We start from the raw sequence: 57,671 nt of genomic DNA, 5'->3' as shown, positions 1-57,671 counted from the left end.
AGCTGGACGCGGGGGAGACCGAGGTGTCGACCGCCGACGACCAGAACAACCGCCACCGCGTCTTCTGCGATCTGCTGCTGGCCGACCGCACGCGTTGCCCCCAGCCGTACGACCATCGGGGCCCCTGCGGGGACCTGCCGACCACACCCGAACCGCGTCCCGCCTCCGAGCCGAGCGGTGGACCGTAGGCTGTGGCCCGAAGTGTCCATGCCACCGAGGGAGTTCTCCGACGATGCAGAAGTGGGAATACGCCACCGTCCCGCTGCTGGTCCACGCGACCAAGCAGATCCTCGACAACTGGGGTGAGGACGGATGGGAACTCGTCTCCGTCGTACCCGGACCGAATCCCGAGCAGCTCGTCGCGTACCTGAAGCGGCCGAAGGCGTGAGCGGGCCGCACGCCAAGTTGGCGGAGCTCGGGCTGGCGGTGCCGGAGGTGGTGCCGCCGGTGGCCAGCTATCTGCCGGCGGTGCAGTCCGGCCAGCACGTCTACGTCTCCGGGCAGCTGCCGATCTCGGCCGGCAAGTTGCTGGCCACCGGCAAGGTCGGCGCCGGCGTCTCCGCCGATCAGGCCAAGCAGCTCGCCCAGCAGTGTGCGCTCAACGCGCTCGGCGCGATCGACGCGCTGGTCGGCTTGGAGAACGTCGTCAAGGTGGTCAAGCTGACCGGCTTCGTCGCGAGCGCGTCCGGCTTCACCGGCCAGCCCGCCGTCATCAACGGCGCATCCGACCTCTTCGGTGCCGTCTTCGGCGAAGCCGGCCGCCACGCCCGCAGCGCCGTCGGCGTCGCCGAACTCCCCCTCGACGCCCCCGTCGAGGTCGAAGTAATCGTCGAGGTCGCCTGACCCCGCTCCCTCTCCCGCGATCTTGCACTTTCGGTCGGGACGAAACGCGCTAATCAGGGGCGAATCGGGGACTGAAAGTGCAAGATCGCGGGGGCGGGTTGGCGGGGTCGTACGATCGCAGCCATGGGAGGGCATGTGACGGGGGCGGTGACCGCCCTCGCCAGCGAACTGCCGGAGTGGGTGACGTTGCTACGCGCGCCCAATCCGGGCGTGATGACGCTGGATGGCACCAACACCTGGCTGCTGCGGGCTCCCGGTGCGGCGTACGGGGTCCTGGTCGATCCGGGGCCGGCTGACGAGGGGCACCTGGCAGCGATCGCCGCGCTCGGGCCGATCGGGCTGGTCCTGATCACCCACGGGCATCCCGACCACACCGAGGGCTCCCCGCGGCTGCACGAACTGCTCGACGGGGTGCCGGTCCGGGCCGTCGACCCCGCGTACAGCATCGCCGCCCCGCCCCTGGCCGGCGTCGAACCGGCCGGCGGCGGGCTGACCGGCGGCGGGCTGACCGGCGACGAACCGGCCGGCGACGAACCGGCCGGCGTCGAACTGGGCGGCGACGGGTGCGGGCTGTCCATCCGGCTGGTGCCGACCCCGGGACACACCACCGACTCGATCTGCCTGCTGGTCGAGCGGGAAGGCCGGCAGGTGGTGCTGACCGGCGACACCATCCTGGGCCGAGGCACCACCGTCGTCGCCCACCCGGACGGCCACCTCGGCGACTACCTGGCCAGCCTGGAACTGCTCTCGACGTACCGGGGGATCCCGGCGTTGCCGGGACACGGCCCGGCGCTTGCCGACTGCGGTGCCGCCGCCGAGTTCTACCTCGCCCACCGGCGGGCCCGGCTCGACCAGGTCCGGGCGGCCCTCGACGAGGGTGCGCAGACCGCGGCGGAGGTGGTCGCGAAGGTCTACGCCGACGTGGACCGGTCGTTGTGGTGGGCGGCGGAGTGGTCGGTCCGCGCCCAACTGGAGTATCTGGGCCGGGACACCGGCGCTGACGGCGTGGGGTTGGACACGCCGTGACCTGCCCGGTCTGTGGAACCGTCGCCGTACCCGGTGGCCGGTTCTGCCACAACTGTGGTGCCGCGCTGCCGGCCGCCGCGACCCTGCCGGCCGCCGAGCGCCGGGTGGTGACCGTGCTCTTCGGCGACCTGTCCGACTTCACCAGTTGGTCGGAGGATCTCGACCCGGAGCGGGTCGGCGCGGTCACCGACCGGGTGCTGGCCTCCCTCGCCGGGGCGGTGAAGACCTTCGGTGGGCACGTCGACAAGCTGACCGGCGACGGGATCATGGCGGTCTTCGGTGCGCCCGTGGCCCACGAGGACGACGCCGAGCGGGCCGTGCGCGCCGCGTTGTCCATGCAGCGGGCGGTGCGCCGGGTGCTCGACGACGAGCGCGGTGGTGGCGCACCGCTGGGCCTGCGGGTCGGCCTGAACACCGGCGACGTGATCGCCGGCATCCAGGCCGCCATCGAGTACACCGTCATCGGCGACACCGTGAACACCGCCGCCCGGCTGGCCGACGCCGCCGCCGTCGGCGCGGTCTACGCCGGGGCCCGCACCGCCGCGGCCACCCGGCACGTGGCCAGCTGGCGGGCGCTGCGGCCGTTGCGGCTCAAGGGCAAGCGCGAGCCGGTCGAGGCGTACGAGCTGCTCGGCCTGCTGGACGCCCCGGGCACCCGCTCCGGTCTCGGTGACGAGGCACCCTACGTGGGTCGGGAGACCGAGATCGGTCGGGTCGCCGGGCGACTGGCCGAGGTGATCGACCGGGGTGAGCCCCGCGTGCTGCTGATGACCGCCGAGGCGGGCATCGGCAAGTCCCGGTTCGCCGCCGAGGTGGAACGTCTCGCCGCCGGCTACGACGTGGGGGCCGGACGGTACGCGGCCCACACCGGCGCCCGGGTGCTGTCGGTACGGTGTGCCGCGTTCGGCGAGCGCCGCCGGCTCGCTCCCCTCGCCGACCTGGTACGCGCCGCTGCCGGCCTGCCCAACGACACGGCCACCGCGGTCACCCGGGCGGCGGTGGAGGAGCGGCTGCGGCGGCTCGGACAGCGACTCAGCCGGTTCCGCCCCGATCCCGCCCCGGTCGCCGTCGACCAGCTGCTGGCCCTGCTCGGGTACGCGGAACTGCCCACCGGCACCGACCAGGTCGACTGGAGCAACTCTCCGCCGCCCGACGCCGAGGCGGTGCCCAACGCGGTGGCGGATCTGCTCAGCGCGCTCGCCGCCGAGGCGCCGCTGATGGTGGTGGTGGACGACCTGCACGACGCCACCAGCGAGACGATCCGGGCGCTGGAGGTCACCCTCTCCCGGCTCAACGGTTCGATCCTGGTGCTGCTGCTCGGCCGGCCCGAACTGGTGCGTACCGCCGGCACCTTGACCCGGGTCGCGGACGCCGAGGTGCACGCGCTGCCGCCGCTGCGCGGCGCCGACGCGGCCCGCCTGCTCACCAGCTATCTCAACGGCGGACGGCTGCCCCAGGCCGACGCCGACCGACTGCTCGCCACCGCCCAGGGAAACCCCTTCTACCTGGCGGAACTGGTCACCCTGCTGATGGAACGCGGCGCGTTGACCGCCGGAGCGGGCAACAGCTGGCGGTTGGTGCCCGGCTCGCTCGGCAGCCGGCTGCTCTCCCGCGACCTGGCGGCCGTGCTCGCGGCTCGGATCGACGCCCTGCCGCCGGAGGCCCGCGCGGTGCTGCGGGACGCGGCGGTGGTCGGTGACACGGTGCCCGACGGGGCGCTGGAGGCGCTGTGGGAGCAACGCGCCGGTCGGGCCGGCCGGCCGGCCGCGGTGGTCGCGGTCGAGCAGGAGCGGGCGGTGGAGGAGTTGCTGCAACGCCGCATGCTGCACCGCACCCGGACCGGCTACGCGTTCGCCACACCGCTGATGCGGGAGGCGGCGTACTCCGGGATAAGCAAGGCTGAGCTGGCCGAACGGCACGCCGCGTTGGCCCGTTGGGCGGCGCCGCCGGAGAGCGGATCGGGTGGTCCGGGCGGCTTCGCCGATGCCGCCCGGGACGACTTCGTGGCAGGTCACGTCGAACGGGCGACCGCGCTGGCCGACGCGGTCACTCTGCGTCCGGACGCGCCGGCCCGGGCGGTCGCGCCGCTGGGCGTCGCCGCGCTCGGCCGCGCCGCGCGTCGGTCGCTGCAGGAGGGTGAGCCGGCGCTGGCCGTCGAGTACGCCGAGCGTGCCGCCGCACTGGCCCGGGGCGAGGTGCCGGGTGCCGACCGGGTGGTCCACGCCCGGGCGCTGCTGCAGGTCGGGCAGGCCGCCGACGCGCTGGCCTACGCCGAGAAGATCGCGGCGAACGCCGGGGACCAGGCGGCGACCCGGGTCAGCGCGCTGCTGCTCGCGGGGCAGGCCCAGCAGGTGATGGGTGACCTGCAGCGGGCGGAGACCTACTGGCGGGAGGCGTTGCAGGTGGCCACCGACGCCGACCTGGCCGCCCTGCGGGCGTCGGCGATGCGGCGACTGGGCATGGCGGACTTCCTCGCCGGCCGGTTGGGTCAGGCGAGCAGTCGGCTGGCCGCCGCGTACCAGGTCAGCCTGGCGGCACAGGACCGCCGGGGGCAGGCCTGGTCGTTGCAGAACCTGGCCTGGGTGACCACCACCCGAGGGGACTTCGCCGGTACGGACGCCGTCCTCGGACGGGCGGCTCGACTCTTCGCCGAGCTCAAGGACCCGTACGGCCGGGCCTGGCTGCGCGGCACCACCGCCTTCGCGCGGCTGCTCGCCGGCCGGTTACGGGAGGCGCACCGGCTGGCCCGGATCTTCCTGCCGTTCGGTGAGCGGGTCGGCGAGTCGTGGGCGGTGGGCACCCTGCGGGCCGTCGACGCGTACGCCAAGGCCGAACTCGGTGACCTTGCCGATGCGGATCGGGAGGCCCGGCGGGCGTACCGGGAGTTCGCCGCCGCCTCCGACGAGTGGGGGCAGGGCTTCGCCCTGGTCGTACGCGGGGTGGTCGCCCGCGGGCTGGGCGAGCCGGAGCACGCCGCCGACCTGCTCACCGACGCGATGGCCTACGCGCACCGCACGGGCCACCCGTTGCTCACCGGGATGGCCGGCACCCTGCGGGGCTTCGTGGCGCTGGACATGGGCGACGTCAGCGCTGCCGAACGCGACGCCCGGGCCGTGCTCACCAGCGTCGAGCCGCACAACCCGCAGGCACCCGCACAGGTGGCGCCCCGGGTGCTGCTGGCGACCGCCCGGCTGGCGGCCGGCGACTCCGGTACCGCGGTCGGGCTGCTCGCGCCGGTCGCCACCGCTGCGGCGGGTACGCCCTCGTTGCTGTTCGCCCGCCGGCAGTCGATGGCGCGGTACGCCTCGGCGCTGCTCGCGCACGAACAGCGGGAGCAGGCGTTGGACTGGGCCCGGCGGGCGGTGCAGGTGCCCGCGGAGGACGTCCGCAGTCAGGTGATCGCGGTGAGCGTGCTCGCCGAGGCGTTGGCCGCGTGTGGTCGCCCGGCCGAGGCGACGGCCCGTGCCGAGGAGGCGGTCCGCCTGGCGTACGCCACCGAGCAGCGCAGCGAGCGCGCCGCCGCCGAGTCCCTGCTGGCCCGGCTACGCGCCGCCGGCTGACCCGTCCCTGCTGCGGCGGGTTGGTACGGCAACTGCAGGTGTGTCGGTTTCGGTGATGTGATTCGTAACGCCGACGGTTACCGTGCAGTTGCCCGCGTTTGTCGACGTGGTCGCTGGGCCGTCAAGGGGGAGGGCTGAAGATGAGGCTGCCGCGCTCGGTTGCCGGCTGGACGATCGCCGTGTTCGGCGTGTTGGCACTGCTGATGGGCGCGGTCGGGCTGATCTGGCCGGAGACGCTGCTGGGGATGCTCGGCTTCGAGATTCCGCAGACCCGTACGGCCGGCGACTACACGGGTGTCTTCGTGACCGCCTCGTCGATGGCCTCGTTCAACATGGGCGTCTACTACCTGCTCGCCACCGCCACCGAGTGGCGGGCGTTCTACCGCTTCACGGTGGTCTTCCGGCTTGTCACGTTCACGGTGTTCACGCTCGCGGTGCTGGCCGACGTGGCGCCGGGCGCGTTCTTCGGCGTGGCGGCCTGGGAAGGCGTGGGCGCGTTGGCCACCGCCGCGGGCCTCTGGTGGGATGCCCGGCGGGCTGGCGAAGCTGCGGATTCGGGCGGGCGCGGCGGGGCGGGAACGTCGAACGTGGAGCCGTCTGCCGATGCGGTTCATTGAGCGGACGGTGCGGTTGGGTATTTTCGATACCGTGACCGACACGCCGCCCGGCTCCTTGCCGATGCCCATTGTGCCTGGTCTGACTGATTTGCAGGTATTTGCCCGGGGTGGTTACGCGACGGTCTACCGGGCCACTCAGATCTCGGTAGGTCGTGAGGTCGCGGTCAAGGTGGAGAATCGGACCCTGGCCAGCGAGCGGGACCAGGCGCGTTTCCTGCGCGAGGCGCGGGCGGCCGGCCGAATGTCGTCACACCCGCACGTGGTGGATTTGTTCGACGTCGGCGTCACCATCGACCAGCACCCCTACCTGATCATGGAACTCTGCGACGGGTCGTACGCCGAGCGGATGCGTACCTCGCCGCTGGATGCCGTCGAGGCCCGTGACCTCGGTGTCAAGATCGCCGACGCGATCGCCCATTCGCACGGCGCGGGCGTGCTGCATCGCGACGTGAAACCCGCAAACATCCTCTACTCGCACTTCAACAGCGCGGTGCTGGCCGACTTCGGTCTGGCGGTGGTCGCCGAGATGCGGGACGCCTCGGTCGCCCTGGAGGTGCTCACCCCGGCGTACGCGCCACCGGAGATGTTCAATCACAGTCCGCCGTCGCCGGCCGTCGACGTGTACGCGCTCTGCGCCACGCTCTATGCGGTCATGCACGGTCGGCCGCCCCGCTGGCAGGCCGAGCGGAACCCGAGCCTGGTGACCGTGCTGGAGATGTTCCATCAGCCGATTCCCAGCCTGCCCGGGGTGCCGGAGGACCTGATGGACGTGCTCCGCGTGGGCATGGCCAACGATCCGGGGGAGCGGCCGTCCGCCGCGGAGTTGCGCGACCTGCTGGCCAGTCTCTCCCTGGGTGCTCCCGGCAGATACGCCCAGGACAGCTCGATCGGATTCGGTGGCGGTCGGTACGCCGCCGCCGGTCCGCCTCACCCGCCGCCCACCGCCGCGGTCTCCGGCGACTCCGGCCGGCAGCGTCGGCGACGCTGGTTCTTCGGCATGGCGGGCGTTGCCGCGTTGGCCGCGTCGGCCGGGGTCGGCGCCTGGGCCGCCGGTGGTCTGCCGTCGACGCAGCCGACCCTGCCCGCTCGCCCCTCGGCGACCGGCGTACTTCGGCCGGGTTGTGCCGCCGTGCCGCAGGCGCTGCCCAGCGGAGCCCGCTGTGCGGAGGAGTTGGAGTGCTTCGGGCCGGTGCAGGTGCGGGGTCAACGGGCCGAGGCGAGCCGGGTGCCGTGCGACAGCCGACACACCTGGGAGAGCTACGCCCAGGGTGAGTTGCCTGCCGCGCTGGTCGACGCCGACCACGACGAGATCGTGGCCGATCCGGCTGTCCGGCGGGTCTGCAACGAGGAGACGTTCCGGCTGATCAGCGGGGGGCGTACGACGACCGGCTGGAACCTGGAGGTGCTGCCTCCGGCCGATGCGCAGGTCGACCCCACGTATCGCTGCCTGGCCGGACGTGGGCTGGACGGACTGGCCTCGCCCACGCTCACCGGCAACTGACCGGGCGGCGCGACCGGTGTGCGGGCGGATGCCCGGTCACTGGTCGCCGTCGGTTCGGTAGCGGGCCCGCATCGCGCGGACTGCGTCGCGGTCGCCCAACGTCTCCAGCGTGTCGGCGTCCACGCCCGGCGGCGCGGCGTTGGCGGGCCCGAGTGGAGGCGCGGGATCGGACGCAACGGCGGCATCCTGTTGACGGGCGGCAGCGACAGCCACTCCGGCGACGGTGGCGAGCAGGACGCAGAGCAGGGCCATCGCCACGCCGAGTAGATCCTGTCGGCGTCCGGCGACCAGCGACGCCAGTAACCAGCAGGCCGCGATGGCGGCGACCACCGCGACGGTTCGGGCGTCGGAGAAGCGTTTCACTCGTCCAGAATGTCGGGGATCGCCGGTCTGTCAACTACGGACTTCCCATGATTGGGAAAACTCTCGGCATCGTGCCGCTGAATACAGCTCATCTGATGAACAGGTTGTTACATTCGTCCGAATGAATGCCAGGACGGGCCGCCTTTGTCCGGTAAAGCAATGAGTTCTGAGTATCTAAAGTGGTCGTGGGTCGAGCATCGACTCGACGTGTCCCTCACCCCACCGGAAGGCGTCCCTATGCCACGACCAGCCCGGACACTGGCCGCAGCGGCTATCACCGGCGTACTGCTCGCCGGGATGGCGGTCGCACCCGCCGCTGCCGCCCCGATCGCCATCGGTGCGACCGTCTCGCACCGCACAAGCATCAAGGAGAGCCTGCGCGTCGACCGGGTACCCACTCCCAAGATGAACTGGGCGGAGTGCGACGAGGGCGCCGAGTGCGCCACGGTCGACCTGCCCTTGGACTACGACGACCCGAAGGGCCCCACCACCCAGGTGGCAGTCGTGCGGGTCAAGGCACGCGACCAGAAGCGCAAGATCGGCAGCCTCTTCATCAACCCGGGTGGCCCCGGAGTCCCGGCCATCGCCACCGTCCTGGCCTCGCCGTACTTCCTCAGTGACGTGCTGCTGGAGCGGTTCGACATCGTCGGGATGGACCCACGTGGGGTGGGTGCCAGCAACCCGATCAGGTGCTTCAGGTCGGTCGAGGAACAGACCCGGGCGTACGAGGGGTTGAACGTCGCCTTCCCGTACACCAAGGCGGAGGAGAAGGCGTACGTGGCGTCCTCGGTCGCCGTCGGCAAGGCCTGCTCCATCACGGGCAAGCCGATCAGTGGCGCGATGTCCACCGCCCAGGTGGCCCGGGACATGGACGTGCTGCGCCGGGCCGTCGGCGACAAGAAGCTGACCTACCTGGGATACAGCTACGGCAGCATCCTCGGGCAGTACTACGCGAACATGTTCCCCGACCGGGTTCGCGCTGTGGCGATCGACGGGGTGCTGGACGCGACCGCCTGGATCGGTGGCGCAAACTACGGCGACGTCGACCAGGAGTCGCGGATGCGCAGCGCGCAGGGCGCGTACAAGGCGCTCGGCGAGATCCTCAAGCGGTGCAAGAGCGTCGGCGCCGACCTCTGCCCGCTGGCCCCCGGCGACCCGGCGGCCAAGTTCGAGCTGGCGATGCAACGGCTGAAGGCCGGGCCGATGGTCCTCGAAGTCCCGTACCTCGGCCCGCGAACCTTCACCTACACCAGCTTCATCGGCTCCGTCCTCAGGTTGCTGTACTACCCCTGGAACGACGGCGACATCGTGTGGTTGACCGCCGAGGTGCTGCGGCTGACCGACCCGACGGCATCCGCGGCGGACCGCGAGCAGGCACGGGCCGTGCTGGGCCGGTGGCTGGCTCAGGCCCGCTTCGACGACATCCCGTACGACAACATGATGGAGGCCTTCCTCGGGGTGGACTGCACCGACGCCAACCACCCGAAGGACATCGCCTCCTGGCCGGCCCGGGCGGCCAGGGCCGACAAGCGGGACCCGTACTTCGGTCGGCTCTGGACCTGGACCAGCGCGCCCTGCGCCCGGGGCAGTTGGACGGTGCGCGACGAAGACCGCTTCACCGGTCCGTTCGACCGGCGGACCGCCAACCCGGTGCTGGTGGTCGGCAACTACTGGGACCCCTCCACCAACTACAACGGGGCGGTGTCCACGTCGAAGCTGCTGCCGAACAGCCGGCTGCTGTCCAGCGACAGCTGGGGGCACACCGCGTACGGGACGTCGGCCTGCGTCACCGATGCCATGGACGCGTACCTGCTGCGGCTGACGCTGCCCAGGAAGGGCACGGTCTGCAAGGGTGACATTCAGCCCTTCCAGGAGGTGCCGGAGTTCGCCGCGACCACCCGGGCCCAGGTGTCCGGCAGCGACATGGCCGCGCGGAGCGCGCCGGTTCGCGGCGCCCGGAAGCAGCTACCGCCGGTAGTGGCACCGCTGCCGGTAGCGACACTGAGCGGCCGCTGAGTTACGTTCAATTCACCGGGGTACGGCAGGCGTTCGGGTCGCCCGCCGTACCCCGGCCCTTCTTCCCGGTCTCAGTACGACTTGTCCTGGCCGAGGATGTGTTGGGCGACGAAGTTGAGGATCATCTCGCGGCTGACCGGGGCGATCCGGCTGGCGCGTACCGCACCGAGCAGGGTGGCCACGCCGTACTCGGTGGTCATGCCGGCACCACCGAGGGCCTGGACGGCGGTGTCGACGGCCAGCGCAGCCGCCTCGCTGGAGGCGTACTTGGCCATGTTGCCGGCCACGCCCGCCTCCAGATCCCGTCCGGCGTCGTAGAGCGCCGCCGCCTTCTGGATCATCAGCCGGGCCAGCTCCACCTGCACGGCGGCGTGTGCCAGCGGGTGCGACACCCCCTGGTGGGTGCCGATGGTCCGGCCGCCCCAGACCGCCCGGGTGGCGGTGTACTCGGTGGCCCGCTCGATGGCGTACCGACCGGTGCCGGCACCCATCGCGGCGACCGTGATCCGTTCCGGATTCAGCCCGGCGAACAGGGCCGGAAGACCGGCGTCGAGGGATTCACCGACCAGCGCGTCGGCGGGCAGCCGGACGTCGTCGAGGTAGAGCAGGAACTGGTTCTCCGGGGACACGATCTCCATGTCGAGCTTGGCGCGGGTCATTCCGGGCGCATCGGTGGGTACGAGGAACAGCGCGGGCTTGAGCTTGCCGGTCGCCGCGTCCTCGGTACGGGCCACCACCAGCACGTGCTGCGCCTCGTCGACGCCGGAGATGTAGCACTTGCGTCCGGACAGCAGCCAGTCGTCGCCGTCGCGACGGGCCACGGTGGCCAGGCGGTGGAAGTTCGAGCCCGCGTCCGGCTCGGTGATCGCGAAGACGATCTTCTGGGAGCCGTCGGCCAACCCGGGCAGGTGGCGTTTGCGCTGCTCCTCGGTGCCGTGTCGGTGGATGACGGTGGCGGCGATCGCGGGGGAGACCACGAGCAGCAGCAACGGGCAGCCGGCGGCGGCCAGCTCCTCGCAGACGATGGCCAGTTCGGTGATCCCACCGCCACCGCCGCCGTACTCGGTGGGGATGTTGACGCCGAGGTAGCCGAGCCGACCCGCCTCGTGCCACAGCTCGGTGGTGTGCTCGCCGGCTTTGGCCTTCTCCACGAAGTAGCGGTGACCGTACCGGCGGCCCAGCGCGCGCACCGCCTCGCGTAACTGGTCCTGTTCCGGGCTGAGGTCGAAGTTCGTCACGTTGTCTCCTCAAGCGGGTTGACCACGGCGAGCACGGCACCCGTGTCGACCCGCCCGCCGGGCGGGACCGGCAGTTCGGTGACCACGCCGTCGGTCGGGGCGAAAACGGGGTGTTCCAGCTTCATCGCTTCCAGGGTCAGCAGCAGGTCACCGGCGGCGACCTGCTGGCCGACCTCGACGTGCACCCGGGTCACCGCGCCGGGCAGCGGGGCCAGCAGCGACCCGGCGGCCAGCGCCGCGCCGGGCAACGGGAACCGCGGCGACTCGACCAGCCGCGCCGCAAAGTCCGGGCCGTCCACGAAGACCTCCGACCCGACCCGGTGTACGCGGTACGCCCGCCGCACCCCGGCCACCTCCAGCACGACCCGCTCGGGGCCCGCCTCGACCAGGGTGACCGCCTCGCGCGTCTCCGCACTGGCCTCGTCGGATTCGGTCGACGTGGCTGGGGTCGAGTCGGCAGCCACCGGGGACGTCGACCAGTGCGCGAGCCGGCCCGCCCGGTCCAACCGGTAGCGGGCCTCGATCTCGCCGCCGTCGCCGCTGGTGAACCGGGTGACCTGCGGGACTGCGGGCACGTTGCGCCAGCCCGACGGCAGCCCGGCCAGCACCGGTGCGGCGGCGCGACGGGCGGCGGCCGAGGCGAGCGCGGCGGCCAGCGCGACAAGCGGAAGCTCGGCGGGCGGCAGCAGCGGCGCGAGGACCTCCGGGTGCCGGTCCAGGAAACCGGTGTCGACCTGCGTCGCACCGAACTCCGGGCTGCGCAGCACCCGGACCAGCAGGTCCCGGTTGGTGGTGACGCCGTGCAACTCGGCCCGGGCGAGCGCACCGGCCAGGGCGCGGGCCGCCTCGGCGCGGGTGGGTGCCCAGGCGATCACCTTGGCGAGCATCGAGTCGTAGTGCACGCTCACCACCGATCCGTCGACCACCCCGGAGTCCAGCCGCAACCCCTGGTGCGGGGTGAACTCGGCGGCCACTCCGGGCACCGCGAACCGGTGCAGGGTGCCGGCAGCCGGGCGGTACCCCTGGGCGGGATTCTCGGCGCAGAGGCGTACCTCGATGGCATGGCCCTGGGCCGGCGGGGTCGCCGACAGCGGCAGGGGCGCACCCTCGGCGACAAGCAGTTGCAGCCGAACCAGGTCCAGGCCGGTGACCGCCTCGGTGACCGGATGCTCGACCTGGAGCCGGGTGTTCATCTCCAGGAAGAAGAACTCGCCCTCCTCGGTGAACAGGAACTCCACAGTGCCCGCCCCGACATAGTCGACGGCCTGGCCGGCGGCCACCGCCGCCCGGTGCAGTCGGGCCCGCACCTCGGCATCGAGCAGCGCCGGTGCCTCCTCGACGATCTTCTGGTGGCGGCGCTGGATCGAGCAGTCCCGCTCGCCGAGGGCGAGCACCGTACCGTGCCGGTCGCCGACGATCTGCACCTCGACGTGCCGGCCCCGTTCGACGTACCGCTCGATGAAGACCGTGCCGTCGCCGAACGCCGACGCCGCCTCGCGGCGCGCACCGGCGACGGCCTCGGCGAGCCCCGCCGGGTCGCGGACGATCCGCATCCCGCGCCCGCCGCCCCCGGCGGACGCCTTGACCAGCACCGGGAAGTCGGTCACCTGGTCCGCCTCGGTCCAACTGGGCAGCATGGGTACCCCGGCCTCGGCCAGCAGCGTCTTGGCGGCCAGCTTGTCGCCCATCGCGGCGATCGCCTTGGCGGGCGGGCCGACCCAGGTCAGGCCGGCCTCGGCCACCGCCGTGGCGAAGTCGGCGTTCTCGGCGAGGAAGCCGTAGCCGGGGTGGACGGCGTCCGCCCCGCAGCGGCGGGCCGCGCCCAGGATCAGGTCGATCCGCAGGTACGTCTCGGCGGAGCTGTTGCCGGGCAGGCGTACCGCCTGGTCGGCCTCGGCGACGAAGGGCGCGTCGGCGTCCGCGTCGGAGTGCACGGCCACCGTCTCGATGCCGAGGGTCCGGCAGGTGGCGAAGATCCGGCGGGCGATCTCCCCCCGGTTGGCGACCAACAGCTTGTGAATCATGATTCGCCCGCTCACATTCGGAAGACGCCGAAGCCGTCGGCGCCCTTCACCGGTCCGTTGTGGATGGCCGACAGGCAGAGCCCGAGGACGGTACGGGTGTCCCGAGGGTCGATCACCCCGTCGTCGTAGAGCCGGCCGGAGAGGAACAGCGCCCCGGACTGCGACTCGATCTGCTGCTCGACCATCATCCGCATCGCCGCGTCGGAGTCGGCGTCGAACTCTTGGCCCCGGGCGGCGGCGGCCTGCCGGGCCACGATGGACAGCACGCCGGCCAACTGCGCCGGGCCCATCACCGCCGACTTCGCGTTCGGCCAGGTGAACAGGAACCTCGGCTCGTACGCCCGGCCGCACATGCCGTAGTTGCCGGCCCCGTACGAGGCACCCAGGTTGACCGTCAGGTGGGGCACCTTCGAGTTCGACACCGCGTTGATCATCAATGCGCCGTGCTTGATGATGCCGCCCTGCTCGTAGGAGGTGCCGACCATATAGCCGGTGGTGTTCTGCAAGAAGATCAACGGAGTGTCGGTGGCATTGGCGAGCTGAATGAACTGGGCCGCCTTCTGCGCCTCGGCGCTGAACAGCACGCCCCGGGCGTTGGCGAGCACCCCGACCGGGTACCCGTGCAGCTCACCCCAACCGGTGACCAGGGCGGTGCCGTAGGCCGGCTTGAACTCGTCGAACTCGCTGCCGTCGAGCACCCGGGCGAGCACCTCGCGCGGATCGAAGGGCACCCGGAGGTCGGCGCTGACGATGCCGAGCAGCTCCTCCGGGTCGTACTTCGGCGGCTGGGGGTGCGGGTTGCGGGGCGACGGGCCCAGCTTGCGCCAGTTCAACCGGCGTACGCACTGCCGGGCCAGCCGGATGCCGTCCCGCTCGTCGGCGGCGAGGAAGTCGGCCAGGCCACTCGTCGTGGCGTGCATGGCCGCCCCACCAAGGGACTCGTCGTCGGCGTCCTCACCGGTGGCCATCTTCACCAGCGGCGGTCCGGCCAGGTAGACCTGCGACCGATCCCGGATCATGATCGTGTAGTCCGACATGCCGGGCACGTAGGCCCCGCCCGCGGTGGCGTTGCCGAAAACCACGCTGACCGTGGGGATCTTCTCGGCCGAGAGCCGGGTCAGGTCGCGGAACACCCGGCCGCCCGGAATGAAGATCTCCGCCTGGGTGGGCAGATCCGCCCCGGCCGACTCGACCAGGTTCACCATGGGCAGCCGGTTGGCCAGGGCGATCTCACCGGCCCGGCGGGTCTTCGCCAGCGACCACGGGTTCACCGCCCCGCCGCGTACCGTCGGGTCGTTGGCGACGATCAGGCACTCGACGCCCTCGACCACCCCGATGCCGGTCACCACGCTGGCACCGACCGGGAAATCCGTGCCGTACCCGGCGACCGGCGACAGTTCCAGGAACGGGCTGTCCTGGTCCAGCAGCAGCTCGATGCGTTCCCGGGGCAGCAGCTTGCCGCGCCCGTGATGCCGGGCCACGTACTTCTCGCCGCCGCCGGCCCGCGCCTGCTGCACGGTGTCGTCCAGTTCGGCGATGCGCTCCAGCAACGCCTCCCGGTTGGCGCGGAACGCCGCCGAGGTGGGATCGACGGCGGTGTCCAGTGTGCTCACTGTGCTCCCTCCGATGCCGGTCCGGCGGTCAGCTCTGCCGGCAGGTCCACCACCCGGGCGCGCAGCAGTTCGCCCAGCGCCTTGGCCTGCGGGTCGAACCGGGTGGAGGCGGCCACCCCGGCACCCAGCAGCCCCTCGATGACGAAGTTGACCGCCCGCAGGTTGGGCAGCTCGTACCGCTGCACCCGCAGCGCGGCGGTCTCCGGCAGCAACTCGGCCAACCGCTCGACGCTCAGCCAACCGCGCAGCCAGGCCCAGGTCGCGTCCGTACGCGCCCACACCCCGAGGTTCGCGTCGCCACCCTTGTCGCCCGAGCGCGCCCCCACCACCTCCCCCAGCACCCCCCGCCGGGTCGAGTGAAAGGAAGGGCACCTTATTAACGCCTGGTGTTGTATAAGGGGCCCTTCCAAACAGGTCACCGGGGGCGGCGGGATCGACACGCGAGAGCCGTCCGGCAGTACCGCGACGTGCGCGACCGCGCCCTGCGGCACTGTGTCGGCGGTGAAGACCCCGTACGGCGTGGCGTCGCCGGGCAACGTGGTCAGGGTGCAACCCGGATAGGAGGCCAGCGCCAGCTCCACCGCCGCCGCCGAGAAGGCCCGCCCGGCCCGCGACTTGTCACCGTCCCGCAGGTGTACGTGCAACAGCGCGCTCGCCGTCTCGGTGTCCACGGCATCCGGATGATCGGTACGCGCCAGCGTGAACTCCAGCCCGTCCGGGCCGACCGACTCGGTCAACTGCGCCTCGACCAGGGCCGCCTTGGCCGGGATGTCCAGCCCGCAGAGCACGAAGGTCATCGAGTTGCGGAAGCCACCCAGGTTGTTGATGCCGACCTTGAGGGTCTCCGGTGGGGGCGTACCCCGGACTCCGCAGACCCGGACCCGGTCCGGCCCCTCCTGATCCAGGGTCACCGTCTCCAACCGGGTCACCACGTCCGGCCCCAGGTACGCGGGCCCGCCCACCTCGTACAACAGTTGGGCGGTGACGGTCTCGACGGTGACCGCGCCGCCGGTGCCGGGATGCTTGGTCAGCACGGCCGAGCCGTCCGGATGCAGCTCGGCGATCGGGAAGCCCGGCCGGTGCCCGCCGTCGGGCAGTTCGGTGAAGAAGCTGAAGTTGCCCCCGGTCACCTGGGCCCCGCACTCGATCAGGTGCCCGGCGACGGTCGCCCCGGCGAGCGCGTCCAGATCGTCGCGTCCCCAGCCGAAGTGGGCGATGGCCGGGCCGACGGCCAGCGAAGCGTCAGTGACCCGGCCGGTCACCACCACATCGGCCCCACCGTCGAGGCAGGCGGCGATGCCGAACGCCCCCAGGTAGGCGTTGGCGGTCAGGGCGTCCGGCCTGGCGAGAGCGTCGCCCTCGACGTACCCGACCCGTACGGTGAGCCCGAGCCGGTCGGCGAGGGACCGGACGGCTGCGGCCAGCCCCGCCGGGTTCAGCCCACCGGCGTTGGTGACGATCCGTACGCCCCGGTCCAGCGCGGTGCCGAGGGTGCCCTCCAGTTGCCGCAGGAAGGTCTTCGCGTACCCGAGGTCGGGGTCGCGCATCCGGTCCCGGCCCAGGATGAGCATGGTCAATTCGGCCAGGTAGTCCCCGGTCAACACGTCCAACTCGCCGCCGTCGAGCATCTCCTGCCAGGCGGAGAACCGGTCGCCGTAGAAGCCGGAGGCGTTACCGACCCGTAGCACCGCCCCCGCGCCGGTGGCCCGACTCATGCGAGCCGCCCGGTGGCAGCCGGTGTGGTGGGCGGTGCGGGCAGGTCGAGCATGATGCCTCCGGGCGGGATCGTCAGTGCCGCGCGCTCCCCGGCGGGTCGGCAGCGGGGGTGAGCAGGGCGGCGAGCTGATGTTTCCAGGCGTGCAGCAGGGCGGTCCGCCGGGCCGAGTCGTCGCTGAGCAGGTTGGCCACACCCAGCCCACGCAGCAGGTCGAGCGTCGCCTGCACCGCCTCACGTACGCCGGGCCGGCGTTCGTCCACCCCGAGCAGCTCGACGGTCAGCCGGTACATCTCCCGGCCCACCCGGGCCTCCAGCGGCAGCAGCGCGGCGCGTAGTTCGGCGTCGGTGCGGGCGGCCACCCAGAGTTCGAGGGCGGCCACGAACAGCGGCCCGGTGAAGGCGGCGGCGAGCAGGTCGACGACCCGGTCCAGCCGATCTGGGCCGGTCGGCAGGGTCTCGGCCTCGCCGCGCAACTCCGCCGCCCGCCGCTCGGTGAGGTGCACGACGGCGGCGGTGACCAGGGCCGCCCTGGTCGGGTAGTGGTGCAGTTGGGCACCCCGCGAGACGCCCGCCCGTTGAGCCACAACCGTGGTGGTGGTGCCGGACCAGCCATGTTCCACCAGGCAGTCGAGGGTCGCCTCCAGCAGTCGGGCCTGAGTGGCGCGACTGCGTTCCTGTTGAGGGACCCGGGTCGATGCGGTGGACACGCGCACAGCCTGCCGCGCCAGAAACAAACAGTCAAGACTGACTTTTTATAGCTCCTGCGGCTGCCGCGGCCAAAAGGGGGCGTGGACATGGGGCGGATGGTCCAACCGACTGGCCCCGGCCCAGCCCGCGGGCACCGAGGGCTGTCAGGGGGCGAGGGCTGAAGGGGGTCGGGAAAGGGCAGGCACCGAGAACCGGGGAGCGGGTTGGACGTGGAAAAGCGCCACCCGCCCGGTCCGCGGTGGCGGGCCGAGCGGGTGGGTGAGCAGACGGGGTCAGACGCGGGCGCGGCGGGCCAGACGCTCCGGGTCGAGGATGATGATGCTCTTGCCGTCCAGACGCAGCCAGCCGCGCGAGGCGAAGTCGGCCAGGGCCTTGTTGACCGTCTCCCGGGAGGCGCCGACGAGCTGGGCGATCTCCTCCTGGGTGAGGTCGTGGGTGACGCGCAGCACGCCGCCGTCGCGGGTGCCGAAGCGGCCGGCCATCTGGAGCAGGTTCTTGGCGACCCGGCCGGGCACGTCGGTGAAGATCAGGTCGGCCAGGGCGTCGTTGGTCCGGCGCAGTCGGCGGGCGAGCACCCGCAGCAGCTGCTCGGCGATCTCCGGCCGGTTGTTCAGCCAGGGGCGCAGGGCCTGCTTGCGCAGTCGGGCCAGCCGGCTGTCGGTGACCGCGGTGGCGGTCGCCGTACGCGGGCCCGGGTCGAACAGGGACAGCTCGCCCACCATGTCCGACGGTCCCATGACCGCGATCAGGTTCTGCCGGCCGTCCGCCGCGCGGCGACCCACCTTGATCTTGCCGGACAGCAGGATGTAGAGACTGTCGCCGGGCTCGCCCTCGTTGAAGACGACCTCGCCCTTGCGGACCTCGATCGTCTCCATCTCCTTGGCGAGCGCCTCGGCAGCCTCCGGGTCAACGCCCTGGAAGATCCCGCTGCGGGCCAGTACCTCGTCCATCGCGCACACCTCCGGTTGCGCGTGCCGTCTGCTCGGCTGGGACTGCCGTCCGCTGATCCCCTCGCGCGCCGCCCAGTCTAGGCGCACGTGAGCAGTAATCAGAGGTCCACCCCTGGAATCTTGATCGTTGGGTGTAACCCGCCCGTTGCCCACGCCCAGTACGATCGCCGGCCCACCCGATCGGGCGAGGCCGCTGGTCGTAAGGTCACGGCGTGCTGAGCGACCCCCTGCTGACCACTCGTCGTGAGGACGGATGGGACATTCCGCTACTCGTGTGGCGGGCGAGACGACCCCTGCGGGCGGTCAGCAGCGCTCCGCTCGGCGGTGGCATCGGCGTACGGCGGTGGGTGCTGAACGCGACAGTGCCGATGTCGTACGACCGGGAGGACCCCGCCGCCCACCTGGGCGAGATGGCCCGCCGGCTCGGCCTGGACGGACCCGGGGTGGGCCTGCTGACCGGGGTCGACGTGGGCGAGGTGCTGACCCGGGCCGACACCGGGGTGCGGGTGTGGGCCACGGTCGGCCTGGGCATCCCGATCCCCGCGGCGGCGCCGGCGACACCGACCGTCGCCCAGCGGGTCGGCACGGTCAACATCGTGGCCTGGGTGCCGGCCCGGCTCGGCGACGCCGCGCTGGTCAACGCGGTGGCCACGGCCACCGAGGCCAAGGCGCAGGCGATCGCCGAACTCGGCCTGCCGGGCACCGGGACTCCGACCGACGCGGTCACCGTGCTGTGCCCGCCGACCGGGCCGGTCAGCGCGTACGGTGGCCCGCGGTCGGAGTGGGGAGCGCCGCTGGCCCGAGCGGTCCATGCCGCCGTGTTCGCTGTCGGGACCGGCACAGTCGTGCCATGGTCGGATCGGCTCCGGGTCTGAACTCCTCGACCGATCGGCCGTCGTGATCCGGTTTTCGGCCCGGTAGGGTCGCCCACGATGTATGCTCCCGCCCCCCTTGCGTCCCGCCGTCGCCGTCCTGCCCTGGCCGTGCTCGGCGGGCTGCTCGCCGCGCTCCTGCTCGCCGGTTGTGCCGAAGCCACCGGAGGGCCGGTCTGGCAACCCGGTGCGGGCGGTGGCGGCACCGGGGCCCCCGTCGAGTCGCCGACGCCGAAGGTCAAGAAGATCTCGCTCTCGGCCACCGGCGACATCGTGATGGCGATGGCCCCCAACCGGCTGCCGCCGAACAACGGCAAGGGCTTCTTCGACTCGGTGAAGAAGGCGCTCGCCGCCGACCTGGTGATGGGCAACCTGGAAGAGCCGTTGACCGTGGACACGGGGGCCGGCAAGTGCGGGGCGGACTCGACCCGCTGCTTTCAGTTCCGGGCCCCGCCGGAGTACGCCGCACACCTCGCCGACGCCGGGTTCGACCTGCTCAACCAGGCCAACAACCACGGCTACGACTTCGGCGAGAAGGGGTACGAGAACACCCAGAAGGCGCTGGAGGAGCACGGGCTGGAGCACACCGGCGCCCCCGACCAGATCACCGTGGTGGAGGTCAAGGGCGTCAAGGTCGCGGTGGCCGGATTCTCGTCGTACCGCTGGTCGAACAGCCTCACCGACATCCCGGCCGCGAAGAAGGTGATCGCGAAGGCCGCCACCATGGCCGACATCGTGGTGGTGCAGGTGCACATGGGTGCCGAGGGTGCGGAGATGACCCGGGTACGACCGGGCACCGAGATGTTCCTCGGCGAGAACCGGGGTGACCCGATCAAGTTCTCCCGAGCCATGATCGATTCCGGGGCCGACCTGGTGGTCGGGCACGGTCCGCACGTGCTGCGCGGCATGGAGTTCTACAAGGGCCGGCTGATCGCGTACAGCCTGGGCAACTTCGCCGGTGGCGGCAACTCGCTGAGCAACACCGGGCGACTCGGCTGGGGCGGGGTGCTGAAGGTGTCGCTGGAGGAGGACGGCACCTGGGCGGGCGGCTCGTTCGTGTCGACGTACATGGACGGGGTTCGCAAGCCGGTGGTGGATCCCGACGACCGCGGCCTCGGGCTGCTGAAGGAAGTCACCAAGCTCGACTTCCCGGAGACCGGCGCCAGGTTCACCGACTCCGGCAAGATCAGCCCGCCCGCCGCGGGCTGAGTCACCCGCCGCTCGACGAGGGCTGAGCCACCCGGCGTACGCGTGCCCGTCGCCGTGTCGGCGGGGCGACGTAGGCTGGCCGTCGTGACCAGAAGTGCCACCGAGACCGACCTCGGGCGTACCCGACGGGCGCGGCGGATCGGCCGCGTGCTGACCGAGACGCACCCCGACGCGCACTGTGAGCTCAACCACACCAGCCCGCTGGAGCTGGCCGTCGCCACCATCCTGTCGGCCCAGTGCACGGACAAGAAGGTCAACGAGGTCACTCCGAAGCTCTTCGCCCGCTATCCGCGCGCCGCCGACTACGCCGGGGCGGACCGGGCCGAGATGGAGGAGTTGATCCGGCCCACCGGGTTCTACCGCAACAAGACCAACTCGCTGATCCAGCTCGGTCAGGCGTTGGTGCAGCGCTACGACGGCCAGGTGCCCGGCCGGTTGGCCGACCTGGTGACGCTGCCCGGGATCGGCCGCAAGACCGCGAACGTCATCCTCGGCAACGCCTTCGACGTGCCCGGCATCACCGTCGACACCCACTTCCAGCGGCTGGTGCACCGCTGGGGGCTCACCTCGGAGACCGACCCGGTCAAGATCGAGCACGCGATCGGGGCGATGTTCCCGAAGCGCGACTGGACCATGCTGTCGCACCGGATCATCTTCCACGGCCGGCGGGTCTGCCACGCCCGCAAACCGGCCTGCGGAGCGTGCACGTTGACGAAGCTCTGCCCGTCGTACGGCACCGGGCCCACCGAGCCGGCCGCCGCCGCGAAGCTGCTCAAGGGCCCCCGCGCCCGTGACCTCGCGGTCGCCGCCGGGGTCGATCCGGAGCTGGTGCCGGTGCAGGCGGTCCGGGCGGAGGCACCGTGATCCGTCGGCTCGCCCTGCTCACCGTGCCGCTGCTGCTGGCCGCCACCGCCGCCTGCACCGCCGAGAGCGAGACGCCCACACCCGCCCGGCAGGACCCGGCCGCCAGCCGCCCGTCGCCGTTCGCCGACTGCGCCGCGCTGACCAGCGCCCCGGACGGCTCACGCGACGACGGTGCGCCGGACGGCTCGGCCGACGACCGCCCGGCCGGCGACACCGGCAGCGGCGGCAGTCAGCTGCCCGAGCTGTCGCTGACCTGCTTCACCGGCGGCGCACCGGTCGCCCTGCGGGAGGTACGCGGCCCAGCAGTGATCAACATCTGGGCCTCCTGGTGCCCGCCCTGCCGCAAGGAACTGCCCGCCTTCCAACGGCTCAGCGAACGCGCCGAAGGGCAGCTCCGGGTCATCGGGGTCAACACCCAGGACAGCCGCAGCGCCGCCCAGTCCATCGGCGAGGACTTCGGCGTACGGTTCCCGATGCTTGTCGACCAGGGGCAGGCGATGCAGCGGGCCCTGCGCCGCAACGCGTTCCCGATGACCCTGTTCCTGACCGCCGACGGGCAGATCCGGCACATCGACACCTCGGGCGCGCTGGACGACGCCCAGCTCACCGAGCTCGTTGCGCAGCACCTCGACATCACGGTCGGAGCGTGATCGGGGGTGGCGCGATGAGTCAGCCACCGGAGACGGCCCGGCGCGCGCCGGCCTGGCTGCAACCACTGCTGGCCCGCCTCGGCACCGCCCGCATCGAGGACTTCACCCAGCTGCGTACGCCGGAGCACGGCGGCCGGGAAAGCGCCGTGCTGGTGCTGCTCGGCGAGGGTGAGACCGGGCCGGACGTGCTGATCCTCCAACGGGCCGCGACACTGCGCAACCACGCCGGCCAGCCCGCTTTTCCCGGCGGCGCCGCCGACCCGGAGGACGCCGACGCCGCCGCGACCGCACTGCGGGAGGCCAACGAGGAGGTCGGGCTCGACGTCAGCAGCGTGACCCTGCTGACCGAACTGCCCCGACTCTGGATCCCGGTCAGCGACTTCGTGGTCACGCCGGTGCTCGCCTGGTGGCACGCCCCGCACCCGGTGCACGCGCGGGAGCCGGCAGAGGTGGCCCACGTCGCCCGGCTGCCCGTCGCCGAACTGGTCGACCCGGAGAACCGGATGCAGGTACGCCACCCGAGCGGCTGGATCGGCCCGGCGTTCTCCGTACGCGGGATGCTGGTCTGGGGGTTCACCGCGGGGGTGCTGTCGGGCCTGCTGGACATGGGCGGGTGGAGCCGGCCGTGGTTCCTCGACCGGGTGATCGACCTGCCGCCGACCGAGGCGATGCCCGCCCCCTCGGCCGGCACCGACGACGTCGACGAGAGCGCGATGCGCTGACCTGACGGTCACCTTCCGCTAGCGATCGTCATTCCGCGAGCCGCCGGCCCGTACGCTTGAGCCGTGTCGGCCGTGGATCTCGTCCTGCTGTTACTCATGCTCGTGTTCGCGATCAGCGGATACCGACAGGGGTTCGTCATCGGGGTGCTGTCGTTCTCCGGGTTCTTCCTGGGCGCCCTGATCGGGCTCCAGATCGGGCCGATGTTCGCCCAGCAGTTCGTCGACAGCGGCACCCGGGTGCTGATCTCGCTGGCCGCCATCTTCGGACTGGCCGTGATCGGTCAGGCGCTCGCCGGCTGGCTCGGCTCGCACCTGCGCCGCACCATCAACAATGACGTGGCCCGCCGGGTCGACGACGTCGGCGGCGCGTTCGTCTCGCTCTTCGCGGTGCTGCTGGTGGCCTGGCTCGTCGCGGTGCCGCTCGGCTCCTCGTCGCTGCCCTGGCTGGCTGCCTCGGTGCGCAGCAGCGCCCTGCTCAACGTGGTCGACCGGGTGCTGCCCGACCAGGCACAGCAACTTTCCACCGCGCTGCGCGACACCGTCGACACGAACGGGTTCCCGGACGTCTTCGACGGCCTGCGGCGTACCCAGGCTCGGCAGGTCGAGCCGCCCGACCCGGCGCTGGCCGGCTCCGAGGTGGTGGCCAGCGGTCAACGGTCCGTGGTCAAGGTGCTCGGTTCCGCACCGAGCTGCTCGCGCCGCATCGAGGGCTCCGGCTTCGTGTACGCCGACGACCGGGTGATGACAAACGCGCACGTGGTCGCCGGCACCCGTTCGGTTGCGGTGGAACTGCGCGGCGAGCGGTACGAGGGTGAAGTCGTCGTCTACGACCCGAACCGCGACCTGGCCGTGCTGTACGTGCCCGGGCTGCCCGGCCCCTCCATGCGGTTCGCCGCCGGCAACGCGTCCACCGGCGCGGACGCCATCGTGCTCGGGTTTCCGCTGGACGGGCCGTACAACGCGCAGTCGGCGCGGGTCCGCGACGTGGACCGGATCACCGGGCCGGACATCTACTCCTCGGGCAACGTGACCCGGGAGATCATCACGATCCGGGCGCTGGTGCGCAGTGGCAACTCCGGCGGCCCTCTGGTCTCCTCGAACGGGCTGGTCCTCGGGGTGATCTTCGCGGCGGCGGCGGACGACCCGAACACCGGCTTCGCGGTGACCGCCGCCGAGGCCCGCCCGGTGGCCCTGGAGGGCGCGCAGCGTACCCGGGGTGTCGACACCGGTGAGTGCACCTGACGCTCAACGGTGCGGTGCCGGACTTCGCCGGTGCGACGCTGCCCGGGGCCACACGCCCAGGGCGGTGGTGGTGGCGATGACCACCGCCAACCCGAGCAGCCAGCCGGCCAGCACGTCACTGCTCCAGTGCACGCCGAGCGCGACCCGGCTGAAGCCGGTGACCAGGGCGATCAACAGCGCGCCGAGCCAGACCGCCGCCTGGACACCCGGCCCGGCCCCGGTCGCGGGCTGACCGGCCCGGGCCGGCGTGGACGGCCGAGGTAGGAACACCACCACGAGGACCCCGGCGGCGAGCATCGCGTTCAGCGCGTGCCCGGACGGGAAGGCCAGGCCGGGCGCCTCCGCCACGGGGTCGGGAAGTTCCGGTCGTGCCCGGCCGACCAGCAGCTTCAACAGCGGCCCGAGCAGACCGCCGACCACCATGGTGGTGACGACCCAGACCGTGAGCCGTCGAGCGCCGCGGCGGGCCAGCCAGAGCACCAGGAACAGCGCCGCGACGCGCAGCGGCATCGGTGCGAAGGCGTCGGTCCACACGCTCATCACCCGGACCCAGATCGGATGGGCGACGGCGTACCCGTGCAGGTGCTCGGTCACCGTCACGTCCAGCCGGTGCAGCGGTGCCCAACCACCCAGCACCAACCCGGCGAGCAGGGCGAACGGCAGGAACGTCAGCAGGCTGACCGCAGGCGTACGGCCCGACGGTGTCGCGCCCGCCGCAGGCATCCGCTGCTGTCGCCCTGAGGTAGGCGGGAGAATACGCCGATCGCTGCCCACGGCGATCGTTCTACCCGCACCACCGGGTCCGCTACCGGAGATCGGACGAATTCGTCGACGGTCAGCGGTGCGACTGCCGGAACCGACGCACCATGAGCAGGGCGCCGGTGACCAGGGCGACGAGGATCGCCGAGCCGATCCAGAGCCGATCCGTGCCGCTGCTGTCCTGCGCGCCCGCCGCCCGGGCCCGCCAGCGGGTCTCCTGCTGCGGCGCGGTGAAGCCGAGGTGATCGGCGTCCGGGTCCGGGGTGGGGACCGAGCCCGGCGCCGGGCCGAACCCGCTGATCCCCGGTGCCTCGTTGTCGTCCAACGGGTTGTGCTGCACCAGCGGCACATCCGCGGTCAGCGCCGCGATCGGGTCCACCAGGCCGTAGCCGAACCGGTCGTCGCGGCCGGTGGGACCGATGTCCTTGGCGGTGACCAGCAGACGGTTCACCACGTCGCCGGCGGACATCTGCGGATAGCGGGCCCGGACCAGGGCGGCGGTGGCGGCGACCAGTGGCGCGGCGAAGCTGGTGCCCTGCACCCGCCAGTAGCCGGCGGGGGACCGTGCGCCGACGAGACCGCTGGCGGGCGCGGTCAGTACGGTGGCCCGGCCGGTGATCGCGCCGCTCCACAGGTTGTTGCTGGACCGTTCCAGGCCGGAAACCGCGATCACGCCCGGCTCCCGGGCCGGGTACCACACCTTCGCGTCGGGTGAGGTGGCCAGATTGCCGGTGCAGGCGACGACCACCACGTCCCGGGCGAAGGCGTAGTCGATGGCGGCGGCCAGCGCCGGGCTGTCCCCGCTGCCACCGAGCGACAGGTTGATGACCTGAGCGCCGTTGTCGACCGCCCATCGCACACCCTGGGCGACGATCAGGGCGTCGTCGTAGCGGTTCTCCTCGTCGAGCACCCGTACCGGCAGGATCCGGGCGTCCGGGGCCAGCCCCACCACACCCTGGCGGTCGTCGTTTCGCCCGGCGATCAGGCCCGCCACGGTGGTGCCGTGCCCGACCGGATCCGGCTCGGCCGCCCCGTCCGGCGAGACCAGGTCGATGCCGGGCAGTACCCGCCCGGCCAGATCCGGGTGCGAACCGTCCACGCCGGAATCGATCACGGCGACTGTCACGCCCCGGCCGGTCGACGTACGCCAGGCGATCCGGGCACCGAGCTTGTCGAGCTGCCACTGCTCGTCGCGGATCTGGTCGGCACGGTCGGTCACGTCGCCGGGCGCGTACGCCACCGGCACGGTGACTGTCGGGTTCGCCGGTACGGCGGCAGCCGGCACCGCCGCGACGACAGCCGACACGGCGGTGGCAGCCGTCGCGAGCAGCGCCCGGCCGGTCAGCCGTCGAGGCCCCGGCGGGCGACCGTGCCGCACCCTTGTCACATTCTCAGCCGTTCGGTCGCAGCAGACATGACGATCGGAGATTACCGGTTCCGTCCCGTTTCCAGGCACGTTCGCGAGACTCGACGTCACTGTGGCGGCAAGTACGCCAGTTGGACCAGCCGTACGCCCTCCCGCCGGGTGAACAACCGGCCACGCCCGGCGGGCAACGGACCGGGGCGGACCGGGCCGACCAGGGCACCTTCGTCGGGGCTGCCCGACATCACCAGGCCCGAGGTGGACAGTTCACGCAGCCGTTGGACGATCGGCTCGTACTGTGCCCGGCCGGCGCCACCGCAGCGACGGACCAGCACCAGGTGCAACCCGACGTCACGGGCGTGCGGCAGATGCTCCTCAAGTGACCGCAGCGGGTTCGCCGGCCCGCTGGCCACCAGGTCGTAGTCGTCGACGAGGACGAACAGCTCCGGGCCGGTCCACCACGACCGGTCCCGCAACTGGGCCGGCCCGACATCGGGGCCGGGAATCCGGCCCTGCATGTAACCGGCGGCGGATTCGACCAGGTCGCTGGTGTGTGCGGCGGTGGTGCCGTACCCGATCAGGTGGGGTTCCTCGATGACGCCGAGCAGGCTGCGCCGGTAGTCGACCAGGATCACCCGGGCCTGCTCCGGCGTGAACCGGCTGACGATCGTGCTGGCCAGGGCGCGCAGGAACGACGACTTGCCGCATTCGGCGTCGCCGTAGACCACGAAGTGCGGCTCGGTGGTGAAGTCGAGCAGGACCGGGCGCAGGTCCGCCTCGGCGATCCCGATCGGGATGCGCAACCCGGTGGCGGCGTCGCGATCCAGATCGGCGTACGGCAGCACCGCCGGCAGCAGCCGCACCGGGGGAGCGGACGGCCCCGACCAGGCACCGTCGATCTGCTTCACAAGTGCGGCGGTGTCGGAGCCGATGGACTGGGGCAACGCGACGAGGAAGTGCAGACTCGCGGCGGTGATGCCGCGCCCCGGCGTCTGCTCCGGCACGTCCGCCGCCGCGCGCCGGGCGACGAGCGAGTCGGACGGATCACCGAGCCGCAACTCCAGGCGGGATCCGAACAGGTCCCGGATGGCGGGGCGGAAGTCCAGCCAGCGCACCGCGGTCGCCACCACGTGCAGCCCGTACGACAGGCCCCGGGTGGCGAGATCGGTGATCAGTGGTTCCAGGTCGTCGTACTCGCCGCGCAGGGTCGCCCAGCCGTCGACGACGAGGAAGACGTCACCGAACCGATCGCTCTCGGCCGACCCGCCGGCGAGTCGGGTGGCACGCCGCTGCCGCCAGGCGGCCACCGACTCGACCCCGGATTCGGCGAAGGCGTGTTCCCGCTCCGCCAGCAGGGTGGCCATCTCACCCACGGTGCGTCGTACGCCTGTCGGATCGGCCCGCCCGACCACCCCACCGACGTGCGGCAGGTCGCGTACCGCCGCCAACCCACCACCGCCGAAGTCGAGACAGTAGACCTGCACCTCGGCCGGGGTGTGGGTGAGCGCCAGCGCGCAGATCAGCGTACGGAGTGCGGTGGACTTGCCGCTCTGCGTGCCGCCGACCACCGCGACGTGGCCGGCCGCGCCGTCCAGCGCCAACCAGAGCAGGTCACGACGTTGCTCGTACGGCTTGTCGACCACCGCCACCGGCACCTGGAGGGCGCCGTGCAACTCCGGATTGCCGAAGGTCAGGCCCCGGACGGGATCGATCGTGAGCGGCCCGACCAGTTCGTCCAGCGCGGGGGCACCGTCCAGCGGTGGCAGCCACACCTGGTGGGCCGGTGGACCCTGCCCGGCGAGCCGGCCGATCAGCAGGTCGAGCAGGGTCTGACCGGTCTCCTCGTCCGGCTCTGCGGTGATGGCCGGGACGGGCGGCTGCGCAACCGGCGTGAAGTGGGTGGAGAAGGTGAGCAGCCGGGGCCGGTCCGGACCTGCCGCCGAGGCCGACGCTCCCCGCCGCCGGACCGGCCCGGAGACGTACGCGGCCTTGAACCGCAGCAACGGCTCGGTGCCGAAGCGCAGATAACCGTGCCCCGGCGTACGGGGCAGTTCGTAGGCGTCCGGCACCCCGAGCACGGTGCGCGACTCCAGCGAGGAGAAGGTCCGCAGACCGATCCGGTACGACAGGTGGGTGTCCAGCCCGCGCAGCCGTCCCTCCTCCAACCGCTGGCTGGCGAGCAGCAGGTGCACACCGAGGGAACGGCCCAACCGGCCGATCTGGACGAAGAGGTCGATGAAATCGGGCTTGGCGGAGAGCAGTTCGGAGAACTCGTCACAGATCAACAGCAGCGACGGCAGCGGGGCCAGCGGACTGCCCGACGCCCGCGCCCGTTCGTAGTCGCGCAGGCTGGCGAAGTTACCGGCCCGCCGCAGCAGCTCCTGTCGGCGGACCAGTTCGCCGTTGATCGCGTCGACCATGCGGTCCACCAGCGGCAGCGCGTCCGCCAGGTTGGTGATCACCGCCGCGGTGTGCGGCAGCCGGTCGAACGAGGCGAACGTCGCGCCGCCCTTGAAGTCGACGAGTACGAAGTTGAGCTGCTCCGACGAGTGGGTGGCGGCGAGCCCGAGCACCAACGTACGCAGCAACTCGGACTTGCCCGAGCCGGTGGCGCCGATGAGCAGGCCGTGCGGGCCCATCCCGTCCTGCGCCGACTCCTTCAGGTCCAACTCGACCGCGCCGCCGTCGACGCCGACGCCGAGCGGCACCCGCAGACGCTCGCGGGCCGACCGAGGGGCCCAACCCTGCTCGGCGGTGAAGCCCGCCGGGTCGCCGAGGCCGAGCAACTCCGGCAGACCCGGCTCGACACCGGGCACCGCATCCTTGCCACCGGTGGCGGCGGCCAGCCGTAACGGTGCCAGCCGACGGGCCACCGCCTCGGCCTCGACGATGCTCAAGGCGTCGGCGGTGCCGACCTCGGCGGCCTCGTCCGCCGAGTGGGAGTGCAGCCGGCCATCGCGCAGCTCCAGCAGCAGCGCGAACCGGTCGAGCAGCCGAGGTGGCGGAGTGTCCAGATCGATCAGGCTGACCCCGTCGATGCCACCGTCGCCCGCCAGTTCGGTGGCACCGGTGAGGTCGCCGCCGTCCAGCACGACCACCAGGTGGGGCCCGTCCGTGGCGGGCCCGGCCGGGCTGAACCGAGGCCGGCTGACCAGCACCTCGTCGAGCAGACGCTCCAGTTCCACCGCCGAACTGGTCACCAGGCGTATCGGGCCGAGGGCGTCGCTGCGCGTCGGGTGCTGGGCGTGCGGCAGCCACTTGGTCCATTCCCAGCGGTCGCGCCGTTCCGGCCCGGCGCAGACGGCGACGAGGAGTTCGTCCGGGGCGTGGAAGACCGCGAGTTGGGTGAGCATCGCCCGGACCAGCGCCTGCGCGGCCGGCGAGCCGGTGTTCCCGGCCGGCGTGCCCCGGACGAACACGCGGGCGAAACTGCGCAGCGACAGCGCCACCGGCAGATCGGGCACCACCGAGTACGCGTCGAGGAACCGGCGCAGCGCGCCCGCCGTCATCGGCTCCAACTCCTCCAACGGGCGGGTGACCGGCGGGATCAGCGGCGTGGCCAGGGTCTGCGGCCCGACCGCGACCCGGACCACGGCGAAGTCCGGGTCGGTGGGGCGGCGTTCCCACACCCGGTGGCTGTCCACCGTCGACCAGAGCAGCCCCGGGTCCGGGTGCCGGTAGCAGAGCCCGGTGCGCTGCCGCGCCGCAGCCTGCCGCACCTGCCGCCGCAACGTCGCCAGGTGCCGCAGGTACTCCCGACGGGCCGCCATCATCTCGGACTTGCGTGGGCTGCCCGAGGCGCTGCCCCAGCTGGTGACCAGCATGGCCAGCGAGGAGAGTCCGAACATGGCCCCCACCACGTACGAGTAGGCGCCGCCGCCCCGGCCGAACATCATGGCCATGGCGATGGTGCCGCCGAGCATCGGCAGCACCATCAACATCTGGTGCCAACGTCCACCGGTGACGGCGGGTATCTCCGGTGGCGCTTCGACCGGCAGTTCACCGACCGGGATCTGCGGTGCCGGACGCCGGGGTGGCCGCCGGATGACGACAGTGGACACGCGACCTCCTGACCGCGCTCGGTAACCCGAAGCTGGCTCATCGTAGGTAAAGTGCTCCCGTTCGCGCAGCCGTCGCCCCACTGAGCATGGAGGCCGGTCGATGACAGTCGGGCTGACCCGGATCACCGTCAGCACGCCTCAGCGGCGGGTCGACGTGGCCCTGCCGGCACATGTGCCGCTCGCCGAGCTGCTGCCCGAGGTGCTGCGGCACGCGGGCGTTGGGCTGGCGGACGACGGGGAACGCCACGGCGGCTGGCTGCTGCGACGGGCCGACGGCACCGCGCTGACGGCCGGGCAGGCGCTGCTCGCCCAGGGCGTCCGCGACGGGGAGATGCTGCACCTGGTGCCGGCCAGCGTGCAGTGGCCCGAACTGGACTACGACGACGTGGTCGAGGCGATCGCCGACGGTGCCCGTCGTCGCGGTGGTGCCTGGTCGCCCCGAGCCACCCGGGCCGCCGCACTGGGCGGGGCGGCGGTCCCGCTCGCCGTCGGCCTGATCGCCCTGCTGGCCGGCGGTCCGGAGCATCCGGTCGGCTGGTTCGCGGCGGCCCTGATGGCGACACTGCTCGTGTTGGCGGGCACGGTGCTGTCCCGGGCGCAGGGAGACGGCCCGGCCGGGGCCACCCTCGGCGGGTACGCGCTGCCGTATGCGGCAGCCGCCGGTGCGCTCGCCGTCGGCTCGGGTGACCCGGTCGGTCCGTTCGGCCCGCTGCGTTGGATCGGCGCGGCGGAACTGCTGGCCGCCTCGGTGGCGCTGCTGCTGGCCTCGGTGCTCGGGCTGTTCGGGGTGGCCACCCGGTTACGGATCTTCGTGGCCGGCGTGGTGGTCGGCGCGGTCGGTGCCGCGGCCGCCGTCGGCGGCCTGTGGCTTCACCCGGCCGGCACCGCTGCCGTGCTGCTCTGCGTACTGGCCTTCGGGATCGGGGCCGTCCCGCTGCTGGCCATCCGGTTGGGCAAGGTTCCGTTGCCGCCGATCACCCTGCCCACCGGCTCGCCGGACGACGCGGACCGGATCCGGGATCTCCCCGACCGCAGCCGGGTGTACGCGGCTGTGGCCCGCACCGAGGAGATGCTCACCGGGATGCTGATCGGGCACGGCCTGCTGGCGGTGGGCGCCGCGCTGGTGCTCAGCGGCTCGGACACGGCGAGCCGGTTGCTCGTCGCGGTGACCTCGGCGGTGCTGCTGCTGCGAGCCCGGCTGTTCGTGGCGGTACGCCACCGGATGCCACCCGTGCTCGCCGGGCTGGCCGGGTACCTGCTCCTCGGCGCGAGCCTCGCCGCTGCGGCGGGGGAGCGGGGTCAGCTGCTCCTGGCGGCCGGTGGGCTGCTGGTCGCCCTGCTGATCGTGGCCGGTGGCACCACGTACGCCCGGCGGCCGGTCTCGCCGTACCTCGGTCGCCTCGCCGACCTCACCGACACCGCGCTGGTGGTCTCCGTGGTGCCGATCGCCTGCGCCGTGCTCGGCCTCTACGAACGAGCCCGGGGCCTGCTCGGCTGAGCAGGCCCCGGGCTGTCGAAACGTCCGTCAGTGCGTGGATTCGCCGCGCTCGGCAGCCTCCCGGGCCCGCCGGTACGACGCCTGGATCTCGGCCTCGGCCTCGGTACGCCCCACCCAGGTCGCGCCCTCGACCGACTTGCCCGGCTCCAGGTCCTTGTACACCTCGAAGAAGTGCTGGATCTCCAGCCGGTCGAACTCGCCCAGGTGGTGGATGTCGCGCAGGTGCTCCTGCCGCGGGTCCTCGTACGGCACGCAGAGGACCTTGTCGTCGCCACCCTTTTCGTCAGTCATCCGGAACATGCCGATGGTGCGGCAGCGGATCAGGCAGCCCGGGAAGGTCGGTTCGGGGACCAGCACGAGCGCGTCCAGCGGGTCGCCGTCCTCGCCCAGGGTGCCCTCGATGAAGCCGTAGTCGGCCGGGTACTGCGTGGAGGTGAAGAGGGTGCGGTCCAGCCTGATCCGGCCGGTCACGTGGTCCACCTCGTACTTGTTGCGGTGACCTTTCGGGATCTCAACCGTGACGTCGAAATCCATCTGCACGCTCCTCATTCGCCCACGCTGGCTTGACGGAACCGGCGGCCGCACCCCCGGACAGGCGAATACCCGCCCGCATACTCCGGCCGCCGCATAGTCTTCGGACCGAAGTAGTGTCACCCAGGCCGGTTCCGGGTGGGGAGGAGGGGGTCGTGGGGAGGGAAGATTCACACTATCGACCCGACGACGCAGGTGACGGCGTTTCCCGCCAACCGCCCCCGAAACCGGCAGCCGGGCGGGTACCGGTGCCCGAGGCCCAGGTCCTCCGGCCGCAACCGGCCGTGCCGACCGGTCCCCCCGCCGGCGAATCTCCGCAGGATGCGGAACGGACCCAGCCGCTGACGGTCGGCGTCGGCGCGGGCACGACCAGAGCTTCCAGCCCACCGCCGCCGGCTGTCGGCAGCGGACCGGGCGTGCCGTCCGGCGTACCTCCGGAGCAGCCCCGACCGACGTCGCGCCGCCGGCTGCCGGTGCTGCTCGCCGCGGTGCTGGTCCTGGTGCTGGCCGTGGTGGGCCTGGTCGTGGTGCGTCCCGGGCCGGTCGAACGCTGGCTGGCCGACGGCCCCGCCGCCCCGAGCGCCGAGCCGCCGGAGCCGTCGCCGGTGGCGGTGCTGGCCGGCACCGACATCGGCGCGCCGATGCCCGCCACCGACGGGCTGCGTGCCGTACTCGATCCGCTGATCGCCGACACCGCGCTTGGCGGTCGGGTCCACGTGTCGGTGACCGACGCGCTGACCGGCCAGCAGTTGTTCGAGCGGGGCGGCGGTACGGGCACCGTGCCGGCGTCGGTGACGAAGCTGCTGACCGCGGTGACCGTGCTCACCGCTCGCGGCCCGGGATACCGGATTCCGACCACAGCCGTGGCCGGCGCGCAACCGGGCGAGGTGGTGCTTGTCGGTGGCGGCGATCCCACCCTGGCGGCGGGCCCCAAGGGCTTCTACCCCGGTGCCGCCAGCCTGGAAGACCTCGCCGAGCAGGTGCGTACCGCGCTGGGCGGGACCGCGCCGACCCGGGTCGTCGTCGACTCCTCGCTCTACTCGGGGCCGCGGTTGGAGCCGGGCTGGGACGACGACATCCCCACCGGTGGATACGGCGCGCAGATGACCGCGTTGATGCTCGACGGTGCCCGCAAGGATCCGAAGGCCGGCCAGGGCTGGGCCGAGCGGGTCAACCAGCCCGACCTCACCGCCGGGCGGGCGTTCGCCCGACTGCTCGGCGTACCGGAGAGCGAGGTACGCAGCGGCACCGCCCCGGCAGGCTCGACGGAAACGACGGAAGCGACGGATGCCCCCGGGGTGACCGGTGCGCCGGTCGGCGCCACCGGCCCGGGCGCGCAACTCGGCGTGGTGCAGTCGCCGCCACTGATCCGGCTGGTCGACATCATGATCAGCGACAGCGACAACATCATCGGTGAGGCGCTGGCCCGTCAGGTCGCGTTGGCGCGTGGCCGTCCGGCCTCGTTCACCGGTGCCGCCTCGGCGATGACCGAGGTGCTGTCCGAGCTGGGCCTGCCGACCGAGGGCCTGGCCCTCGCCGACGGCAGCGGCCTGTCCCGGCGGAACCTGATCAGTCCCACGTTGCTGACCGAGACGTTGGCCCTCGCGGCCAGCCCGGACCGCCCCGAACTGGGCGGCATCTTCGGTGGGCTTCCGGTCGGCGGCTGGTCGGGCACGTTGCGCGACCGGTACGGCTCGGTGCCCGGCACCGCCGCCGGGGCCGGGACGGTCCGCGCCAAGACCGGCACACTGACCGGGGTGCACGCCATCGCGGGAGTGGTGACGACGGCTGAAGGCCGGCCACTCACCTTCGCCGTGCTCACCGATCGCGTCCCGGCCGACGGGATGGAACCGGCTCGCGGGGCCCTCGACCGGATCGCCGCCGCCCTGGCCACCTGCGGCTGCCGCTGACCCGTACCGCCGTCGATGGCGTGGACGGGTGTGCCGGCGCGGGTACGGTGGGTGGCATGGCGCAGTTCGTGGACTGGGATCTGGCCGTCGCGACCGCGGGGGCTCTGGGCAAGACCGGCCCTCGGGTGTCGTACGACGAGGCCACCGAGGTGGTCGCCGAGCTGCGCCGGTTGACCGACGAGGCGGCCGGGCACGTGGCCGACTACACCGGGCTCACCTCGCAGGTGGCCCATCCGCCGGTGCGGGTGGTCGACCGGCGGGACTGGGCCGCCACAAACGTCGCCGGCCTGCGCGAGGTGATCACACCGCTGGTCGGTCGGCTGGCCTCGGACAAGCAGCCCGGCGTGCTGACCGAGGCGGTCGGCTCCCGGGTCACCGGGGTGCAGGCGGGCACCGTGCTGGCGTACCTCTCCGGCCGGGTGCTCGGCCAGTACGAGGTCTTCTCGGCCGACCCGGGCCAGTTGCTGCTGGTCGCGCCGAACATCGTCGAGGTGGAGCGCAAGCTTCAGGCCGACCCCCGCGACTTCCGGCTCTGGGTCTGCCTGCACGAGGTGACCCACCGCACGCAGTTCACCGCGGTGCCGTGGATGCGGGGATATTTCCTCGGCGAGGTGCAGGCGTTCGTGGATGCCGCGCAGGGCAGCGAGCATCTGCTCGACCGGCTGCGCCGGGGCGTGGGCACCCTGGCTGACGTGGTGCGCAACCCGCAGGGCCGCTCCAGCGTGCTGGACATCGTGCAGACCCCCGGGCAGCGGGCGGTGCTGGACCGGCTGACCGCGCTGATGACCCTGCTGGAGGGGCACGCCGAGTTCGTGATGGACGGTGTCGGCCCGCAGGTGATCCCGAGCGTCGAGCGCATCCGAGCCGGTTTCAACCGCCGCCGGGAGGCCGGCAACCCGGTGGAGAAGACCGTCCGCCGGTTGATCGGCATGGACGTCAAGATGCGGCAGTACGCCGAGGGTCGCAAGTTCGTGCACGCGGTGGTCGAGCGGGTCGGCATGGCCGGTTTCAACCGGATCTTCGAATCGCCACTGACCCTGCCCCGGCTGAGCGAGTTGAGCGAACCCGACGCCTGGGTGGCCCGGGTGCACGGCCCGGTCGGGCCGAAGCCGCCCGCCGACTGAGCCGGCGACGATGGCCGCGATCTCCCCGTCCGTCGCTGCGATCCGGGTCGCGGTTCGTCGGGTGCTGGCCGAACTGCCGGCCGACGGGCCGGTGCTGGTCGCCTGCTCCGGGGGCGCCGACTCGCTCGCACTGGCCGCCGCCGCAGCGTTCGTCGCGCCCCGATCGGGTCGGGTGGCCGGTCTGGTGACCGTCGATCACGGGTTGCAGACCGGGTCGGCCGAGCGGGCCGAGGCGGTGGCTCGCTGGGCGGAACAAGCCGGTCTGTCGCCGGTGGAGGTGGTCCGGGTCGAGGTGGCCGGCCGACCCGGTGGCCCCGAGGCGGCGGCTCGCGAGGCCCGCTACCAGGCGTTGGTCGAGGCGGCCGGGCGGCATCGCGCCGCTGCCCTGCTCACCGGGCACACCCGAGACGACCAGGCCGAGACGGTGCTGCTCGCGCTGGCCCGGGGTGCCGGCCCGCGCGGGCTGGCCGGGATGCCGGTACGCCGGGATCTGGGCGGGGTGCCACTGGTCCGGCCACTGCTGGAGATCAGCCGCGAGCAGACCCGGGCGGCGTGCGCGGCGCTGCGCCTGACGCCGTGGCAGGACCCGCACAACCTCGACCCCGCGTACGCCCGATCCCGGGTCCGGGCCCAGTTGGTGCCGGCGCTGGTCGAGACACTCGGCCCCGGTGTCGTCGACAACCTCGCCCGGACCGCCCGACTGGTGGCGGCCGACAACGCCGTGCTGGACGAACTGGCCGGGGGTGCGCTGCTCGCGGCGCGGCACCCCGACGGCGGGCTGGCGACCAAGACCCTGGCCGATCTGGCCGGCGCGGTACGCGGCCGGGTGCTGCGCGCCTGGGCTCACGAACTGGGCTCACCGCCGGCCGCGCTGTCCCACCGGCACATCGCCGCGCTCGACGCGCTGGTCACCGCCTGGCGGGGCCAGGGGGCGGCGTACCTGCCGGGCGGACTACGGGTGGTGCGCCAGGCCGACCGTCTGCTGCCCGCACCCGACTGAGGTCAGTCGGCGGGAACGCGGTCGCGGAAGGTGACCCGGTAGGCGTTCGGGGTGGCACCGACCCGGCGGGTGAAGTGGTGACGCAGCGCGGCGGCGTTACCGAATCCGGTCCGGTCGGCCACCTCGTCCACGGTCAGCCCGGTCTCCTCCAGCAGGCGGCGGGCCAGCAGGACCCGCTGGTTGGTCACCCAGTCGTGCGGGGTGGTGCCCGTCTCGGCGCGGAACCGGCGGGCGAAGGTGCGCGGTGCCATGCCGACCCGGGCCGCCAGTTCGTCGACGGTCACCTGCCGGTCCAGCCGCTGAATCAGCCACTCCAGCAGCGGCTCCAGGGTGGGGGCCTGCGGCACCTTCGCGATTGGCGCCTCGACGTACTGGGACTGCCCGCCGTCGCGGTGCGGGGGTACCACCATCCGCCGGGCCAGCCGGGTTGCGGTGGCCGAGCCGTGCTCCTGGCGTACCAGATGCAGGCAGGCGTCGATGCCCGCCGCCGTGCCCGCGCTGGTCAGCAGCCGGCCGTCCTGGACGTAGAGCGAGTTGCAGCGGACCCGCGCCTCGGGGTGTCGGCGCTGCAGCTCGTCGACGTGCCGCCAGTGGGTCGTGCACTCCCGGCCGTCGAGCAGCCCCGCCTCGCCCAGCAGGTACGCCCCGCTGCAGACGCTGAACAGGTACGCCCCACGGTCGGCGGCTCGGCGCAGCGCCGCATGCACCTCGGGGTGCGCGGCGGTGTCGCCGTGGTGGGCGGGAACCGCCACCAGGTCCGCCTGCTCGATCGGGCCGAGGTCGGCGTTGGGCACCAGCTGAAAACCGGCGGAGGTACGGACGGTCGCGCCCTGCGGACTGCACACGTCGAAGCGGTAGCCGGGCAGGCCGTCGGCGGTGCGGTCGGTGCCGAAGACCTCGGCCAGTACGCCGAGCTCGAACGGGGCGACGCCATCCAGCACCAGTACGGCCACCGAGTTGAGCATGTGACGAGGGTAACCGCAGCAGTGGCGGAAAATCGAGGCTCAGTGGCATTCCTGCCACTGTTCGAGACGGAGGCGCGAAGCGCAGACTCATATCAGTCGGTGCGCACCGGCGGCGACAAAACACCAGAAACCCTGTGAAAGTGAGCGCCGCCATGGAGTTCCTATTCGTGCTGTTCCTCCTCGTCGTCCTCACCTCCGCCTCGGCCGCCGGCCTGACCGCCGACAGCAGGGACTCGGCCGACTGGAAGCCCTCCGACGGTGGCCGCCGGTGGTGATCCGGTCCCCGCTGAGATGATTGGTCGGCTTCGTCGGAAAACCTGGCCGGGGCCGCCCCACGAAAGGGGCGGCCCCGCCGACGGCCCACCCAGGGCGTACGGCAGGCTAGTGGCATGGCTGACGGCTCCTGGTACGACGCCGACATCGACCACGTGATCATTTCCGAGGCGCAGATTCGCGAGAAGACCGCGGAACTGGCCAAGCAGGTCTCCGCGGACTACGCCCACGTCACCGACGGGCTGCTGCTCGTCTGTGTGCTCAAGGGGGCGGTCATGTTCATGGCCGACTTCGCCCGGGCCCTGGGCCGCCAGGGTCCGCCTGCGGAGCTGGACTTCATGGCCATCTCCTCGTACGGGCAGGGCACCACCTCCTCCGGCGTGGTGCGCATCCTCAAGGACCTGGACCGGGACATCGCCGGCCGGCACGTCGTCGTGGTGGAGGACATCGTCGACTCCGGGCTGACCCTCTCCTGGTTGCTGCGCTACCTGGAATCCCGGTCAGCGGCGAGCGTCGAGGTGGTCGCCCTGTTCCGCAAGCCGGACGCGGTAAAGGTGACGGTGCCGGTCAAGTACGTCGGCTTCGACATCCCGACCGAGTTCGTCGTCGGGTACGGCCTCGACTTCGGCGAGCGGTACCGCGAGTTGCCGTACGTCGGCGTCCTCAAGCCCGAGGTGTACGCCCGCAGCTGACCCCGCACCGGCCGAATCGACCCGTCTGACATACAGCGGGCTTTCAGGTGATTTGGCTACCGTGGAGCACGGTGGTGGGGACTCCGCTCCCCACCATGCCGGTCGACTCCCGGTTCGCCGTGCGCGTAAGTGCTGGGCTCGCCAGCTCACATCCGTCTCGCACGGTGTACCGTCGAATGACCGTGGCGCGGCAATTTCGCGCCCCGGGGTCGAGGCCGGCCCGCATGGCGGCTACGGCAGCCGCCCCGGCGGCGACACCCAACAGTCGGTCAGGACGTCGATCAGGAGGATGCGGGCGTCTCGGCGCTCGACAAAAGCATGGAACGTACGCGTTTCTTCCGCCGACCGGTGTTCTGGGTCATCCTGGTCATCCTCGGCGCCGTTGTGCTCAGTCAGTTGTTCACCTCTGGTCCCAGCTACCACCGGGTGGACACCTCAGTCGCGCTCGACCAGCTCAACAAGGGCGGCATCGAGAAGGTCGTGTTCCAGGACAAGGAACAGACGATCCAACTCGAGCTCGCCCAGGAGGCCGAGTTCGGCAAGACCACCACCAAGCTGATCGAGGCCCAGTTCCCGTACGAGGTCGGCAACGAGGTCTGGAACCAGGTCCTCGACGCCAAGGCCAACAACCGGGTCACCGGGCCGGCCGACACCGAGGTGTCGTCCGACAGCATCTGGGTCAGCCTGCTTGTCAACCTGCTGCCCATCGTGCTGCTCGTGCTGCTGCTGCTGTTCTTCATGTCGCAGATGCAGGGCGGCGGCTCCCGGGTGCTCAACTTCGGCAAGTCCAAGGCAAAGATGATCACCAAGGACACGCCGAAGACCACCTTCGCCGACGTGGCCGGGGCCGAGGAAGCCGTCGAGGAACTGCACGAGATCAAGGACTTCCTGCAGAATCCGGGCAAGTACCAGGCGCTCGGCGCGAAGATCCCGAAGGGCGTATTGCTGTTCGGCCCGCCCGGTACCGGTAAGACGCTGCTCGCCCGGGCGGTCGCCGGTGAGGCCGGGGTGCCGTTCTACTCGATCTCCGGTTCCGACTTCGTGGAGATGTTCGTCGGTGTCGGTGCCAGCCGGGTCCGCGACCTGTTCGAGCAGGCCAAGGCGAACGCCCCGGCGATCGTGTTCGTCGACGAGATCGACGCCGTCGGTCGGCACCGTGGTGCCGGCATGGGCGGCGGTCACGACGAGCGCGAGCAGACCCTCAACCAACTGCTCGTCGAGATGGACGGCTTCGACGTCAAGGGCGGGGTCATCCTGATCGCCGCCACCAACCGGCCGGACATCCTCGACCCCGCGCTGCTGCGCCCGGGCCGGTTCGACCGGCAGATCCCGGTCGACGCCCCCGACATGGAGGGCCGCAAGGCCATCCTGCGGGTGCACGCCAAGGGCAAGCCGTTCACGCCGGACGTCGACCTCGACTCGGTCGCCAAGCGGACGCCGGGCTTCAGCGGCGCCGACCTGGCCAACGTGATCAACGAGGCGGCCCTGCTGACGGCGCGGAAGGACCAGCGGGCGATCAGCAACGAGTCGCTCGAGGAGTCGATCGACCGGGTCATCGCCGGCCCGCAGCGTCGTACCCGGGTGATGAGCGACCAGGAGAAGAAGATCACCGCGTACCACGAGGGCGGGCACGCGCTTGTCGCCTGGGCGCTGCCGCACGCCGCGCCGGTGCACAAGGTGACGATCCTGTCGCGTGGTCGCTCCCTGGGCCACACCCTGGTGCTGCCCACCGAGGACAAGTACACCCAGACCCGCGCCGAAATGATCGACACCCTGGCGTACGCGCTGGGCGGGCGGGCCGCCGAGGAACTCGTCTTCCACGAGCCCACCACGGGTGCCGGCAACGACATCGAGAAGGCCACCGCACTGGCCCGGGCGATGATCACCCAGTACGGCATGAGCTCCAAGCTCGGTGCGATCAAGTACGGCACCAGCGGCGACGAGCCGTTCCTCGGCCGCAACATGGGCCACGAGCGGGACTACTCCGACGCCGTCGCCGCCGAGATCGACGGCGAGATGCGGGCACTTATCGAACTGGCCCACGACGAGGCCTGGGAGATCCTGGTCGAGTACCGGGACGTGCTGGACAACATCGTCCTCGAACTCATGGAGAAGGAAACCCTCTCCACCGCCGACATGGCCCGGATCTGCGCCCGCGTGGTCAAGCGGCCGCCGATGGCGCCGTACAACGGCTTCGGCAAGCGTCAGCCCTCCACCGAGCCGCCGGTACTCACCCCGGCCGAGAAGGAGGCGCTCAAGGTGCAGGCCGAGGCCGACGGGGCACAGGCCACCGTCGGCAGCCCGAACTCCAACAACTCGGACGGCCCGCACTGAGCACCAACGACCCAGCGGCCAGCCCCCCGCAGCGGGGGCTGGCCGCCTCCTCAACCGAACCCGACGACACCCTCGACTACATCGCCGCACGGCTGGTCAACGGCCGGCTGACCGGCCGACCGGTCGAGGAGATCGTCGACCTCGCCCGCATCGAGAAGGCGGTCCGCGAGATCCTCATCGCGGTCGGCGAGAACCCCGACCGGGACGGGCTCCAGCAGACCCCGGCCCGGGTGGCCCGCGCCTACGCCGAACTCTTCGCCGGCCTGCGGGTCGACCCGGCCACCGTGCTCACCACCACCTTCGAGGCCAACCACGAGGAACTCGTGCTGGTCCGGGACATCGACGTGATGAGCCTCTGCGAGCACCACCTCCTGCCGTTCCGGGGCAGCGCCCACATCGGCTACATCCCCGGCCCGGACGGGCGGATCACCGGCCTGTCCAAGCTGGCCCGACTGGTCGAGGTCTACGCCCGCCGGCCGCAGGTGCAGGAACGGCTCACCTCGCAGATCGCGGACCTGCTGATGGACCGGCTCGCACCGCGCGGGGTGGTGGTCGTACTCGAATGCGAGCACATGTGCATGGCCATGCGCGGCATCCAGAAGTCCGGTGCCAAGACGATCACCTCGGCGGTGCGTGGCACGCTCCAGCGGGACGCCAAGTCCCGTGCCGAGGCGATGGCGCTCATCCATCCCCGCTGACCGGCTTCCTCCGCTGACTGGCGTTCTTCGCTGATCGGCCGTCGCTGCTCTGCGGGCGGTGGCGGCCGGTCAGGTGGCCAGCATGGCCAGGACGATTCCGGCGGTGGCGACCACCGCCGGAATCAGGCAGGCCAGGGCACCGAACCGGGGAGTCCGGTCGACCCGCTCCCCGGGCTGGGACGGAAACAGCCGCCCCACCGCCAGCCACCCCGCCCCGAAGGCGACCGCCGGGCCCGGCAGCCCCACCACCAGGGCCAGGATGGTCACCGGACCGGTGCCGGCGGCCAGGTAGATCGCGATCAGCAGCAGCGGGACCAGCAGCCCCAACGGACCGTAGACCAGCAGGTTGCGCGGGCGAGGCGACAAGTGCGCCACCCGCGACAGGCCACGCGCGGCGAGGATGTCGTCGACCCCGTACGCCCACCGCCGGGCCTCCCGCAACGAGGCGAGCACCGCCGCCGGGCCACCGGACATCGACCGGGTCGCCTCCGACAGTTCCGGCGGGGTCGGCGCCAGCGAGATCGGCGGTACGCCCAGCTCACACAGGCGCGCCTCCTGGGCCGCCAGGCGGGTGCGTACCGTGACCAGTTCCTCCCGGGCCGCTTGGACGGTGCGCGCCTGCTCGCTCGCGGCGGTCGCCGCGTCGCGGCGTACCCCGTCGAGTTGGCGGGCGGCGGCCAGGTAGTCCGCCCACGCCGTCGGCAGCGACTCCTCGGGCGTCGGTGCCGCGGCTGTCCGCTGTCGACCGGGACGCACGGGCGTGGTCCCCGCCTGGCTGATCGTCATGCCTGCTGCCCGCCCTCCGGCACGTCGTACGGCACCAGCACGACCCCCTGCTCATCCGGGCCGTCCCAGAGCACCACCCGATCGGGGCGCGGCCGCCACTCCACCGGCCGGCCGAAGACTGGCGTGAGCTGAGCACCCGGCACACCCGCCACCGCCACGGCGGTCAGCTTGTCGACCGTCTCCTCGGCAGCGATCAGCGCCGCGAACGACGGCACCGTACGCCACCAGCCCAGCAGATGCTGCCCGGCCGGCGGGCCCTCGCGCAGCAACATCCGCAGTCGGGCCGGTGGCAGGTCCTCCGCAGGCGCCACATCCAGCCCGAACACCACCAGGTAGGCCGGCGCTCCGTCGTCCAGCACGGCCACCAACCCGGCCAGGTCGACCGTCTCGACCGGATGCCGTGCGGCCAACTCGGTGGCCAGCGCGTCGGCCACCGGCCGGGCCTCGACATCCGGTACGGCGATCACGAAGCGCGCCGTTCCCGGCGGATGGTGAGCTGCCGTACTGCGGGCGGCCACGGACAGCAGCCGGCTGCCGTCGGGCCGAGGACCCAGCACCGCGAGATTCCGGCCGGCGGCCGGCCCGAACGGCACCGCCGCGGTGGTCCGCGCGACATCCACCGCCCGCCCCAACAGCGCCGCCGGCGCCAACGACCGCCCGGCAAGGGCCGACCGGTAGCGAGGATCATTGCCCAACTGCGGACGGGCGTAGCCGGCGAAGACCACCGGCGGGACGGCACCCTCCGTACGGGCCGACCAGAGCCGGTGCCGTAGCCCCTCCACGACCTCCGGTTCGTCCTGCGGATCAGGGAACCGGATCATCCGCTCGTGTCCGCGAATCGCACCCCGCGGCCCACCCAGACCACCGGCGGTGTTGACGACCGCGCTGCCCGCCGGGAGCCCGGCCGCCGAATCGTTCGTCGGCTCCAGCACCGCTCCGCCTCCGGGCAACGCCACCCGGACCGGGAACTGGCCGAGCAGCGAATCCCGCTGCCCGCCCTCAGTGCGTACGCCCAGGCCCAGATCGGCCTCACCGGCGAGGACCAGGTGCACGCCGTGCAGCCGACCGGTCCTGGTCAAGGTGTCCAGCCGGGCGGCGGCGTCGACGGTCAGCCGGTCCCGTTCGGCGAACAGCAGAGGCAGATTGTCCACCACGCACACGATGCGGGGCAGCCGCTGATGCTGGCGCAACTCCGCGAACCGCTGCCCGCCCGCGCGGGCGGAAGCCTCGGCCCGCCGCTGGACCTCGGCAGTCAACTGGTCGAACAGGTCGAGCAGGTACTCCCGATCGGCGGCCATCGCCGCCGCCCGCACCTGCGGAACCCAGGACCTGTCGCGCTCGGTCTGAAGGAACTCGGCGAACGACTCGCCCTCGCCGAGATCGGCCAGGTACAACGACAACTCGTCCGGGCCGTACCGGGCGGTGAGACCGAGCAGCGCGGTGGTCAAAAACGTCGACCGGCAGGCCCGCGACCGGCCACTGACCAGCCAGTGTGGCGTCAACTCGGTGAAGCCGAGCGACACCGCTCGACCACCGGCGTCACCGACCGTGGTGCTCATCCCCTCGATCGCGTCCGCCTGCCACAACTCGTCCTCAGTCGAGGGCAGCAGGCTCGCCAGGGACAGCCGGGTGCCGGCCTCGACCTGCGCGGCGAGCCGCCGACACACCTCCTCCACCAGCCCCGCCGGTGGGTCCGGCTCGACGAACACCGGCGAGTTCAACCCGCCTTCGGAACCGGCTGCGGCGAAGGCGGCACCCGGCGCGTCGCCCAGCAACGCATACCCGGTGCGCATCGCCAGTGCCGTGGCCCGGGGCAGCGGAGCATGGTCCACAGTCGGCCACCCCGCCACCACCAGGTGCAATCCGGCGGCCGGCCCCTGCTCGGCCAGGGACTCGATCCGGGTCAGCTCATCGTTTCCGGTGCGCTCGGGTAGCCCGGCGAGCACCAGCAGCAGCATCCGGTCATGTCGACGCGGCCCGGTCGAGCCCGGCGTCACCCACCGCTCCGCCTCGTCGAGCAGGGCACGCAGCCCCGCGACATCCCGGGCCGGCGGCGACAGCAGCCCGGCATCACCGAGCGCTCCGAACGGCGCCAGCACGTCACCAGTCGGATCCACCGCCCGTACCAGCAGCGTCCCGGCCGGCGTCGCGGCCACCAGCCGCAGCATCAACCCCCGCAGCATGCCGGCCACCCGGGGGTCCTGCGCGTCGGTGTCCACCGTCAGGTGGCCGGTGCCGAGCAGCGGAACCAGGGCGGGAAAGCGGGCATCGTCCAACGGCGCGGCGGTGCCGACCCGGACGAAGGGCGGCGGAGCTTCCCCGGCACGGGTCGTCGACTCGATACCGTCCAGCGCGTTGCCCGCCCAATCCGGTGCGAGTACGGCGGCAGCGGTACGCAATCGTTCGGCCAGCGCGTACTGGCGGCGCTGGTCCGCCGGGGCTGGGCGGGTGTCGTCAAGACTGGTGGCCGCGGCCGCGACCGTCGCGGCGGCCCGACGGTGCAACGCGGCGGCACGCAGGGCCCGTACCTTCGGACCGCCCACCGCGTTCACCTCCTCCCGCCCGAGGTCGGCACCCACCCGGCCGAGCAGAGACGACGGTATCCCAGCGACCGCCGGACCTCTGGGACGTGTGCCGGTACTGCGTCGGTGTTGTCGTGAATCTCACCGGTCGGCAGGGGTCCGTCACGATCTGCTGAATCTGGGGCATTGGGTCCACAGCCTCCAGCCGATAGCCTCAGGGGGTGGAATCAGTGCCGCCCCCCGCCGGTTCCCAGGTCTCCCGCGTACCGGCGCAACGGACCCCGCCAGAGGAACTGGCACCGCCCACCGTCGCGCCAGCACCACAGCGACCACGTCGGCGGGTCCGTACGGCGCTGGCGGTGGTCGCCGGAGTGCTCGCGGCGATGTGTCTGGGCGGTGGCGTCGTCGGCTACCTCGTCTACGACCGCGCCACCACTCCCGACCGCAGCTCTCCGGTAGTGGTGGTGGACAGCTATCTACGGGCGTTCCTCGTGGACCAAAACGATGTTCGCGCGACCCTGTTCGCCTGTGAAGGCAGCGCGGACCTCGATCAACTGCGGTTGCTTCGGAGCGACCTGCAGGCGCGCGAGGAGCGATTCGAGACCACAATGCTAGTTAGTTGGGAAGAGCTTCAGGCGGCTGTCAATGGCAACTCTGCCGAAGTGCGAGTAGACCTGGTTTTTGCAGCTCATGTCGATGGTGTTCGTCAGACGGACCGTCAGTCATGGAGCTTCGGGCTACAACTGAGTGACGATTGGCGCATCTGCTCCGCGGGGCGGAAGGACTAGGCTCTACACCTGTCGCTATTCCAGCCACAGCATATGCACAGGAACCTCCAACGTGGTTGGTGGTTGGCCGCGCCAGGCCCAGCGGTACCACTCCACCTCCGGCGCGACCCGTACGCAGATGTCGCCCTCGGCACCCGAGTAGGTCTCGGTGACCGCGCGCAGGTCGCGCTGCTCAACGCCGCCGACCATGTGAACCACCCGACGACCGACCACCGAGTCCGCCTCGAAGACCGGTGTCGGCGGCCGGTGTGCCGGCGCATCCAGCGAGACGAGCCGCAGGCCCCCGCCATCCACAGTCGGCTTGCTGGGCGCTGAGCCGATCGTCTCGACCCAGACCCGTTCGATGGGCACCAGCGGAGCGAAGACCTCCACCTGGTCGGACTCGGCGCGATACCACTCGTGTTCGGGTATGACGGGCACGTAGGTGCGGCTGTTCTGCACCACCTTCTCGTCGGCCCGCAGGTCACCTCGCCAGCCGAGGCCGGGCAGCCCGACCAGCACCCGTTGTCCGCGCAGGTCCACTCGGCCGGCAGCCGGAACGATCTCCACGGGTCGGGGCGGTTGCGGTGCCCAGTCCGGCTGATCGGCGAACGGGTCCGGTAGTGGCTCGCTCATGACGCAGAAAGGTTACTCCGCGCCCTTGAGCGGAGCACCCTTCGACCGCATGAACGGCACTGGGTCGATGGCGCTGCGGCTGCTGCGGTCGCCATCGGTGTGCACCTCGAAGTGCAGGTGCGGTCCGGACGAGTTGCCACTGCTGCCCACCTCGCCGATCACCTGACCAGCCTCCACGGTCTCGCCGGCAGCGACCCGAGGACGACTCACCATGTGGCAGTAGCGGGTGACGATGCCCTGGGCGTGCAGGACATCGACGAACCAACCGCAGCCACCCTTGTTCGGCCAACCGTCCACGTCGCAGCTGAGCCTGCCTCGCCAGTCCGGGTCGCAGCGGGAGACCAGGACCCGACCGGTGGCCGCGACCCGGATGAGGGTGCCCTTCGGGGCTGCGATGTCGACCCCGTTGTGACCGGGCCGGCTCGCCGTGCGGAAACCGGAACCGACGCCACCCGGAATCGGGGCGGTCCAGCCGGAGGCGGCGATTTCACCCGACGCGGCCGCGTCACACACCTCCTGCCCGGCGATCAGGGCGGTCCGGGCCGCGCCACCGGCCAATGCGTCGACGATCCGGGCGGCGAGTTCCTCGTGCTTGGCGTACGCGTCGGGAAAGGCGCTGATCTGCACGCGTTGGGCGGCCACGGTGAGCGGGAGCTTCTGCCAGTCGGGCAGGTCCACCAGCTTCTCGTAGAACTTCCGAGAGGCGTACTCGGGATTCATTCGTTGCGCGACGGTGCCCCACGACGCGCGTTGCTGGAACAGCCCTACCGAGTCGTGGTCGGCGCCGACGCCCTCGTGCGGGATGTCCTGAGACTCGGCGACCGTGCGGTTGGCCAGGTTGAGCAGCCGGGACTCCTGCATGGCGGTCGCCACCGCGATCACCCAGCCACGGGCCGGCACCTTCATGTCCTGGCCGACCTTGATGATCACTGCGGCGTTGCGGAGTTGGCGTTCCCCGTACTGCGGGATCCGGGGCATCTTGCCGGTCACTTCGACCGTGAAGTCTCCGGTGCACTCCAGGCTCGCCGGCGTGATCTGTTCGGCCGCGTCGCCGCCCAACTCGGTAAGGAAGAATGCACCGGCACCCCCGGTGCAGCACAGGAACGCCAGCGTCGCGGTGAGCGCGGCGGCCAACGCGCCGATCCGCACCGGTCGGCGGCGGGAAGGATTCGCATCGGTCATGACCGCTCCCAGTCCACGGCGTCCACCAGCCACCGCCCCTGCGGCGCTACCAGTTCGAGTCGGAGGCGTCCGCTGTCGAGCGCGATCAGTGCCTCCACGAAGGTCTCGCTCCGCGGCCGGATGGTCACTTCCTCCGTCATCTCACCCGCCGGAACGCCGGCCGGATCGGCACCAGCGAGCTTGTCCATCAGGGTGGCAGTGGAGTGCGGACGGAGACCCTCGTGCCAGTCCTCGGCGGTCAGGCCCGATCCGCCGAGCCAGGCCACCACGAAACGTTTCGCGACCTGTTCCGGTTTCGCCTCGCCAGGGCTGGTCACCGGGGTCGGAGTGGTGGTGGTCGAGATCGCACCGTCGTCGCCCGCGGTCGGATGCACCGTGGTGATCGGCTCGGACGGCCGGTTGCTCAAACCGGTCGTCGGGTCAGCAGGACCGGCGACCAGCCGGGCCGCACCGACCACGCCGAGCACCAGTACGGCAATGCCGAGGGCGACCCCTAGTCGGGAGCGCAGCAGCCGAGTGACCAGGAATTCGATGACCCGCCGCACTGCGGTCACCGAGCCTCGGAGCGGATCCGGGGTGCTGGCTTCTCGGGTGTCCGTTCAGCCGAACCCGGACGGTAGATGGCGAAGGACGGGTTCTCCTCGGGTACATCCGGCTCCGTCCAGGTGGCGGGCTGCCGACGCCTGGGCCGGGGTGCGACCGGCTGCTTCTCGGGACGCGGCTGTTCCTCGCTCTTGCCTCGGTCGTCGCTGGCTCCGCGGCTTTCCGAACGTTCGCCGGCGGGAGGTGCGCCGCTGGGAACCGGGTCCGGGCGCGCCTCCGGCCGCACCTTCGGCTGTTCCACCATCACGGTTCGGCGCCGTCCCATGGCGGGCTCGGTGGTGCCGCCCGGCTCGGCGACATCGAGCCGGGCCGCCGTACGCATGTCGCGGAAGAACCGCCGATGCCACGAGCCGGCCGAGCTGACCGCCTCGCTGCTGTCCTTGCCGCCGAGCTGGGTGATCCGCCGATACGGGCGCAACAGCAGCCAGCCCACCACACCGCACAGCCAGACAAGCACCACCTGGAGCCAGCCGGGCAGGGTGGGCGTGCTCATGATGAGGTCCACCGCGAAGAGGTAGATCGCCGCACCGGTTCCGAAGATGGCGATGTTGAAGAGGGCGGCCACCACCGCGTTGCCCAGCCGGCGCAGACCGGCGCTGGCCGGTCGGAGCAGGCCGATGGTGCCCAGGATCGGTGCGGCGATCACCGCCCACCGGAAGATCAGGAAGCCGAGCAAAACGAGCAGCGAGGCGGTCAGGTCGAACATCGCGAAGAGCAGCGCGGCCAGCACCGCGATGAAACCCGCGCCGACCCGGTCCATGTCCCGCACACCTTGCAGGTACTCGTACGCCTCCGGATCCTCTCGTTCGATCTGCGCCGCCACCGTCATCCACTGCTGCTTCTTTGCGTTGATAGTGGCTTCGCGAAGCTCGGGATTACTTCGAATCCTCTCCGCCTCACCCCACGACAGCGACTTGGCGTCGTAGAGCGCCGCGCCGTACTTGCGGGCGGTCTCGCTGTCGGCCGAGCCGAGCACGCCGCGCAGCCAGTTCCGGTAGAGCATGCCCTCCGTGGCGGTGTCGCTCGCCCTCACCGCAGGGGGGCGCTTGTCGGTGCAGGCATCCGGGTTCGGCATGGCGCAGCGATCGGGCGGCACGTCCTTGGATGCCGGCCCGACGGCGTCATGTACGACGCCGAGGGTGGAGATGAGCGCACCGTCGGCCAGGTTCGCGGACTTGACCGGCCAGGCGGCCAGCGCCGTGACCGCCACCATCACCACGAGCGCCCATCCCGCCGTGGTCATCGCGCTGCTCATGTCGCTCTGGCGTGAGCGCCAGAGCAGGTAGAGGCCGACCACGCAGAGCGTGATGATGCCGAAGACGCTGAACACCTTCTGGTAGATCGCCTTCGTGGCCTGGTCCACAAGCGGATCCGCCCAGCCCCACATCGTCCCCGGATCCCAGGCGCGTTCCCGCAACGCGTTCGAGGCACCGATGATCGCCGTGGCGATCATGAATTCCCCGTTGGCGATGGTGTTGGTGAACTTGTAGTCAGGGTGCAGCAGCGTGGTCGCGCAGCCGGTTTCGATCTTGTAGGTGGTGTAGCTGTAGCCGGCGTATCCGTAGTCGCTGTAGTAGCCCTTGGGGCCGGCGAGCTTGGAGGCTTCGGGCCGGGACGCGAACCAACCGGCGATGCCGGAGTCCGGTGCCGTCGGTGTCGGTGGGTTCAGGCAGGTCGCTTCGCTCTCCGCGACCTGGTGGAGCTTGGCGACGCAGGCGCGGAAGTCGGCTTGCCATTCCTCCGTGGTGCAGAGGTCGGTGGGGGCCTGGTACGCGACCGGAGCGGCGTACGCGGGTGTGGCGGTGAGCCCTGGCCAGCTGATCGTGGCACCGGCGAGTACGCCGATCGCCAGGAGGAGCGCCGTGATCCGTGCCCGGGCCCTCGCCATGTCATGCCTCCAGGTCAGGCAGCACGGTCGGCAGCACCCCGGCGGCGGCAGCGATGGCGGCGGGGGTGGTGTCGAGGTGCTCCAAGAGTCCATCCACGTAGGAGACGTCGACTCGGACCTTCTGCACCCGGCCGTCGACGTCGCGCATCACGAATTCGCGGAAGCCGAGCCGGTGGGAGGAGGTCGCGTCGGCGGTGGAGAGCGAGGCGAGGGTCGCCTCGTAACCGTCGTCGACCGGGACCCGCAACAGGCGCAGCGCCTCCGAGGCGATCTCGGCGTCCTCGGCGATCCGGCCGACGAAGACGGTGGAGACCAGGTTCTGGACGTCGAGGCCGAGGATGTCGCGAGGGTTCTGGGAGGCGACAAGCGCGGCGAGGTTCCACTTGCGGGAGTCGCGGGCGAGCCGGACGAGGAAGGAGCGGCCGGACCGCCAGCCCTCCATGAAGTGGGCCTCGTCCAGGCCCACCAGCTTGCGGGACGCCATCGAGCCGCCGTAGCAGCGGCGGACCGCCAGCCGGTGCGCGGTGTGCAGCATCGGCAGGGCCAGCGCCTCCTCGGCCGACCAGTACTCCCGCTCGATCTTGAGGTCGGGCAGCCGCAGGCCGGCCATGGTGATCACGGTGAGCGCTGCGTCCGCGCCGAGCAGGCCCTCCGGCGGCCGGCCGAAGAAGAGCATGGCCAGCGGCATCTCGGCGGTGTCCAGCAGCAGGTTGGCCAGTTCCCGGCCGGCGTCGTCGTCGAGCTGCGCGAGGCAGGTGACCACGTCGTCCAGGGTGGAGGTCTCCTCGGCCGGCACCTGGCGTACGGCGTGCCGGAACAGGGTCGCGGTGGACGCCTCGCGGGCCACCTGCGGCGGTACCAGCATCATGCAGATGTCCTGCACCAGCATCCGGCGTTCGGCCCGGGCGTTGGAGACCGCGATCTCGAACTCGCGGTCCCCGGCGGGGCCGGCACCGAATTCGCTGCGCAGCGGCGTCGGGATCAGCGAGTACGGTGCCAGGGTGCCGTGCTCGGAGCCGGTCAGGTTGAGCACCCGCGAGTACGGCCGCAGCTCCGGCATCGCGCAGAGGCGGGCCAGCGGGCCGGACGGGTCGAGCAGGGTCACCTGCACGCCGCGCCGGGCCGCCAGGTAGCCAAGCGCGCCGAGCAGTGTCGACTTGCCACCACCCGGCTCGGCCACGAAGACCGCGAGGCCGGAGCGTTCCCGTACCTCCATCGGGAAGTGCAGGTCGAGGAAGACCGGCCGACGGCAGGTGCCGGCGGTTCGTCCGATCAGGTCGCCGCGGCGGTCGCCGACCGTCGACGCGGCCTGCGGCAGCGCCGCCGCCAGCAGGTGCACCGGCATTCGCCGCACGTAGCCGGTGTTGGCGATGGGCTCGCCGGGGATGAACTCCCGGGCCAGCCAGTCCTGGTTCTTCGGGTGCTGCAGGGAGATGCGCAGTTCCCGGGAGTAGAGCTGGATCAACCGGCGGGCCCGCTCCAGGCACTCCTCCCGGGTACGCCCACCCACCGCGATCCGGTGCCAACCGTGCGCCCGAGCGGAGTCCACCGGCAGGCCGGTGGTCATCTCGTCGCCGATCACCAGTGCCCGCTTGGCCAGCCGCTCCAGCTCCGGCGGTGCGTCGATGCCGTGCTCGGCGTAGTCGAGCTGCTGCGACCGGATCATCCGCAACCGGTGTTCGAGGTTACGGAAGGAGTCACCGGAGCCGAGGATGTCGACCCGGGTGGAGAGCTCCATCGGCCACGGCAGTCGCTCGTGGAAGTGCAGCCAGGGCTCGTGCCGTTCGGGGATCTCCAGCGGCTCCATCCGACCCACCGCGAGCACGGCGACGTGCCGCTCCTCGCCGGTCATCCGGTTGACCAGCTTCACCGTCGAGCCGTACGGGGTGCGGTAGCGCTCCACCTGCTCGGTCAGCGCGAGCAGGTCACCGCGTTCCCAACGCCCGTCGGTGATCGGCGAGAGCGCACCCGGAGGGGCCATGCAGAGCGCCACCGAGCGGTAGAGCAGCCATTCCAGTTCCTGTGCGGTGACCCGCCGGCCCCGCATGCCGAACGCGCCGAGCACCTCGTCGAACTGCTCGACGGTACGGCCCAGCTTGCGCCGTTCGCCCTCGGCGACGCCACGCCCGAAGGTGCGCAGCAATCGTTCGGTGAGCGAGTCGCCGAGCGAGCGACGGGCGAAGGTGACGCCGAGGTAGGTCTGGCCCTCGGCATGGTTGACCGAGAGCAGGTGCCGTTGGGCGGCCACCAGATGGTCGGCCCAGCTCGGCGTGCCGGGCACGTCGGGCAGCGGGGAGTGGGTGTGGGCGTCGATGGTGCGGGCCCACTCGTCGGCCGGGAAGGGGCGGGTGGTGCGGCGCAGGTGCAGTCGGAACCCGGCCAGGCCGGCGTACTGCTCGGAGATCGCCGAGAGCAGCGCCTCGCGTTCCGCGTCCGGGCGGAAGGCCCAGCGCACCTCGGGCAGCCAGTACCAGGCGGTGACGGTGTTCGGGGTGAAGGTCAGGTGGCCGGCGATCTCGGTGATCGCCAGCTCCACCGCCGGATCACGGTCGCCGAACTTGATCTTCGGGGCGCGGACCCGGACCGGCTTGGTCGGTCGGTCCCGACGGTCGGCCGAGCGCTGCCGGGGTGGGCTGGCGACGCGGGTGGCCGGTGCGCCGGCTCGGCGGCTGGGCGCGGCGTCCCCCGGTGGACCGTCGTGCGGACGGTCGTCGGCGGGGGGACGGGCGCTCGGCAACCGGTCGCTGGTGGTGGTGGCGGTGGTGACGGGCGGCGGAGTCGGCGCGGGGGGCACGATCGCCGGGCCGGCCACCGGGCGAGGGGTGTCGGCGGGGCGCTCCGGCGCGGCGATCGGCGTCGGCGGGACGGGTGGTGCGGGTAGCGGGGCCGGCGCCGGTCGGCGGGTCGCCGGAGCCGGTGCGGCGGGGGTCGCCTGCTGCGGCAGGGCCCGGGCCGGCTGGCCGCTGCCGCGCAGCGCGGACCCGGGCCGGGCGTAGGTGCCACCGAAGAGGTCGAGGAACGGCGAGTCGATGTCGGCGCTGTCGCGGGTGGCGGGTACGACCGGCGAGGGCTCGGCCGGTGCCGACCGGCGCTGCGGCGGGCGGGGTGCCTGGAAGACTCCCACGCTGCCGTGCCCCGGGGTGGCGGCCAGCGCCGGATCGAGCGAGGCGTCCTCGGGATCTGCGGATTGTGGGTAGTCGAACGATCGCGCACGGTTACCGTGCGGTGCGGCCGAACGCCCGGCCGGGGACCCCGGCGTGGAGGAGCGGCTCATGCGATCGCCCTGCCCGTGTTCGCAGTGGTCACCCGATGGCGGCGAGGCGGCTGCGGATCCGCTTCGCTTGTCGCCGGCAAACCCTCCGACGGCCGGTACGGCGTGCAGCCGGTCATGCCAGTTCCTCCCGGATCCTGATCCCGCTTCCGACCAGACGCGGGTCGCGCTGCTCGGCGGCCGGCTCCCGGGTGCGTCGCCAGTCGGTCAGCGCGGTGCGGATCACCATGCGCGCCGGCCGGTCCGGATCGACGTACCGGAAGACGAACGAGGTGGTCACGATGGCGAGGGCGATCTCCCATGCGGGGAAGAGCTCGACCTGCAACGTGAACAGCCAGTGGATGAACATGTAGAGGGGAACGAGCAGCATGAAGAGCCCGTACTGGGCGTAGGGCAGGTGGACCGGGAGGGTGTAGCCGGGCGGCCCGAGATAGACCAGGCGGGCCCGGTAGATGTCGTCGTCGGTGCGCAGCCGCATCTCGTGCCCGCGCCTATTCGAAGATCAGGTTGATCAGGAAGTCGCCGATGAAGAAGAGAGTGGCGGCTCCGGCGATGAATGCCAGTCCGACGATCGCGATGGCGGAGCTGGTCAGCACCTTCGAAATCTCGCCTCGGCTGGCTCGGCCGATGAAGATGACGCCAAGCACGGCGAGCAGGATCGGCGCGATCTTGCTGGCGAAGAAGGTGACGACGCCCTCGGTGTTGATTCCCTTCGGCTCCTCGGCCGCGAGTGGAATCGACGATGCCAGGGCGGTGAGCAGGTGGGCGGCGTTGCTCGACGCCGATTCCATCAGCTCGATGGCGATCACTGGAACCTCCCCAAGTCGCGGCCGGCGGCGCCGCGGTGGTGCAGTAGGCAAGCCTTGCGGGATCGGTGCTTACTGTGCGCAGCGGCCGAGACCCTGCGTGCGTAGCTCGCCACGGTAGGTGGCGATTTTTGGGCGGATTACCCCGCTTTGGCCCTCCCTCCAAGCGTCGCCATCTCGATGCTGGGCAATTCCACAGCGTACGGGCCGCCCCCCTTTGCGACAAGCCGCGAAGAGTCTGCCCGATACGACCCGGACGACCGATCGTACACACGTTTCAATTCGCATGTCAGCGCCCTGACCCGGGTCGATCACGGCGGTCTCGACGACCGGTACCGTCTAGTCGTGACCGATCTGGTGCGGGCCCCGGCCCCGGTGGTGATGGGCGTCCTGAACGTCACGCCCGATTCGTTCTCCGACGGCGGACGCTACGCCGACGTCGGGGCCGCTGTCGCACACGGCGTCCGGCTGCGTGACGAGGGTGCGGGGTTGGTTGATGTCGGTGGCGAGTCGACCCGGCCCGGTGCCGAGCGCGTCGACCCCGAGACCGAGGTGGCCCGCGTGGTGCCGGTCATCCGGGAGTTGGCCGGCGCCGGCGTGCCGGTCAGCATCGACACCACCCGTGCCCGGGTCGCCGCGGCGGCCCTCGCGGCCGGTGCGGTGGTGGTCAACGACGTCTCCGGTGGGCTCGCCGATCCCGACATGGCCCGGGTCGTCGCCGACGCCGGCTGTCCGTGGGTGCTGATGCACTGGCGAGGTCACTCCCGGCGGATGACCGAACTGGCCGCCTACGACGACGTGGTCGCCGACGTACGCGCCGAACTCGGCCAGCGGGTGGAGGCCGCGCTCGCCGCCGGGGTGGCCGCCGATCGCATCGTGATCGATCCGGGGCTCGGGTTCGCCAAGACGGCCGCCCACAACTGGCAGCTCAGCGCCCGGCTGCCCGAGTTGCTGGAACTCGGCTATCCGCTGCTGTTCGGCGCGAGCCGCAAGTCGTACCTCGGTCTGCTGCTGGCCGGACCCGACGGCGTACCCCGACCCACCGGCGGTCGCGGGTCGGCCACCGTCGCCACCAGCCTGCTGGCGGTCGCCGCCGGCGCCTGGGGGGTACGCGTGCACGATGTGCGCGCCACTGTGGACGCCCTGGCCGTCTGGCAGGCGACCGGTCGTCCACGATTGGCCCCGGCAGCCGGCACCGCGCTGGCGGGCGCGGGTTCCACCGGCGATCCGCAGGGGGTATGGCGATGACGGACCGGATCGAGCTGACCGGGCTGCGGGCCCACGGGCGGCACGGGGTGTACGACTTCGAACGCGTCGCCGGGCAGGAGTTCGTGGTCGACGCGGTCCTGGAACTGGATCTCGCGCCGGCCGCCCGCTCCGACGAGGTGAGCGACACCGTGCACTACGGCGAACTCGCCGAGCGGCTGGTCGCGGTGATCACCGGGGAGCCGGTCAACCTGATCGAGACCCTCGCCGACCGGTTGATCACGATCTGCCTGGCCGACCCGCGGGTCAACGCCGCGACGATCACCGTGCGCAAACCCGAGGCGCCGATCCCGCACGCCTTCACCGACGTGGCCGTCACGATGCGTCGGGCCCGATGAGCCGGGCCCTCCTCTCCCTGGGCAGCAACCTGGGGGACCGCATGGCGCATCTGCGTACCGCCGTGACGGTGCTCGGCGAGCACGTGCTGATGGCGTCCGGGGTGTACGAGACCCCGCCGTGGGGCGACACCGACCAGCCGGCGTACCTGAACGCCGTGCTGCTGGTGGCCGACCCGGAGGCCGGCCCGTACGACTGGTTGACCCGGGCGCGGGCCGCCGAACAGGCGGCCGAGCGGGTACGCGACCCGAACCGTCGGTTCGGCCCGCGCACACTCGACGTCGACGTGATCGCGGTCTGGGCCGACGACGGCGAGCCGGTGCTCAGTGCCGATCCGGAGCTGACCCTGCCGCACCCCCGGGCGCATCTGCGCGCCTTCGTGCTGCGGCCGTGGATCGACATTCAGCCGTACGGTGAGCTGCCCGGACACGGCTGGTTGACCGATCTGCTGACCTCCGGGCCGGCGGCGGCCGAGGTCGCGGAACTGCGTCCCCGACCGGATCTGGCGTTAGAGTCGACCACATGAGCGAGCGGCAGCGAGCGAGTGATCAACGCGGTGCCGTGGCGCGTCGTGACGGCACGCCGCGCAGGTGGCCGGCATGACCCAGACCCCACCGCCCGACGGGTCGCGGATGCGCCCCACGCGCATCTCCACCCTGGTGGTCGCCGCCCTGGCCGCTGCGGCGGTCGCCTGGCTGCTGATCAGCAGCATCTACTACGACCGGCTGCCACCGCTGCCGTGGCTGCCGGTGGTCACCCTGGCCGGGCTGGCCGTGCTGGAGGCGTACGCCGCGATCAACACCCGGGGGCGGATCGAACGGCGACCGGGCCGCGAACCGGTCAACCCGCTGATGGTCGCCCGGTTCGTCGTCCTCGCCAAGGCCTCCGCCCTGGTGGGGGCGATCTTCGCCGGCTTCTACGCCGGGCTGGCCGGTTGGCTGCTGGTCCAGTCGACGCGGGCTGCGGAGCAGGACCGGCCGGCCGGCATCGCCGGCCTGGTGGCCTCGGTCGCCCTGGTGGCGGCGGCGCTCTGGCTGGAGCGGTCCTGCCGGGTTCCGGAACGGCCGGACGACGACCATGAGCCCGACGATTGGGAGCCGCAGCCGGGTCGCCGCTAGACCCACCTTCCGCACAGGGGTTACGTCCGGCTGCGCTCGCGGGTACGGTGCCTGCGACCGCAGGGCAAGCGGTCACCACCAATATGCCCTTTCGTCGAAGCAGTCCGGGCGGCCGCTGGAAGGCAGGCATGATGGCGTACGACGAACCAGGCCGCAGTGGGCAGGCAGAGTCGACTCCGGTCGGATCCACCGTCGGCACGGACACCGTCGCCGACGACCGTCAGAACGGTGAGCCGGGCGGGGACCGCTTCGGGGTCTACGTGCTCTGGGAGACGCTCCTGCTGCTCGGCTTCGCTGCCCTGGTCTACCTGCTCTGGCTGGAGAACCCGACGGCGCTGCGCGGCAGCGGGCTGCGTGCCCTCATCGTCGACGTGGTCGCCCTCGGTCTGCTGGCGTTGGCTGCCGGGCTGACCCTGCGCACCGCGGCGGTGAACCTCGCGATCGGGCCGGTGGCGGTCGCCGCCGGGTTGAACTTCGCCGAGCAGAGCGACCGGGGCCTGCTCATCGCCGTGGGCACCCCCGCTGCGGTGGCCGCGGTCGGTGGCCTGGTGCTGGGGCTGGTGGTCGTGCTGCTGCACGTCCCCGGCTGGGCCGCGAGCCTGGGCGCGGCGGCCGGCGTGGTCGTCTACATCGAGCAGCGTGCCGCTCCGGTGCTGGTCCAGGGGGACTACGACCCGCGCGACATCGCCGGGCAGCTCTTCGTGGGTTTCGCCGCGCTCACCGTGATCGGTGGGCTGTTCGGTGCGATCGGGCCGATCCGCCGGCTGGTGGGCCGGTTCCGTCCGGTCGCTGACCCGGCCCGACGGCGAGGGGTGGCGGCCGCCGTCGTCACCACCGGCGGGTACGTCTGCTCCACCGTGCTGGCGATGCTCGCGGGCGCCCTGCTCGCGTCGAAGGACGACGCGGTCATCCCGGGGGACGGGCTGGACTGGACCGTGCTGGCCGTCGGTGCGGTGCTGCTGGCCGGCACCAGCGCCTTCGGTCTGCGGGGTGGCGTCTTCGGCACGTTGCTGACGGTCGGCGCGGTCGGCCTGTTCCTCGCCTACGCGCAGGCACGCGGCTGGACGGTGAGCCGGTGGGTCGTCGGCGGGGCGGCGCTGGCGGCCGGACTGGCGGTGACCCGGTTGGTCGAGCGGTACGGCCGACCTGTCGTCGGACCGCCCCGCCCGGTGTCTCCGCCGGCGGCCGGGGAGCCCACGGGAGGTGCCGGCGGCTGGGCGATGTCCCAGCCGGAGCCGGTCGGCGACTGGCCGCCCGTCCTGCCGGCACAGTCGACGGGCGACCCGACCGATCCGTGGGGCCCGCGCCGCTGGGAGACCAACTCGCCGATCTGGCAGGCCGACGACCGGTGAACGATGTTCTCGCGCGTCGTCGGCGAGCCGGATGTGATCTCGGCAGTTAGGCTCGGCGCATGACCGACACATCATCGAGCTCCGGCGGCCGGTCGTTCGAGGCGTTGGACGCGCTCAGCACCGAGGAACTGCGTGAGCAGGCGTTCGCGGTGGCTCGGGAGCGCCGGGACGTGAAGTTCTTCTGGTCGGTGCTCC

At 71.9% G+C, this 57,671-nt stretch carries 49 protein-coding genes and 1 pseudogene (2 of these 50 cut by a window edge); 29 read left to right on the top strand and 21 right to left on the bottom strand.

What is annotated here, in order from left to right:
• The 7 genes from VAB18032_RS28050 to VAB18032_RS28025 form a co-directional block, all read left to right on the top strand.
• Positions 1-188, top strand: the end of a protein-coding gene (locus VAB18032_RS28050) for a hypothetical protein (protein WP_013736320.1). It extends 268 nt beyond the left edge of the window; the window shows 188 of its 456 coding nt (coding positions 269-456); its start codon lies beyond the left edge, outside the window; the stop codon is at positions 186-188.
• Between the two features lie 44 nt (positions 189-232).
• Positions 233-388 carry a Sp36 family protein gene (gene sp36 / locus VAB18032_RS31345; RefSeq protein ID WP_013736319.1) on the top strand — a complete coding sequence of 52 codons (156 nt, stop codon included), beginning with the start codon at positions 233-235 and terminating at the stop codon, positions 386-388.
• Positions 385-843, top strand: a complete 459-nt coding sequence (locus VAB18032_RS28045) for a RidA family protein (protein WP_013736318.1) — start codon at positions 385-387, stop codon at positions 841-843. The genes sp36 and VAB18032_RS28045 overlap by 4 nt, the downstream gene beginning before the upstream one ends.
• 123 nt (positions 844-966) lie before the next feature.
• Positions 967-1,869 (top strand): MBL fold metallo-hydrolase, encoded by a 903-nt coding sequence (locus tag VAB18032_RS28040; protein ID WP_043722202.1) that lies wholly within the window; start codon positions 967-969, stop codon positions 1,867-1,869.
• A complete protein-coding gene (locus VAB18032_RS28035; protein WP_013736316.1) occupies positions 1,866-5,429 on the top strand; it encodes an adenylate/guanylate cyclase domain-containing protein in 3,564 nt (1,187 codons plus the stop codon). Before VAB18032_RS28040 ends, VAB18032_RS28035 begins: the two co-directional genes overlap by 4 nt.
• A gap of 140 nt (positions 5,430-5,569) precedes the next feature.
• Positions 5,570-6,046, top strand: coding sequence for a hypothetical protein (locus tag VAB18032_RS28030; RefSeq protein ID WP_013736315.1), 477 nt, complete (start codon positions 5,570-5,572; stop codon positions 6,044-6,046).
• 31 nt (positions 6,047-6,077) lie between these two features.
• Positions 6,078-7,547: a serine/threonine-protein kinase gene (locus tag VAB18032_RS28025; RefSeq protein WP_043722197.1), complete on the top strand. Its 1,470-nt coding sequence runs from the start codon at positions 6,078-6,080 to the stop codon at positions 7,545-7,547.
• 36 nt (positions 7,548-7,583) lie between these two features.
• Here the strand turns inward: VAB18032_RS28025 and VAB18032_RS28020 are convergent, their stop codons facing one another.
• Positions 7,584-7,910, bottom strand: coding sequence for a hypothetical protein (locus VAB18032_RS28020; protein ID WP_013736313.1), 327 nt, complete (start codon positions 7,908-7,910; stop codon positions 7,584-7,586).
• A gap of 237 nt (positions 7,911-8,147) precedes the next feature.
• Here VAB18032_RS28020 and VAB18032_RS28015 point away from each other — a divergent pair, with 237 nt between their 5' ends.
• Positions 8,148-9,926 carry an alpha/beta hydrolase gene (locus VAB18032_RS28015; RefSeq protein WP_013736312.1) on the top strand — a complete coding sequence of 593 codons (1,779 nt, stop codon included), beginning with the start codon at positions 8,148-8,150 and terminating at the stop codon, positions 9,924-9,926.
• A gap of 71 nt (positions 9,927-9,997) precedes the next feature.
• On the opposite strand, the gene VAB18032_RS28010 is transcribed toward VAB18032_RS28015, so the two are convergent.
• The 6 genes from VAB18032_RS28010 to VAB18032_RS27985 all read right to left on the bottom strand — a co-directional run bounded on the left by VAB18032_RS28010 (position 9,998) and on the right by VAB18032_RS27985 (position 18,176).
• The gene (locus tag VAB18032_RS28010; RefSeq protein ID WP_013736311.1) at positions 9,998-11,164 is read right to left on the bottom strand and encodes an acyl-CoA dehydrogenase family protein; all 1,167 of its coding nucleotides are present in this window, start codon (positions 11,162-11,164) and stop codon (positions 9,998-10,000) included.
• Positions 11,161-13,188: an ATP-binding protein gene (locus VAB18032_RS28005; RefSeq protein WP_013736310.1), complete on the bottom strand. Its 2,028-nt coding sequence runs from the start codon at positions 13,186-13,188 to the stop codon at positions 11,161-11,163. The genes VAB18032_RS28010 and VAB18032_RS28005 overlap by 4 nt, the downstream gene beginning before the upstream one ends.
• Positions 13,189-13,199: 11 nt before the next feature.
• A complete protein-coding gene (locus VAB18032_RS28000; protein ID WP_013736309.1) occupies positions 13,200-14,801 on the bottom strand; it encodes an acyl-CoA carboxylase subunit beta in 1,602 nt (533 codons plus the stop codon).
• Positions 14,798-16,516, bottom strand: coding sequence for an acyclic terpene utilization AtuA family protein (locus tag VAB18032_RS27995; RefSeq protein WP_013736308.1), 1,719 nt, complete (start codon positions 16,514-16,516; stop codon positions 14,798-14,800). The genes VAB18032_RS28000 and VAB18032_RS27995 overlap by 4 nt, the downstream gene beginning before the upstream one ends.
• 73 nt (positions 16,517-16,589) lie before the next feature.
• Entirely contained in the window at positions 16,590-17,225 is a 636-nt protein-coding gene (locus VAB18032_RS27990) for a TetR/AcrR family transcriptional regulator (RefSeq protein ID WP_013736307.1), read from the bottom strand.
• Positions 17,226-17,498: 273 nt separating this feature from the next.
• On the bottom strand, positions 17,499-18,176 hold the full coding sequence (locus VAB18032_RS27985) for a Crp/Fnr family transcriptional regulator (RefSeq protein ID WP_013736306.1): 678 nt from the start codon (positions 18,174-18,176) through the stop codon (positions 17,499-17,501).
• A gap of 212 nt (positions 18,177-18,388) precedes the next feature.
• Here VAB18032_RS27985 and VAB18032_RS27980 point away from each other — a divergent pair, with 212 nt between their 5' ends.
• The 6 genes from VAB18032_RS27980 (at position 18,389) to VAB18032_RS27955 (ending at position 23,735) form a co-directional block, all read left to right on the top strand.
• Positions 18,389-19,051, top strand: a complete 663-nt coding sequence (locus VAB18032_RS27980) for an adenosylcobinamide amidohydrolase (protein WP_013736305.1) — start codon at positions 18,389-18,391, stop codon at positions 19,049-19,051.
• A 57-nt stretch (positions 19,052-19,108) separates the two neighbouring features.
• Positions 19,109-20,257 carry a CapA family protein gene (locus tag VAB18032_RS27975; protein ID WP_043722191.1) on the top strand — a complete coding sequence of 383 codons (1,149 nt, stop codon included), beginning with the start codon at positions 19,109-19,111 and terminating at the stop codon, positions 20,255-20,257.
• A 54-nt stretch (positions 20,258-20,311) separates the two neighbouring features.
• Positions 20,312-21,121: an endonuclease III gene (nth, locus tag VAB18032_RS27970; RefSeq protein WP_193386340.1), complete on the top strand. Its 810-nt coding sequence runs from the start codon at positions 20,312-20,314 to the stop codon at positions 21,119-21,121.
• Positions 21,118-21,771 carry a TlpA family protein disulfide reductase gene (locus VAB18032_RS27965; protein WP_013736302.1) on the top strand — a complete coding sequence of 218 codons (654 nt, stop codon included), beginning with the start codon at positions 21,118-21,120 and terminating at the stop codon, positions 21,769-21,771. The genes nth and VAB18032_RS27965 overlap by 4 nt, the downstream gene beginning before the upstream one ends.
• A 14-nt stretch (positions 21,772-21,785) precedes the next feature.
• Complete coding sequence (locus VAB18032_RS27960) at positions 21,786-22,493, top strand: NUDIX hydrolase (protein ID WP_043725946.1); 708 nt, start codon at positions 21,786-21,788, stop codon at positions 22,491-22,493.
• A gap of 63 nt (positions 22,494-22,556) precedes the next feature.
• Entirely contained in the window at positions 22,557-23,735 is a 1,179-nt protein-coding gene (locus VAB18032_RS27955; RefSeq protein ID WP_013736300.1) for a MarP family serine protease, read from the top strand.
• Between the two features lie 3 nt (positions 23,736-23,738).
• Here VAB18032_RS27955 and VAB18032_RS27950 read toward each other — a convergent pair whose 3' ends face one another.
• The 3 genes from VAB18032_RS27950 to VAB18032_RS27940 form a co-directional block, all read right to left on the bottom strand.
• Positions 23,739-24,458: a phosphatase PAP2 family protein gene (locus tag VAB18032_RS27950; RefSeq protein WP_013736299.1), complete on the bottom strand. Its 720-nt coding sequence runs from the start codon at positions 24,456-24,458 to the stop codon at positions 23,739-23,741.
• A 112-nt stretch (positions 24,459-24,570) separates the two neighbouring features.
• A complete protein-coding gene (gene mycP, locus VAB18032_RS27945) occupies positions 24,571-25,881 on the bottom strand; it encodes a type VII secretion-associated serine protease mycosin (RefSeq protein ID WP_081476214.1) in 1,311 nt (436 codons plus the stop codon).
• Positions 25,882-25,967: 86 nt separating this feature from the next.
• Positions 25,968-29,918, bottom strand: a complete 3,951-nt coding sequence (locus VAB18032_RS27940; protein WP_013736297.1) for a type VII secretion protein EccC — start codon at positions 29,916-29,918, stop codon at positions 25,968-25,970.
• Between the two features lie 100 nt (positions 29,919-30,018).
• Here VAB18032_RS27940 and eccD point away from each other — a divergent pair, with 100 nt between their 5' ends.
• The gene (gene eccD / locus VAB18032_RS27935) at positions 30,019-31,416 is read left to right on the top strand and encodes a type VII secretion integral membrane protein EccD (protein WP_013736296.1); all 1,398 of its coding nucleotides are present in this window, start codon (positions 30,019-30,021) and stop codon (positions 31,414-31,416) included.
• 27 nt (positions 31,417-31,443) lie between these two features.
• Here eccD and VAB18032_RS27930 read toward each other — a convergent pair whose 3' ends face one another.
• Positions 31,444-31,950: an inorganic diphosphatase gene (locus tag VAB18032_RS27930; RefSeq protein ID WP_013736295.1), complete on the bottom strand. Its 507-nt coding sequence runs from the start codon at positions 31,948-31,950 to the stop codon at positions 31,444-31,446.
• Positions 31,951-32,363: 413 nt separating this feature from the next.
• On the opposite strand from VAB18032_RS27930, the gene dacB reads away from it, so the two are divergent.
• From dacB to tilS, 3 genes are read left to right on the top strand one after another with little or no spacing between them, the layout of a single operon-like run.
• Positions 32,364-33,857: a D-alanyl-D-alanine carboxypeptidase/D-alanyl-D-alanine endopeptidase gene (gene dacB, locus VAB18032_RS27925; protein ID WP_043722187.1), complete on the top strand. Its 1,494-nt coding sequence runs from the start codon at positions 32,364-32,366 to the stop codon at positions 33,855-33,857.
• A 56-nt stretch (positions 33,858-33,913) separates the two neighbouring features.
• Entirely contained in the window at positions 33,914-34,981 is a 1,068-nt protein-coding gene (locus VAB18032_RS27920; RefSeq protein ID WP_013736293.1) for a zinc-dependent metalloprotease, read from the top strand.
• A gap of 10 nt (positions 34,982-34,991) precedes the next feature.
• The gene (tilS, locus tag VAB18032_RS27915; RefSeq protein WP_013736292.1) at positions 34,992-35,981 is read left to right on the top strand and encodes a tRNA lysidine(34) synthetase TilS; all 990 of its coding nucleotides are present in this window, start codon (positions 34,992-34,994) and stop codon (positions 35,979-35,981) included.
• Between the two features lie 2 nt (positions 35,982-35,983).
• Here tilS and VAB18032_RS27910 read toward each other — a convergent pair whose 3' ends face one another.
• Positions 35,984-36,946, bottom strand: coding sequence for a GlxA family transcriptional regulator (locus VAB18032_RS27910; RefSeq protein ID WP_013736291.1), 963 nt, complete (start codon positions 36,944-36,946; stop codon positions 35,984-35,986).
• Between the two features lie 140 nt (positions 36,947-37,086).
• Here VAB18032_RS27910 and VAB18032_RS33260 point away from each other — a divergent pair, with 140 nt between their 5' ends.
• The 4 genes from VAB18032_RS33260 to folE all read left to right on the top strand — a co-directional run bounded on the left by VAB18032_RS33260 (position 37,087) and on the right by folE (position 40,943).
• Positions 37,087-37,221, top strand: coding sequence for a hypothetical protein (locus VAB18032_RS33260; RefSeq protein ID WP_269764264.1), 135 nt, complete (start codon positions 37,087-37,089; stop codon positions 37,219-37,221).
• Between the two features lie 114 nt (positions 37,222-37,335).
• Complete coding sequence (hpt, locus tag VAB18032_RS27905) at positions 37,336-37,911, top strand: hypoxanthine phosphoribosyltransferase (protein ID WP_013736289.1); 576 nt, start codon at positions 37,336-37,338, stop codon at positions 37,909-37,911.
• 318 nt (positions 37,912-38,229) lie between these two features.
• The gene (gene ftsH, locus VAB18032_RS27900) at positions 38,230-40,245 is read left to right on the top strand and encodes an ATP-dependent zinc metalloprotease FtsH (RefSeq protein ID WP_013736288.1); all 2,016 of its coding nucleotides are present in this window, start codon (positions 38,230-38,232) and stop codon (positions 40,243-40,245) included.
• A gap of 38 nt (positions 40,246-40,283) precedes the next feature.
• Complete coding sequence (folE, locus tag VAB18032_RS27895) at positions 40,284-40,943, top strand: GTP cyclohydrolase I FolE (protein WP_043722182.1); 660 nt, start codon at positions 40,284-40,286, stop codon at positions 40,941-40,943.
• 69 nt (positions 40,944-41,012) lie between these two features.
• Here the strand turns inward: folE and VAB18032_RS27890 are convergent, their stop codons facing one another.
• Both VAB18032_RS27890 and VAB18032_RS27885 read right to left on the bottom strand, forming a co-directional pair.
• Complete coding sequence (locus VAB18032_RS27890) at positions 41,013-41,729, bottom strand: hypothetical protein (RefSeq protein WP_013736286.1); 717 nt, start codon at positions 41,727-41,729, stop codon at positions 41,013-41,015.
• Positions 41,726-44,281, bottom strand: coding sequence for an FtsK/SpoIIIE domain-containing protein (locus VAB18032_RS27885; RefSeq protein WP_013736285.1), 2,556 nt, complete (start codon positions 44,279-44,281; stop codon positions 41,726-41,728). Before VAB18032_RS27885 ends, VAB18032_RS27890 begins: the two co-directional genes overlap by 4 nt.
• Before the next feature lie 191 nt (positions 44,282-44,472).
• Here VAB18032_RS27885 and VAB18032_RS27880 point away from each other — a divergent pair, with 191 nt between their 5' ends.
• Positions 44,473-45,039, top strand: coding sequence for a hypothetical protein (locus VAB18032_RS27880; RefSeq protein ID WP_415878009.1), 567 nt, complete (start codon positions 44,473-44,475; stop codon positions 45,037-45,039).
• A 15-nt stretch (positions 45,040-45,054) separates the two neighbouring features.
• Here VAB18032_RS27880 and VAB18032_RS27875 read toward each other — a convergent pair whose 3' ends face one another.
• The 7 genes and pseudogenes from VAB18032_RS27875 to VAB18032_RS27845 form a co-directional block, all read right to left on the bottom strand.
• On the bottom strand, positions 45,055-45,654 hold the full coding sequence (locus tag VAB18032_RS27875) for a hypothetical protein (RefSeq protein ID WP_013736283.1): 600 nt from the start codon (positions 45,652-45,654) through the stop codon (positions 45,055-45,057).
• Between the two features lie 12 nt (positions 45,655-45,666).
• The gene (locus tag VAB18032_RS27870) at positions 45,667-46,836 is read right to left on the bottom strand and encodes a M23 family metallopeptidase (RefSeq protein WP_043722175.1); all 1,170 of its coding nucleotides are present in this window, start codon (positions 46,834-46,836) and stop codon (positions 45,667-45,669) included.
• Positions 46,833-47,390, bottom strand: coding sequence for a hypothetical protein (locus VAB18032_RS27865; RefSeq protein WP_013736281.1), 558 nt, complete (start codon positions 47,388-47,390; stop codon positions 46,833-46,835). Before VAB18032_RS27865 ends, VAB18032_RS27870 begins: the two co-directional genes overlap by 4 nt.
• Positions 47,387-49,327 carry a hypothetical protein gene (locus tag VAB18032_RS27860; protein ID WP_013736280.1) on the bottom strand — a complete coding sequence of 647 codons (1,941 nt, stop codon included), beginning with the start codon at positions 49,325-49,327 and terminating at the stop codon, positions 47,387-47,389. Before VAB18032_RS27860 ends, VAB18032_RS27865 begins: the two co-directional genes overlap by 4 nt.
• A 1-nt stretch (position 49,328) precedes the next feature.
• Positions 49,329-52,460: pseudogene (locus VAB18032_RS27855) on the bottom strand (ATP-binding protein); the annotation flags it as partial.
• A gap of 253 nt (positions 52,461-52,713) precedes the next feature.
• Positions 52,714-53,076 (bottom strand): hypothetical protein, encoded by a 363-nt coding sequence (locus VAB18032_RS27850; protein WP_013736278.1) that lies wholly within the window; start codon positions 53,074-53,076, stop codon positions 52,714-52,716.
• Positions 53,077-53,089: 13 nt separating this feature from the next.
• Positions 53,090-53,407 carry a hypothetical protein gene (locus VAB18032_RS27845; protein WP_013736277.1) on the bottom strand — a complete coding sequence of 106 codons (318 nt, stop codon included), beginning with the start codon at positions 53,405-53,407 and terminating at the stop codon, positions 53,090-53,092.
• Positions 53,408-53,749: 342 nt separating this feature from the next.
• Here VAB18032_RS27845 and folP point away from each other — a divergent pair, with 342 nt between their 5' ends.
• From folP to VAB18032_RS27815, 6 genes are all read left to right on the top strand, one after another.
• Positions 53,750-54,652 carry a dihydropteroate synthase gene (gene folP, locus VAB18032_RS27840; protein ID WP_013736276.1) on the top strand — a complete coding sequence of 301 codons (903 nt, stop codon included), beginning with the start codon at positions 53,750-53,752 and terminating at the stop codon, positions 54,650-54,652.
• Positions 54,649-55,008 (top strand): dihydroneopterin aldolase, encoded by a 360-nt coding sequence (folB, locus tag VAB18032_RS27835; RefSeq protein ID WP_043725941.1) that lies wholly within the window; start codon positions 54,649-54,651, stop codon positions 55,006-55,008. Before folP ends, folB begins: the two co-directional genes overlap by 4 nt.
• Complete coding sequence (gene folK, locus VAB18032_RS27830) at positions 55,005-55,532, top strand: 2-amino-4-hydroxy-6-hydroxymethyldihydropteridine diphosphokinase (protein ID WP_013736274.1); 528 nt, start codon at positions 55,005-55,007, stop codon at positions 55,530-55,532. Before folB ends, folK begins: the two co-directional genes overlap by 4 nt.
• A gap of 106 nt (positions 55,533-55,638) precedes the next feature.
• Positions 55,639-56,124: a DUF3180 domain-containing protein gene (locus tag VAB18032_RS27825; RefSeq protein WP_415878023.1), complete on the top strand. Its 486-nt coding sequence runs from the start codon at positions 55,639-55,641 to the stop codon at positions 56,122-56,124.
• Between the two features lie 131 nt (positions 56,125-56,255).
• Complete coding sequence (locus VAB18032_RS27820) at positions 56,256-57,476, top strand: hypothetical protein (protein ID WP_043725938.1); 1,221 nt, start codon at positions 56,256-56,258, stop codon at positions 57,474-57,476.
• A 59-nt stretch (positions 57,477-57,535) separates the two neighbouring features.
• Positions 57,536-57,671, top strand: the start of a protein-coding gene (locus VAB18032_RS27815) for a hypothetical protein (RefSeq protein WP_013736271.1). It continues 170 nt past the right edge of the window; 136 of the gene's 306 nt are visible here — the first part of the coding sequence; its start codon is at positions 57,536-57,538; the stop codon falls past the right edge of the window.

It is taken from the genome of Micromonospora maris AB-18-032 (assembly GCF_000204155.1).
GTDB classification, from domain to species: Bacteria; Actinomycetota; Actinomycetes; order Mycobacteriales; family Micromonosporaceae; genus Micromonospora; species Micromonospora gifhornensis.
This window is presented reverse-complemented; position numbering and strand designations above follow the sequence as displayed.

Bases quoted from the DNA above. Each gene is read 5' to 3' on its own strand.
- sp36 (WP_013736319.1), top strand. From the start codon at position 233: ATGCAGAAGTGGGAATACGCCACCGTCCCGCTGCTGGTCCACGCGACC.
- VAB18032_RS28040 (WP_043722202.1), top strand. From the start codon at position 967: ATGGGAGGGCATGTGACGGGGGCGGTGACCGCCCTCGCCAGCGAACTG.
- VAB18032_RS28030 (WP_013736315.1), top strand. From the start codon at position 5,570: ATGAGGCTGCCGCGCTCGGTTGCCGGCTGGACGATCGCCGTGTTCGGC.
- VAB18032_RS28015 (WP_013736312.1), top strand. From the start codon at position 8,148: ATGCCACGACCAGCCCGGACACTGGCCGCAGCGGCTATCACCGGCGTA.
- VAB18032_RS28005 (WP_013736310.1), bottom strand. From the start codon at position 13,188: ATGATTCACAAGCTGTTGGTCGCCAACCGGGGGGAGATCGCCCGCCGG.
- VAB18032_RS27995 (WP_013736308.1), bottom strand. From the start codon at position 16,516: ATGAGTCGGGCCACCGGCGCGGGGGCGGTGCTACGGGTCGGTAACGCC.
- VAB18032_RS27985 (WP_013736306.1), bottom strand. From the start codon at position 18,176: ATGGACGAGGTACTGGCCCGCAGCGGGATCTTCCAGGGCGTTGACCCG.
- VAB18032_RS27975 (WP_043722191.1), top strand. From the start codon at position 19,109: ATGTATGCTCCCGCCCCCCTTGCGTCCCGCCGTCGCCGTCCTGCCCTG.
- VAB18032_RS27960 (WP_043725946.1), top strand. From the start codon at position 21,786: ATGAGTCAGCCACCGGAGACGGCCCGGCGCGCGCCGGCCTGGCTGCAA.
- VAB18032_RS27950 (WP_013736299.1), bottom strand. From the start codon at position 24,458: ATGCCTGCGGCGGGCGCGACACCGTCGGGCCGTACGCCTGCGGTCAGC.
- eccD (WP_013736296.1), top strand. From the start codon at position 30,019: ATGACAGTCGGGCTGACCCGGATCACCGTCAGCACGCCTCAGCGGCGG.
- VAB18032_RS27930 (WP_013736295.1), bottom strand. From the start codon at position 31,950: ATGGATTTCGACGTCACGGTTGAGATCCCGAAAGGTCACCGCAACAAG.
- VAB18032_RS27920 (WP_013736293.1), top strand. From the start codon at position 33,914: ATGGCGCAGTTCGTGGACTGGGATCTGGCCGTCGCGACCGCGGGGGCT.
- tilS (WP_013736292.1), top strand. From the start codon at position 34,992: ATGGCCGCGATCTCCCCGTCCGTCGCTGCGATCCGGGTCGCGGTTCGT.
- VAB18032_RS27910 (WP_013736291.1), bottom strand. From the start codon at position 36,946: ATGCTCAACTCGGTGGCCGTACTGGTGCTGGATGGCGTCGCCCCGTTC.
- hpt (WP_013736289.1), top strand. From the start codon at position 37,336: ATGGCTGACGGCTCCTGGTACGACGCCGACATCGACCACGTGATCATT.
- ftsH (WP_013736288.1), top strand. From the start codon at position 38,230: ATGGAACGTACGCGTTTCTTCCGCCGACCGGTGTTCTGGGTCATCCTG.
- VAB18032_RS27890 (WP_013736286.1), bottom strand. From the start codon at position 41,729: ATGACGATCAGCCAGGCGGGGACCACGCCCGTGCGTCCCGGTCGACAG.
- VAB18032_RS27875 (WP_013736283.1), bottom strand. From the start codon at position 45,654: ATGAGCGAGCCACTACCGGACCCGTTCGCCGATCAGCCGGACTGGGCA.
- VAB18032_RS27870 (WP_043722175.1), bottom strand. From the start codon at position 46,836: ATGACCGATGCGAATCCTTCCCGCCGCCGACCGGTGCGGATCGGCGCG.
- VAB18032_RS27860 (WP_013736280.1), bottom strand. From the start codon at position 49,327: ATGGCGAGGGCCCGGGCACGGATCACGGCGCTCCTCCTGGCGATCGGC.
- VAB18032_RS27850 (WP_013736278.1), bottom strand. From the start codon at position 53,076: ATGCGGCTGCGCACCGACGACGACATCTACCGGGCCCGCCTGGTCTAT.
- folB (WP_043725941.1), top strand. From the start codon at position 54,649: ATGACGGACCGGATCGAGCTGACCGGGCTGCGGGCCCACGGGCGGCAC.
- folK (WP_013736274.1), top strand. From the start codon at position 55,005: ATGAGCCGGGCCCTCCTCTCCCTGGGCAGCAACCTGGGGGACCGCATG.
- VAB18032_RS27825 (WP_415878023.1), top strand. From the start codon at position 55,639: ATGCGCCCCACGCGCATCTCCACCCTGGTGGTCGCCGCCCTGGCCGCT.
- VAB18032_RS27820 (WP_043725938.1), top strand. From the start codon at position 56,256: ATGGCGTACGACGAACCAGGCCGCAGTGGGCAGGCAGAGTCGACTCCG.